Origin of the sequence: Flavobacterium sharifuzzamanii (genome assembly GCF_003254585.1) — a bacterium.
In the GTDB taxonomy this organism is placed as follows: Bacteria; Bacteroidota; Bacteroidia; order Flavobacteriales; family Flavobacteriaceae; genus Flavobacterium; species Flavobacterium sharifuzzamanii.
Genome location: NZ_QJGZ01000039.1, coordinates 57,672 through 115,342 on the forward strand (window position 1 = coordinate 57,672; position 57,671 = coordinate 115,342).

At 33.0% G+C, this 57,671-nt stretch carries 53 protein-coding genes (2 of these 53 cut by a window edge); 30 read left to right on the top strand and 23 right to left on the bottom strand.

From position 1 onward, the window contains the following. The 4 genes in view from DMA14_RS13055 to DMA14_RS13070 are tightly spaced (at most 16 nt apart) and all read right to left on the bottom strand, a layout consistent with a single transcriptional unit that may run on beyond the window. Window positions 1–136, bottom strand: partial view of a nuclear transport factor 2 family protein gene (locus DMA14_RS13055; RefSeq protein ID WP_111425086.1) — the 5' portion only. The gene continues 230 nt to the left of window position 1, outside the view; only the first 136 of its 366 coding nucleotides appear in the window; it begins with the start codon at window positions 134–136; its stop codon lies beyond the left edge, outside the window. Between the two features lie 16 nt (window positions 137–152). Next, a complete protein-coding gene (locus tag DMA14_RS13060; protein WP_111425087.1) occupies window positions 153–1,730 on the bottom strand; it encodes a S41 family peptidase in 1,578 nt (525 codons plus the stop codon). Further along, window positions 1,730–2,161, bottom strand: coding sequence for a deoxycytidylate deaminase (locus tag DMA14_RS13065; RefSeq protein ID WP_012022621.1), 432 nt, complete (start codon window positions 2,159–2,161; stop codon window positions 1,730–1,732). The genes DMA14_RS13060 and DMA14_RS13065 overlap by 1 nt, the downstream gene beginning before the upstream one ends. Window positions 2,162–2,167: 6 nt before the next feature. Next, on the bottom strand, window positions 2,168–2,761 hold the full coding sequence (locus DMA14_RS13070; RefSeq protein WP_111425088.1) for a HupE/UreJ family protein: 594 nt from the start codon (window positions 2,759–2,761) through the stop codon (window positions 2,168–2,170). A 168-nt stretch (window positions 2,762–2,929) separates the two neighbouring features. Here DMA14_RS13070 and DMA14_RS13075 point away from each other — a divergent pair, with 168 nt between their 5' ends. Continuing rightward, window positions 2,930–3,361, top strand: a complete 432-nt coding sequence (locus tag DMA14_RS13075; protein WP_095928262.1) for a TerB family tellurite resistance protein — start codon at window positions 2,930–2,932, stop codon at window positions 3,359–3,361. Window positions 3,362–3,475: 114 nt separating this feature from the next. Here the strand turns inward: DMA14_RS13075 and DMA14_RS13080 are convergent, their stop codons facing one another. Together DMA14_RS13080 and fbp are read right to left on the bottom strand one after the other, a co-directional pair. Next, on the bottom strand, window positions 3,476–3,889 hold the full coding sequence (locus DMA14_RS13080) for a hypothetical protein (protein WP_111425089.1): 414 nt from the start codon (window positions 3,887–3,889) through the stop codon (window positions 3,476–3,478). A 294-nt stretch (window positions 3,890–4,183) separates the two neighbouring features. Continuing rightward, on the bottom strand, window positions 4,184–5,188 hold the full coding sequence (fbp, locus tag DMA14_RS13085) for a class 1 fructose-bisphosphatase (RefSeq protein ID WP_111425090.1): 1,005 nt from the start codon (window positions 5,186–5,188) through the stop codon (window positions 4,184–4,186). A gap of 171 nt (window positions 5,189–5,359) precedes the next feature. Here fbp and DMA14_RS13090 point away from each other — a divergent pair, with 171 nt between their 5' ends. Together DMA14_RS13090 and DMA14_RS13095 are read left to right on the top strand one after the other, a co-directional pair. After that, complete coding sequence (locus DMA14_RS13090; RefSeq protein WP_111425091.1) at window positions 5,360–5,848, top strand: GNAT family N-acetyltransferase; 489 nt, start codon at window positions 5,360–5,362, stop codon at window positions 5,846–5,848. 139 nt (window positions 5,849–5,987) lie between these two features. Next, a complete protein-coding gene (locus DMA14_RS13095) occupies window positions 5,988–7,247 on the top strand; it encodes an aspartate kinase (RefSeq protein ID WP_111365939.1) in 1,260 nt (419 codons plus the stop codon). A 346-nt stretch (window positions 7,248–7,593) separates the two neighbouring features. Here the strand turns inward: DMA14_RS13095 and DMA14_RS13100 are convergent, their stop codons facing one another. Then, window positions 7,594–7,947 carry a helix-turn-helix domain-containing protein gene (locus DMA14_RS13100; RefSeq protein WP_091135489.1) on the bottom strand — a complete coding sequence of 118 codons (354 nt, stop codon included), beginning with the start codon at window positions 7,945–7,947 and terminating at the stop codon, window positions 7,594–7,596. 143 nt (window positions 7,948–8,090) lie between these two features. Between DMA14_RS13100 and DMA14_RS13105 the strand changes: the two genes are divergently transcribed. The 5 genes from DMA14_RS13105 to DMA14_RS13125 all read left to right on the top strand — a co-directional run bounded on the left by DMA14_RS13105 (window position 8,091) and on the right by DMA14_RS13125 (window position 11,031). Beyond that, a complete protein-coding gene (locus DMA14_RS13105) occupies window positions 8,091–8,870 on the top strand; it encodes a hypothetical protein (RefSeq protein ID WP_111425092.1) in 780 nt (259 codons plus the stop codon). 21 nt (window positions 8,871–8,891) lie between these two features. Then, window positions 8,892–9,461, top strand: coding sequence for an SdpA family antimicrobial peptide system protein (locus tag DMA14_RS13110; RefSeq protein ID WP_111425093.1), 570 nt, complete (start codon window positions 8,892–8,894; stop codon window positions 9,459–9,461). Continuing rightward, entirely contained in the window at window positions 9,458–10,402 is a 945-nt protein-coding gene (locus DMA14_RS13115) for a hypothetical protein (protein ID WP_111425094.1), read from the top strand. Before DMA14_RS13110 ends, DMA14_RS13115 begins: the two co-directional genes overlap by 4 nt. A gap of 102 nt (window positions 10,403–10,504) precedes the next feature. Next, on the top strand, window positions 10,505–10,738 hold the full coding sequence (locus DMA14_RS13120; protein ID WP_177211904.1) for a putative signal transducing protein: 234 nt from the start codon (window positions 10,505–10,507) through the stop codon (window positions 10,736–10,738). A gap of 65 nt (window positions 10,739–10,803) precedes the next feature. After that, entirely contained in the window at window positions 10,804–11,031 is a 228-nt protein-coding gene (locus tag DMA14_RS13125; protein ID WP_111425096.1) for a DUF5808 domain-containing protein, read from the top strand. A gap of 1 nt (window position 11,032) precedes the next feature. Here DMA14_RS13125 and DMA14_RS13130 read toward each other — a convergent pair whose 3' ends face one another. Together DMA14_RS13130 and DMA14_RS13135 are read right to left on the bottom strand one after the other, a co-directional pair. Continuing rightward, the gene (locus DMA14_RS13130) at window positions 11,033–13,273 is read right to left on the bottom strand and encodes a TonB-dependent receptor domain-containing protein (protein WP_111425097.1); all 2,241 of its coding nucleotides are present in this window, start codon (window positions 13,271–13,273) and stop codon (window positions 11,033–11,035) included. A gap of 116 nt (window positions 13,274–13,389) precedes the next feature. Next, entirely contained in the window at window positions 13,390–14,448 is a 1,059-nt protein-coding gene (locus DMA14_RS13135; RefSeq protein ID WP_111425098.1) for a helix-turn-helix domain-containing protein, read from the bottom strand. A gap of 186 nt (window positions 14,449–14,634) precedes the next feature. Between DMA14_RS13135 and DMA14_RS13140 the strand changes: the two genes are divergently transcribed. From DMA14_RS13140 to DMA14_RS13150, 3 genes are all read left to right on the top strand, one after another. Further along, window positions 14,635–18,069 carry a hypothetical protein gene (locus DMA14_RS13140; RefSeq protein ID WP_111425099.1) on the top strand — a complete coding sequence of 1,145 codons (3,435 nt, stop codon included), beginning with the start codon at window positions 14,635–14,637 and terminating at the stop codon, window positions 18,067–18,069. Between the two features lie 63 nt (window positions 18,070–18,132). Continuing rightward, window positions 18,133–18,708 (top strand): hypothetical protein, encoded by a 576-nt coding sequence (locus DMA14_RS13145; protein WP_203418298.1) that lies wholly within the window; start codon window positions 18,133–18,135, stop codon window positions 18,706–18,708. 543 nt (window positions 18,709–19,251) lie between these two features. Then, entirely contained in the window at window positions 19,252–20,331 is a 1,080-nt protein-coding gene (locus DMA14_RS13150; protein WP_111425100.1) for a glycosyltransferase, read from the top strand. A gap of 148 nt (window positions 20,332–20,479) precedes the next feature. On the opposite strand, the gene DMA14_RS13155 is transcribed toward DMA14_RS13150, so the two are convergent. From DMA14_RS13155 to DMA14_RS13165, 3 genes are all read right to left on the bottom strand, one after another. Then, window positions 20,480–21,790, bottom strand: coding sequence for a porin (locus DMA14_RS13155; protein WP_111425101.1), 1,311 nt, complete (start codon window positions 21,788–21,790; stop codon window positions 20,480–20,482). A 163-nt stretch (window positions 21,791–21,953) separates the two neighbouring features. Further along, on the bottom strand, window positions 21,954–23,039 hold the full coding sequence (locus DMA14_RS13160) for a sensor histidine kinase (RefSeq protein ID WP_111425102.1): 1,086 nt from the start codon (window positions 23,037–23,039) through the stop codon (window positions 21,954–21,956). A 192-nt stretch (window positions 23,040–23,231) separates the two neighbouring features. Then, a complete protein-coding gene (locus DMA14_RS13165; protein ID WP_008465097.1) occupies window positions 23,232–23,915 on the bottom strand; it encodes a response regulator transcription factor in 684 nt (227 codons plus the stop codon). A gap of 243 nt (window positions 23,916–24,158) precedes the next feature. Between DMA14_RS13165 and DMA14_RS13170 the strand changes: the two genes are divergently transcribed. The 4 genes from DMA14_RS13170 (at window position 24,159) to DMA14_RS13185 (ending at window position 29,942) form a co-directional block, all read left to right on the top strand. Beyond that, a complete protein-coding gene (locus DMA14_RS13170) occupies window positions 24,159–26,963 on the top strand; it encodes a TonB-dependent receptor (protein ID WP_111425103.1) in 2,805 nt (934 codons plus the stop codon). Window positions 26,964–27,162: 199 nt separating this feature from the next. Next, window positions 27,163–28,350 (top strand): hypothetical protein, encoded by a 1,188-nt coding sequence (locus DMA14_RS13175; protein WP_111425104.1) that lies wholly within the window; start codon window positions 27,163–27,165, stop codon window positions 28,348–28,350. A 108-nt stretch (window positions 28,351–28,458) separates the two neighbouring features. Then, complete coding sequence (locus DMA14_RS13180) at window positions 28,459–28,797, top strand: T9SS type A sorting domain-containing protein (RefSeq protein WP_111425105.1); 339 nt, start codon at window positions 28,459–28,461, stop codon at window positions 28,795–28,797. Window positions 28,798–28,961: 164 nt separating this feature from the next. Beyond that, on the top strand, window positions 28,962–29,942 hold the full coding sequence (locus DMA14_RS13185) for a LuxE/PaaK family acyltransferase (RefSeq protein WP_162536292.1): 981 nt from the start codon (window positions 28,962–28,964) through the stop codon (window positions 29,940–29,942). A gap of 228 nt (window positions 29,943–30,170) precedes the next feature. Here DMA14_RS13185 and tyrS read toward each other — a convergent pair whose 3' ends face one another. After that, window positions 30,171–31,466 carry a tyrosine--tRNA ligase gene (gene tyrS / locus DMA14_RS13190; RefSeq protein WP_111425106.1) on the bottom strand — a complete coding sequence of 432 codons (1,296 nt, stop codon included), beginning with the start codon at window positions 31,464–31,466 and terminating at the stop codon, window positions 30,171–30,173. Window positions 31,467–31,713: 247 nt separating this feature from the next. On the opposite strand from tyrS, the gene DMA14_RS13195 reads away from it, so the two are divergent. Together DMA14_RS13195 and DMA14_RS13200 are read left to right on the top strand one after the other, a co-directional pair. Next, complete coding sequence (locus tag DMA14_RS13195) at window positions 31,714–32,949, top strand: outer membrane beta-barrel protein (protein ID WP_111425107.1); 1,236 nt, start codon at window positions 31,714–31,716, stop codon at window positions 32,947–32,949. A 207-nt stretch (window positions 32,950–33,156) separates the two neighbouring features. Next, entirely contained in the window at window positions 33,157–34,158 is a 1,002-nt protein-coding gene (locus tag DMA14_RS13200; protein WP_111425108.1) for an NAD-dependent epimerase/dehydratase family protein, read from the top strand. Here DMA14_RS13200 and DMA14_RS13205 read toward each other — a convergent pair. Genes DMA14_RS13205 through DMA14_RS13215 form a run of 3 tightly spaced genes read right to left on the bottom strand, consistent with a single transcriptional unit; the run spans window position 34,153 to window position 36,715 of the window. After that, entirely contained in the window at window positions 34,153–34,629 is a 477-nt protein-coding gene (locus DMA14_RS13205) for a DUF4296 domain-containing protein (protein ID WP_203418300.1), read from the bottom strand. The genes DMA14_RS13200 and DMA14_RS13205 overlap by 6 nt on opposite strands. A 9-nt stretch (window positions 34,630–34,638) precedes the next feature. Then, window positions 34,639–35,979: a dihydroorotase gene (locus tag DMA14_RS13210; protein ID WP_111425109.1), complete on the bottom strand. Its 1,341-nt coding sequence runs from the start codon at window positions 35,977–35,979 to the stop codon at window positions 34,639–34,641. Window positions 35,980–35,989: 10 nt separating this feature from the next. After that, on the bottom strand, window positions 35,990–36,715 hold the full coding sequence (locus DMA14_RS13215; protein WP_008465116.1) for a polyprenol monophosphomannose synthase: 726 nt from the start codon (window positions 36,713–36,715) through the stop codon (window positions 35,990–35,992). A gap of 107 nt (window positions 36,716–36,822) precedes the next feature. Between DMA14_RS13215 and DMA14_RS13220 the strand changes: the two genes are divergently transcribed. From DMA14_RS13220 to DMA14_RS13230, 3 genes are all read left to right on the top strand, one after another. After that, window positions 36,823–37,515, top strand: a complete 693-nt coding sequence (locus DMA14_RS13220; RefSeq protein ID WP_111425110.1) for a DUF4271 domain-containing protein — start codon at window positions 36,823–36,825, stop codon at window positions 37,513–37,515. 14 nt (window positions 37,516–37,529) lie between these two features. After that, window positions 37,530–38,279, top strand: a complete 750-nt coding sequence (locus DMA14_RS13225; RefSeq protein ID WP_111365823.1) for a uroporphyrinogen-III synthase — start codon at window positions 37,530–37,532, stop codon at window positions 38,277–38,279. A gap of 394 nt (window positions 38,280–38,673) precedes the next feature. After that, the gene (locus DMA14_RS13230; RefSeq protein ID WP_111365821.1) at window positions 38,674–39,144 is read left to right on the top strand and encodes an Lrp/AsnC family transcriptional regulator; all 471 of its coding nucleotides are present in this window, start codon (window positions 38,674–38,676) and stop codon (window positions 39,142–39,144) included. 163 nt (window positions 39,145–39,307) lie between these two features. On the opposite strand, the gene DMA14_RS13235 is transcribed toward DMA14_RS13230, so the two are convergent. The 3 genes from DMA14_RS13235 to DMA14_RS13245 form a co-directional block, all read right to left on the bottom strand. Beyond that, window positions 39,308–39,994 (bottom strand): zinc metallopeptidase, encoded by a 687-nt coding sequence (locus DMA14_RS13235; RefSeq protein WP_111425111.1) that lies wholly within the window; start codon window positions 39,992–39,994, stop codon window positions 39,308–39,310. A 102-nt stretch (window positions 39,995–40,096) separates the two neighbouring features. Continuing rightward, a complete protein-coding gene (locus DMA14_RS13240; RefSeq protein ID WP_238989970.1) occupies window positions 40,097–40,726 on the bottom strand; it encodes a response regulator in 630 nt (209 codons plus the stop codon). Continuing rightward, a complete protein-coding gene (locus DMA14_RS13245) occupies window positions 40,716–42,728 on the bottom strand; it encodes an ATP-binding protein (RefSeq protein ID WP_111425113.1) in 2,013 nt (670 codons plus the stop codon). The genes DMA14_RS13240 and DMA14_RS13245 overlap by 11 nt, the downstream gene beginning before the upstream one ends. Before the next feature lie 167 nt (window positions 42,729–42,895). On the opposite strand from DMA14_RS13245, the gene DMA14_RS13250 reads away from it, so the two are divergent. Continuing rightward, complete coding sequence (locus DMA14_RS13250; RefSeq protein WP_111425114.1) at window positions 42,896–43,291, top strand: MmpS family transport accessory protein; 396 nt, start codon at window positions 42,896–42,898, stop codon at window positions 43,289–43,291. 120 nt (window positions 43,292–43,411) lie between these two features. Then, entirely contained in the window at window positions 43,412–44,389 is a 978-nt protein-coding gene (locus DMA14_RS13255; protein WP_111425115.1) for a hypothetical protein, read from the top strand. A 50-nt stretch (window positions 44,390–44,439) separates the two neighbouring features. Here the strand turns inward: DMA14_RS13255 and DMA14_RS13260 are convergent, their stop codons facing one another. From DMA14_RS13260 to leuS, 4 genes are all read right to left on the bottom strand, one after another. Continuing rightward, window positions 44,440–45,036: a hypothetical protein gene (locus DMA14_RS13260; protein WP_111425116.1), complete on the bottom strand. Its 597-nt coding sequence runs from the start codon at window positions 45,034–45,036 to the stop codon at window positions 44,440–44,442. Beyond that, entirely contained in the window at window positions 45,023–45,496 is a 474-nt protein-coding gene (locus tag DMA14_RS13265; RefSeq protein ID WP_111425117.1) for an RNA polymerase sigma factor, read from the bottom strand. The genes DMA14_RS13260 and DMA14_RS13265 overlap by 14 nt, the downstream gene beginning before the upstream one ends. Before the next feature lies 1 nt (window position 45,497). Beyond that, on the bottom strand, window positions 45,498–46,346 hold the full coding sequence (locus tag DMA14_RS13270; protein ID WP_111425118.1) for an alpha/beta fold hydrolase: 849 nt from the start codon (window positions 46,344–46,346) through the stop codon (window positions 45,498–45,500). 451 nt (window positions 46,347–46,797) lie between these two features. Beyond that, the gene (gene leuS / locus DMA14_RS13275) at window positions 46,798–49,662 is read right to left on the bottom strand and encodes a leucine--tRNA ligase (RefSeq protein ID WP_111425119.1); all 2,865 of its coding nucleotides are present in this window, start codon (window positions 49,660–49,662) and stop codon (window positions 46,798–46,800) included. 277 nt (window positions 49,663–49,939) lie between these two features. Between leuS and DMA14_RS13280 the strand changes: the two genes are divergently transcribed. The 8 genes from DMA14_RS13280 to DMA14_RS13315 form a co-directional block, all read left to right on the top strand. Then, a complete protein-coding gene (locus tag DMA14_RS13280; protein WP_111425120.1) occupies window positions 49,940–50,287 on the top strand; it encodes a winged helix-turn-helix domain-containing protein in 348 nt (115 codons plus the stop codon). Between the two features lie 224 nt (window positions 50,288–50,511). Then, window positions 50,512–53,067 carry a TonB-dependent receptor gene (locus DMA14_RS13285; RefSeq protein ID WP_111425121.1) on the top strand — a complete coding sequence of 852 codons (2,556 nt, stop codon included), beginning with the start codon at window positions 50,512–50,514 and terminating at the stop codon, window positions 53,065–53,067. A gap of 13 nt (window positions 53,068–53,080) precedes the next feature. After that, entirely contained in the window at window positions 53,081–53,671 is a 591-nt protein-coding gene (locus tag DMA14_RS13290; RefSeq protein ID WP_111425122.1) for a molybdopterin-dependent oxidoreductase, read from the top strand. 685 nt (window positions 53,672–54,356) lie between these two features. After that, complete coding sequence (locus DMA14_RS13295; RefSeq protein WP_111425123.1) at window positions 54,357–55,232, top strand: cell division protein FtsX; 876 nt, start codon at window positions 54,357–54,359, stop codon at window positions 55,230–55,232. A gap of 107 nt (window positions 55,233–55,339) precedes the next feature. Continuing rightward, the gene (locus DMA14_RS13300; RefSeq protein ID WP_111376481.1) at window positions 55,340–55,597 is read left to right on the top strand and encodes a DUF3098 domain-containing protein; all 258 of its coding nucleotides are present in this window, start codon (window positions 55,340–55,342) and stop codon (window positions 55,595–55,597) included. Window positions 55,598–55,678: 81 nt separating this feature from the next. Then, on the top strand, window positions 55,679–56,476 hold the full coding sequence (locus DMA14_RS13305) for an undecaprenyl-diphosphate phosphatase (RefSeq protein ID WP_111425124.1): 798 nt from the start codon (window positions 55,679–55,681) through the stop codon (window positions 56,474–56,476). Continuing rightward, complete coding sequence (gene truB / locus DMA14_RS13310; protein ID WP_111425125.1) at window positions 56,476–57,171, top strand: tRNA pseudouridine(55) synthase TruB; 696 nt, start codon at window positions 56,476–56,478, stop codon at window positions 57,169–57,171. Before DMA14_RS13305 ends, truB begins: the two co-directional genes overlap by 1 nt. 8 nt (window positions 57,172–57,179) lie before the next feature. Continuing rightward, window positions 57,180–57,671 carry the 5' portion of a hypothetical protein gene (locus DMA14_RS13315; RefSeq protein ID WP_111425126.1) on the top strand. 72 nt of this gene lie beyond the right edge of the window, so 492 of the gene's 564 nt are visible here — the first part of the coding sequence; it begins with the start codon at window positions 57,180–57,182; its stop codon lies off the right edge, out of view.

Consider the following 57,671-nt stretch of genomic DNA (forward strand, 5'->3'; position numbering starts at 1 on the left):
CTTTAGTGATGGTTTGTCCGTCGGGCATATTGAACAATAAATCATCATGAAGGATTGTTTCCAAAGCCATAACATCCGATTTTTTAATGGCAGTAAGTAGTTCAATTTCTGCATCAACAACGGTTTCTATTTTCATGATATAAGGATTGAAATTATTTCTTCGGAGTCAGAATTGTTTTTATCATGGCATCTTCTTTTAAGATTACATCATAATAATACAATTCTCCATACAGCTGTCGGGCAAATTCAGCTGTAATATGACGGTTTACGAGCGCTTTTGTTTTATCCAATTTCAGATCAAGACCTGTCATCAAGATATAATTCTTGAATTTCTTAAAATATGTATCTGAACTTTTCATTTTAGCTAAAAACGCATTGAAATTATCGCCCGCAAAAGCATTTCTGTTTTTGTCTAATTCTTCAAAGACAAAATGACCAACAATTCCTGTTTGCAGCAAATAAGCAACATTTTCATTTCCATGCTCTGCTTCCATTGGTACGAAAACATCTGGAACAATTCCGCCACCGCCGTACACTATCTTCCCTTTTGGAGTTTTAAATTTTAAAGAATCAGCTACTTTTATGCTATCTTTTGCATATAATTCTCCTGTAGCAATTCTAGATTCTGATTCTTTAAAATATTCTTCGTTACCTTTTTTATAAGGCTTCTGAATCGATCTTCCTGTTGGTGTATAATAACGCGCTACAGTCAATCTTACTGCAGATCCGTCGTTAAAATCCATTTCCCTTTGAACGAGACCTTTTCCAAAAGAACGGCGCCCAACGATCGTTCCACGGTCATTATCTTGAATTGCTCCAGCTAAAATTTCGCTTGCAGAAGCACTATTCTCATTAATTAAAACATATACTTTTCCAGTTTCAAAGCTTCCTGCTTTTGTAGCATACGTTTTTTCGGTTGAACCGTTTTTGCTTTTCGTGAAAACGATTAACTGTTTATCTTTTAAAAACTCATCTGCAATGGCAATCGCTTCTTCCATGTAACCACCGCCATTATCGCGAAGGTCAATTACGAGCGACTGAATTCCTTTTTGCTTTAATCTTGTTAAACCAGTTTTAAACTCATTAAAAGTGGATTCTGCAAAACGATTTATTTTGATATAGCCGACATTATTTCCAAGCAACATAGAAGCATCAACGCTTTTAATTGGAATAACGTCCCGCTTAACTTTAAATTTCAGTTTCTTTTGTTCTGATTTTCTAAAAACAGTCAATTCTATTTCTGAACCTTGAAGTCCTTTTAATTTGGAGAACAAACTATCAGAAGGCAATTTTCTACCATATAATTTGGTTTTTCCTGCGAATAGAATTCGATCCCCAGATTTTATTCCTGCTTTTGCTGAAGGCCCATTTTCTACTGGTTTTATAATCGCAACCGAATCTTTATACATATAAAAATTGATTCCGATTCCGACGAAATCACCTTTCATACTCTCGGCAACCTCAGCTTGTTCGCTTGGCGGAATATAAACAGAATGTGGATCTAATTTGGAAAGTATATTATCGACTGTAAGATTTACAATCGAATCTGTATTGACGCTATCAACATATTCTGTATTGATAAAATCAATGAGTTTGTTAAGTTTCGTTTTTGAGTAATTTTTAGCCAAAAGCTGATCACTTGCGGGAGCATTCATAAGGCTTCCGGCAATTGTTCCAAGAGCAAAAGTCGCTCCTATGACTATTGGCAAATATTTCGAATTAAATTTCATTACTCTTCTAAAACAGGAATATGTTCTACCTCTACGCCTGCTTTTATTAAAAATTGAATTCCTGAGTCGTCACGATATCCATCTTTATACACTACTCTTTTTATTCCAGATTGATGTATTAATTTACTGCATTCTTTGCAAGGTGAAAGCGTGATATATAATGTTGCTCCTTCACAAGATTGCGTTGATCTTGCTACTTTCAGGATTGCATTTGCTTCAGCATGTAAAACATCCCAGCGTGTTAATCCGTCTTCGTCTTCACAGCAATTTTCAAATCCAGAAGGTGTCCCGTTGTAACCGTCAGAAATGATCATTCTATCTTTTACAATAATAGCGCCAACTTGTTTACGTTTACAGTAAGAAAGCAGACTCCACTCTTTTGCAATTCGCAGATATGCTTTATCGTATTTATTCAGTTTTTTTACTTCCATTTAAATTTATCTGTTCCAAATTGGGCTTTCAATAATCATCGGAATTACAACTCCAATGATAAAAGCCGACATTACAAGTGCCCAGTCGCGTTTTGAAAAACGGAAAACTGTCTGCACTATATATGAAATTACCAGAACAACAAAAACCACTACCAGCTGAGCAGCTTCTATTCCTAAGGCAAACTCTCCCAAAGGTAACAATTTTGAGGTTGCAGAACCTCCTAAAATTGTTTTGAAATAATTAGAAAAACCTAGTCCGTGAATAATTCCAAAGAATAAAGTTATGAAAAATACCAGATTTACGCCATCATTTTTTGAGGTCTTTCCAGCCGTAAATAAATGATAAAGTGCTGTTACGAGAATTGTAATCGGAATCAGGAATTCTACAACATTTACTTTTATGGCAATTATGCCGTAAACAGAAAGAATTAGAGCCAAAGTATGGCCAATTGTAAAAAGAGAAACCAATAAAAAAATTCTTTTCCAGTCTTTAAAAAGATACGGAACAGTTAAGGCGATTAAAAAAAGAACGTGATCGTAAGCATTGATATCTAAAACGTGTTTTAATCCTATTTGAAAATAAATCCAAAATTGTGACATAGGTGTAATGTAATTAAATAATTAGGGGTTGTAAACTTACGATTAATTTTCAAACTTAAATATTGAAGCCCCCAAATCCTTCAATAAAGAAAAGTTAAATTTTATGAGAATTTTAAAATCGATAATTTAAAAATAAGGCTATATTTGTTTAACAAAAACTTTACAATTATGTCATTTTCAGAATTATTTGATAGCGAATTCAAGCAAAGAAACAAAGGACACTTTTCTGCTATTGTTCGTGTAGCTTTAGCTGATGGTGTTGTTTATCCGGAAGAAAAAGCCTTTTTAGATAAACTTGCTTCTCGTTTAGAAATTACAGAATCGGAATACGAAGAAATTCTTAGCGATCCTTTAAAATATCCGATCAATCCACCTTATTCATATGTTCAGCGTTTAGAGCGTTTATATGATTTAACAAGAATGGTTCATGTTGACCATCATCTTGAAGACAAACAAGAAGTATTATTGAAAAAAATAAGTGTTGCTCTTGGATTTACACCAAGCAACGTAGATTACATTATTGCTAAAGCTTTATCATTAGTTGATAAAAAAGTAGATGCTGATACTTTTATCTACGAAATGCAGCATATGCATAAATAGTATTCAGTAATCAGTTTTTAGTGTTCAGTTTTTATACTGAAACTTGACTGCAAACGAAAATTAAAAAAACAAAACCCGATAATTGATTTTATCGGGTTTTGTTTTTTAAACCCTTTATTTTGACTGCGTTATATTTATATTATCAAAATAGTTTCCCGACTGTAATCCTATATTAAGAATCCTTTCTGCACCCGTTGTATTTTTACTCATCGTAATAATCAAAGTGTTTCCATTTTTCTTTTCTACCTCGAAAACATCATTTTTAAAGATAAAATTTTCAGAAGACAAATTTACAGTTCCTTTATCAATTCTTACTTTGTCTAATGAAAAACCATTTACCCACCATCCTTTGTTCTCTGCAGTGATCGTAATTGTATTGGCCTCTGCGGTAAAAGAAGCTTCTTTCTTGGAAAGCTTAATATCATCCTCAGATCGTCCAATTGGAGGATCCTTAATCTCGTCACTACTACAGGCAACAAACAAAACTGAAAATATTCCGAACAGAATCATCAATAGTTTTTTCTTCATAACAATTTACTTTTTGGTTTTTGATTAGTTTTAAAGCGCTTATAAAAAATTAATCCATAATTTCTCATAAATGCAAGGTTCATTTTAAAGATGGAAAAATCTTAAAAAGGTTGCGTCTTATTTTTTAGTTTTCAGTATTCAGTAACAGTCAACAGTTTTACGCTTAAACTTTTAAAATTTAACTCAAAACAAAACCCGACAGGTTTTAAAAACCTGTCGGGTTTGACACCTTATATAGTCCAGACTGAAAACTGCGACTGTGACTGATCACTAAAAACTGAACACTGAATACTTTCACTCAGCCGCCATAAATTCTTCAGCTTTTTCTACCATATTATAGCTTCCACAGAAGAAAGGCACTCTTTGGTGCAATTCGGTTGGCTGGATTTCCATAATTCTTCCGAAACCATCAGTTGCTTTTCCTCCCGCCTGTTCTGCCAAAAACGCCATCGGATTACATTCGTAAAGCAAACGTAATTTCCCTTTTGGTGCTTTTGAACTTGTTGGATAAATATAGATTCCGCCTTTAATCATATTTCGATGAAAATCGGCCACTAAACTTCCGATATATCTTGAAGTATAAGGTCTGTCTCCTTCTTCGCGCTGGCAGTATTTAATGTAATTTTTTACTCCCTGCGGAAAATGAACGTAATTTCCTTCGTTTACTGAATAAATATTTCCGTTTTCTGGAAATTTCATGTTTGGATGCGAAAGATAAAATGTACCAATCGCTGGGTTTAACGTAAAACCATTTACGCCATGTCCAGTTGTATAAACCAACATCGTTGAAGTTCCATAAATTACATAACCTGCTGCAACTTGATTGATTCCCGGCTGTAAAAAATCCTCGCTAGTTACCGGAGTTCCTATTGGAGTTACTCTTCTGAAAACAGAAAAGATAGTTCCCACAGAAACATTTACATCAATGTTTGAAGATCCGTCAAGCGGATCCATTAAGATCACGTACTTATTATTATGACTGTTGTCGCTCCCCTGAACAGTAATAAAATCGTCGTTTTCTTCAGAAGCAATACCACAGACAATCTCACGGTTTATTAACGTCTGGATAAATACTTCGTTTGCATAGACATCTAATTTTTGCTGGTCTTCACCTTGAATATTCTGTTCGCCTGCCGCGCCCACAATATCTACTAAACCCGCTTGGTTTACTTTATGATTGACCACTTTTGCTGCCAATCGAATAGAGTTGATAATTCGCGAGAGTTCTCCCGACGAATACTGAAATGCTTTTTGGTTCTCAATAATAAACTCTCCCAGTGTTTTATTGCGTTCTTCCATTTCTAAATCGTTATAGTTTTATTTTTAAGTCACAAATATCGCTTATTTTGTGAGAATGATTTAAAAATTATGTTGTTAGTTTGCTACTATTGTATATTTGCTAATAATCTGCAAAAAGCACTAGCTAAAATGAAGCTTTTTTAGATATTAAATAGTTAAAAATAGGAATATATGAATATTAGAAAAGGAAATCCTGAAGATATGAAATCGGTGTTAGGGCTTATTCAGGAGCTGGCTATATTCGAAAAAGAACCCGATGCAGTTGTCATTACAGAGGAAGATTTAGTGCGCGACGGATTTGGTGAAAAACCATTATTTAATGTGTTTGTAGCGGAGATCGAAAATGAAGAAAAACAAAAAGAAATTGTTGGAATTGCATTATATTACTATCGCTATTCTACCTGGAAAGGAAAGACAATTCATCTTGAAGATTTGATTGTAAAAGAAAAGATGCGAGGCACCGGTTTAGGTTCTGCTCTTTATGCTGAAATCATGAAACAAGGAAAAAGAGATAATGTTAGAAGAGTTGAATGGAATGTTTTGGATTGGAATACTCCAGCCGTAAAATTCTATGAAAATTCTGGAGCTAAAATCCTCGACACTTGGAGAGTTGTACAAATGGATCAAGCTGGAATTAATTCGTTCTTAGAAAAATTATAAAAAATATTTAGCCACAGATTATAAAGATTCAAAGGATTTTAAAATCTGTGTAAATCATTTTAATCTGTGGCAAAAAAAACAAAATACTAGGCTTCAGCTTAAATCTGAAATCTAAAATCTAAAAAATCTAAAATTAAAAATGAGAGTATTTAAATTTGGTGGTGCATCGGTAAAAGATGCAGATGGAATTAAAAACGTATACGACGTTTTACAAAAAGTGGGTTATGAAGACGTGATTTTGGTAGTTTCTGCGATGGGAAAAACTACAAATGCTCTCGAAGTTGTAATCAAAAATTACTTTGAAAAATCGACAGAATTAAATGCTTCTGTTCAAGAAATTAAAAAATACCACAATCAGATCTTATTGGATTTGTTTGAAGATGAAAGTCATGCGGTTTTTGCAGCTGTAAATGCTCAGTTTGACGAATTAGAATATTTCTTAGCTCATAATAAATCTCCAAACTACAACTTTGTTTACGATCAGGTGGTAAGTTTTGGTGAATTGATTTCGACTAATATCTTAAGTCATTACATGAATTTCAGAGGAATTCAGACGCAATGGCTTGATGTTCGTAATTTCATTAAAACGAATGCAAACTACAGAGATGCAGAAGTTGATTGGGAAACTACACAGCAAAACATCAGTAAAAATGTACCTAGAAAACAATTAAACATTACTCAAGGTTTCTTAGGCGCAGACGAAAACAACTTTACAACAACTCTTGGCCGTGAAGGTTCTGATTATACTGCTGGAATTTTTGCTTATTGCTTAAATGCAGAAAGTGTAACAATCTGGAAAGACGTTCCTGGAGTTATGAATGCAGATCCGCGTTATTTTGAAAATGCAAGTCTGTTAAACCAAATTTCATATCGTGAAGCTATCGAATTGGCATTTTACGGAGCAACTGTAATTCACCCAAAAACATTACAGCCATTACAGAAAAAAGAAATTCCATTATACGTAAAATCGTTTATCAATCCGTTATTAAAAGGAACTTGCGTTTCTAAAGGAGTTGATTTGGAACCACAATATCCTTGTTTTATCGTAAAAAGAGAACAGCTTTTAATTTCGCTTTCATCAATTGATTTCTCTTTCATTATGGAAGAAAACATCAGTGAGATTTTCGGTTTATTCCACGAATTTAAAATCAAAGTAAACCTGATTCAAAACTCTGCAATTAGTTTCTCTGTTTGTGTGGAAGATAAATTTGGAAATTTCCCAGAATTGAATGCTATTCTTTCTAAAAAATTCAAAGTAGAATACAGCGAAAATGTAACTTTATATACAATCCGTCACTTTACAGAAGAGGCAGCGCAGACTGTTGAAGCTAACAAAGAAGTTTTATTGAAACAAGTTAGCCGCGAAACTATGCAGATTGTAACTAAAGAATTAATCTAATATTGCTTTATAAAAGGTAATTATTTAATTCAAAAATTATTGAAAAGGCTTCACATAATTGTGAGGCCTTTTTTATTTCGAAAGAGTTTTCTTCATTTAATCTGTTTTTTGATTATATTTACTTTCTTTCTAATAAATATAAAAATGACCAAAAAGAGCTTTTTACTTGTTTTTATTATTCTTGGTTTATTATACATAGCTATATCTTTAAGTCCGTTGCTTACAAAAAACATTAAAGATATTTCATACTCCGATTTTAGATTAGTGATTGGTCCTTTTCTCTCTACAGTTGGAATTCTTATAACCTATACACAACTGAAAAGAAGAAAAAGTTAACTCCCCTTATTTAATTTTTACCTTTATTTAAGTGCTTTATAATGGTTTTCAAATCTTCAATTTGCAACTCATATTGCTTTATAATTTTTCTATAAACTCCTAACATCGCAATTTCTGTTTGTCGTTCTGTATTCATTAGACTTTCATAAACAGAATCTCCTAATCCTTTTCTAACTAATTCTTCTGGAGATATTTCAAAAATCTGACATATTTTATTAAAATGAATAGCCCAAGATGTACTCTCCCCGCGTTCCATTCTTGCATAAGCCGATTGTGAAATTTGCAAATGATCTGCGGCCTCTTCTTGTGACATATTCTTTGATTTCCTCAAAACTTTTAGATTATCTCCTACAATTTTATTCATAATTAACAATTTAAAAAACAAATATAAACATAAGAATTATTTTACAATTATTCGAATTTAGGTTTTTAATAACCGATTTTCGACTAAGACTGGCATTCAATACTATATAGATTTGCAATTATTAACTGTAAAAAAAAAAAATCATGGAAAGAATCAAATCAATTTCGATAAAATATCATATTCCAACAATTATTGGAGTTATGTTTCTCTTGTTTAGTTGTACAAAAGATGAAATTTTAAATAATGGACTAGAAATGAACAACACTTCATTCACTGATGAAGAAGTTTTTAAAGGCGTGATGTTCTTAGAAGGACCTGTTGCAAATAAAATGAACGATTTCAAAGATTTAAACTTTAGATCATTTGTTGCTGATAAATCACAGATTGAGGAAATAATAAACTTTCAAAATGAAGTTGTAAACAGAATAAAATCTATTGATCCAAATTACTTATCTGATTTTAGAAAAAAAATTGGTTCAGGAGATTATTATTTAATCAAAGAAACTTTTTCTAAGGCCTCAACCAAAATATCAAATATCATTTATGAAATTTCAAATCTTGACAAAAACGAGATTTCTATAGTAGCAAAAAAATTCAACTCTAATCTAAAGTACAAATATAATATTGATGAAAAATCTTCTAAAGAAGACCTTATAAAAGCATTAAATGACATCAAATCTGAAAAACAAACTTCAAAAAACGTAATGCCTGATTATTACTATAAGTGGGCAGCTGTCTGGATAGCTGCTGCAGCAGTATTAATTATTGTAATTGTTGCACAGGAAGCTCCTTTAGAACCAATTGATGAATTTGAACCATTCGAGCCTTTTCCTGATGAAGCAAATTCACAATTATCATCAGAAAAGAGATACTTAATGGATGATTATCAATCCGAAATAACATTTGAATTACAAGGTATTTAAACTTTCTCTTAAGAAAACATAATGAATAAAATATCCAAATTATCCTTTTTTTCTTTTTGTTTAGCTTTTCTTATTGTTGTCTTAGCTTTTTTTAAAGTAACAGCAATATATTTTGGAAATAATCCTCTAAATAACCAGTATAATGCCAAATCCCAATTGACATCGGTATTCCCGCAAGGATGGGCTTTTTTCACTAAAAGCTCTAGAGAATCTCAACTTCATATCTTTGATTGTAATTCTCTAGAGCCAAAATTGAAGAATCTAAAAAGCTTTACAAGCGAATATTATTTTGGTATATCAAGAAAGAATAGAGTTTTAAACATTGAAATGAATACTATTTTCCAAAAAATAGTTACTGATTCAGTTAAGCCGATCTATATTAAATCAACTAATATCTATACTGTTAACGAACACATTAAAAAGAAAAGAATTCATTACAAAAAGATAATAATAAAAAAAGGGAGCGCTCCTAACTTCAAAGGAAAATACTTATTTGTCACACAAATAATGCTTCCTTGGAATATAATAAAAAGAAAACCTGATTACCCTTCATCATTTATGGTATATCCAATTGAAATCACTGAAAAATGAATCAATTTATTACATCATTAGAACAAAAAAATATTTTCACTGAAAGATTAATGTTTGTGAGACTATTGCTAGCAATAAGTGCTTTACTAACTATTGTTTTTAACAATATTGAATACATTACTAATTTTGATTTAGTGTTGAACGATGAAACAAAATTTGCTGCAATAATTTTTTTCAAACAATTTAGCATCTTCACACTATTTCATCCCATACTCGCTAAAGTTGTTTCCATTCTTATCTTATTAATTATTACAACTGGTTATTTTCCTCAATTAACATGTTTTTTACATGCGTGGGTTCATTTAAGTATTTGCAATTCATTTTTAGGAGTTGATGGCGGAGATCAGATAGCTTCAAATTTAAGCATATTACTAGTTCCTATCTGCCTATTTGATAATCGAATAAATCAATGGAAAACCGGCAAAAACATTACTACAAAACCAAGAAAGGCAATCAATGTTTTCTTTAATACATATTATTTTTTAATATTATTACAGGTTGCCGTAATATATTTACATGCAGGCATAGGCAAATTATACAATAATGAATGGAGAGATGGAACATGTGCTTATTATTGGTTTACAAACAACATCTTTGGAGCTCCTTTCTTTTTACAAAAATTATATAGCATAATAACTTTAAGCTCTTTCACGCCTATAATAACTTGGTCAGTTATTATCTTAGAATTAGGGCTATTCGCGTGCATTTTAGCTTCAAACATAAATCTAAAAAAAACATTTCTCATAATAGGATTACTCTTTCATTTTAGCATTCTTATAACTCATGGATTAATAAGCTTCTTTTTCTCTATGGCATCAGCCTTAATTTTATACCTAGATAATGAAAATATGATTTTTGTTTTTTCTAAAACTAAATTCATATCTTTAAAAAATGTCTTACAATCAAAAACCATCCAACAAAGAAAAAAACAATTGACATAATTATTCTAATAGGTGATTTTTAAAGACATATAATCCTCTTACTTTTTTCTTTACAGCAATATTTATACTTATTTAAACATCATCTCAAAAACATATACAATCGTGGTCGAAATTTTTAGAGGTTCTTATATTGAATCGATGAATATTAAAAATTTATTGGAAAATAACGGCATTTCTGTCTTTATCGCTAATGAATACATGTCAAATATTCAGCCTTGGTCCGTCTCTGCTGGAGGGAATGATCCTGCCATTTTAAAAGTACTCGAAAAAGATATGGCTGATAGTAAAGTAATAATTGACCGCTATAACAAAGGCGAATATAATTTGACGGAATAATCTTTTGATGTATTGCAAACATGCACATTAGATTTCCGATTTAATATAAATTCAAATCTTAAAAAATGGAATTCAGTAAAGAGCCATCCGAGGAAGAAAAAAACAATTGGCATAACGATCCAAATAATTGGGTTTGGGGAATGTTTTACTATAACCCAAAAGACAAAAGAATGTTTCCGCTAAAGAAAATTAAGGAATTAGGCTGGACTATTAATTTTGCCAATCCCAATTCGGTTTTTCTTTGTGTTGTGCTTATTCTGGTTTTAATGATTATATCTGAAAGTGTCAAGTAATTTACCTCGCTCTATTATTCTCCGACTGCTCCACTTCTGACTTTTTATAAGTCGTCTTTTTTGAATCTCCAAAACTGTATGTTGCAATCAATTTAAAATAGTTGCTGGTATAGGTTCGGTGGTAATAAATTTGGGTTTGTCCGACATTGTAATCGCCCGAAACCATAAACTTATGAAAGATGTCGTTTGCCGTAAAATTGAGTTTTAGCGCATCTTTGAAAAAGTTTCTTTCTATTCCTAAAGTTATGGTCGAACGTCCGTTCTCGCTTCCTAATCCGTAGCTTCTATCGCTTAAATACCAAGCCAAAAGTTGCAATTTAAAAAGTTTTGGAATCGTAAATGTATTATTAGTATATAAATAGATCTGAGGTTCTACAGGACTGAATTCAAATGCATAATAATTGTCTACAGATTTCTGCCATGTAATGCTTGCTGTATTAACAGAATTCCACCATTTTATATTGAAAGATCTGGATATCGAAGTAAAAAAAGTATGCCCTTTTTCTAGATTCAATGCTCTTAAAATATAGCTGTTTGGAGTGTCGCCACGCAGAGCTGCCGCAGAAATCGGATCAATTTTATAAGTATAGCCAACTTTAAAATCAAACTTTTTGTACATCACGCCTATTTCAAAAGCATGTGTTTTTTCTGGAAGCAGATTCGGATTTCCTTCAATCGTCGTAAAAGGATCCTGATAAATTACATACGGATTTAAAGCCTGATATCTGGGTCTTGTAATTCTGGAAACATAAGAAAAATGCCCTTTCCAATCTTCTGAAAGATTAAAATTTAAAAGCATGTTTGGGAAAAAATTACCGTACGATTTATCAAATTTCTGAATTCCGTTGGCATTAGTAAATAAATCATAACTCGTTTTTTCTGCTCTTACGCCAAGAGAAAAATTGATTTTTTCATTCAATGCTCCAATATAATTAAAGTATGCAGCAGCAATTTTTTCATTGTATTCAAAATCACTCGAAAGCTCATCGTCTAGCTCAAAATTTATTTCATCCTCAGAAATCAAGAAATCTGTTCCTGAGTTTATTGTAGCGTGACTAAACTTCGTCCCTATTTCGAGTTTAGTTTTTTCATCTATTTTCTTCGAATAATCGGCTTGAACTGCAATTATATTGATTCGGCTATCGACATTATTCTTTAAAAATCTTTCAGAATCTGTTTCTTCTACCAAACTGCTTTCTTCAATAAAATCTCTTATGGTTTGGTTGTAATTTGAAAATTGCGATCCTATAAATAGTGAAGAACCTTTAGCCGTTGTCCAATTATAATTCAAATTGATGAATTGATTCAACAAAATATCATTTCGGTCAACATCTGTGGCGTAAAAACTCTTCCCAGAATTGTTTGTTATGGAATTTCTGCTTTCTGTAATACCGCCTAAATCACTCACATTGCCGCTATAAGCCAATGAAATATAATTATTTGGAGAAAAACTATATTGAAGTCCGAATCCGAAATTAGAATAATTATTAAATCTTCTTTTCCAATCGGTTGTCAATTCAGATTTCATAAAATCATCAGGATTAGGACGAGTTCTGGTCGTATATAGCAACTCGCGGTTTCTTCCTAATTGCAAACCGTAATTGGTTATAAAAGAGAATTTTCCTTTAGAATAATTAAAATCTAAAAGCGTGTTATAAAGTGTTCCGCCAAATTTAGAACCTGTTATGTGCTGATTGACAGCGCCCATTATACCGCTTTCAACATTTTGCTTGGTTATAATATTGATTACTGCTTTTCCTTCAGCATCGTATCTTGCAGAAGGATTTGAAATGACTTCAATCTTTTGAATTTGTGAAACGGGAATAGCAGCAAACCGCTCATAATTAATCAAAACTCCATTGAGATAAATTATGGCTTCACCTTTCCCAACAACGCTAATTTCTCCGTCAGCGACCACAACATTTGGCACTCTTCCAAGTAATTCATTTACCGAACTGCTGGTTGCGAGAACAGTTCCGTTTACATTGACATCAATATTTCCATTGGCTCCATATTTTAATAATAAAGGCTGGCTTTTTATAACCACTTCATTTAACTCATTGTGTTCTTTCTCTTTAATAAGCACAGTGTCTTGAGCAGACTTTAATGACTTTTTCCCAAGGAGTACATCATCACTATAATAACTTTTATCTTTACTATTTTTTATGCGTTGCGCTTTTATTTCTATTGATGAAAAAGCAAGGAAAAAAATAGAAATGATAACCAATTTTAGAAATCTCATAAACTTTAACGATTAGCAGTTTGACTTTTATTTAGAACAAAAGTCATCTGAAAATCAATAAATGAGATTCCAAAAAACTAAATCAGGAGTACGGATTTATAAATTAATACTCCAATTTACGGTTGCAAAGCCTGAAGCTGATAGTTAAGCGGCGTGGTTCCTGTATGTTTTTTGAATGCTGTAAAAAAGGTAGATTTAGAATTAAAACCCACGTCATAACCAACAGATTCTAAAGTTAATTTATCTGAAGAAGTGATAATTTTACATGCTTCGTTGATTCTGAATTCGTTTACATAACTGGTGAAATTTTTTCCTAAATTATTATTCAGAAACTGCGACAATTGATGGCTTGAAATATTAATTTCTTGAGATAGATCTTGAAGCGTTAAGTTTGGATTTTTATATAAACTCTTTTCAAACATGGCATTTTCAAGTTTTTCTGACCACATTAGCGCTTCTGCCGATTCTATTTTTTTATTCGAAATCTTTCCATTCAACAAAAACAAATCGTCTGTTTTTTTTCGGTACAAAAGAATTGAAATTCCTAAATATAAAATGAATGAAAAAACAACCGCACCACTTATATAAGTTGCTGCAGAAGCTCCCATAATTGCCAAGAAGTAAAACAGGAATAATAAACAATTTCCAAAATAGAGCATTGAGAACCACATTTCTGCGGGAGTAGTTTTTTCTTTTCGGCTGAGGATTTTTTTCAAAACACCACGAAGTGCAAAACCAGCAGAAACAATGTAAACCAACCACTGAAAATAAATGATTCTTATGAAAATGCCATTCCAAAGTTTTGGATATACTTCGTAAGGATATAAAACACCAACAGCAACGATTAAAGTTCCCCAAAATGCTAGAATAAACTTCCATGATTTGGGCATTATCTGAACTTCATCGACTGCCGATTTGACGAAATAATACAAACAGGGTCCAATAAAAAAACAAGCTGTAAGTCCAAATTGAAGATACATTTTTGGCAGTTCGGGATGAAAATATACAAATACAGATTTTGCAATTCGGATGCTTAGCGCAAACAAAAGCGCACCCAAGAAATAATTTGTCAGGTACTTTTTCTTGGTAAAAAAGAAAAAATAAACGCCGAGAATAATTCCGTTGAAAGCTCCTAAAGCACTAAAAAAGAATAAAAGTTCTTTGCTAGTATCCATAATTTAAGTTAGTTATATCCTAAACAAAGCTAAAAAAAAGATTGTCTTCACGTGAGATTTTTTCTGCAATTATTTTTTATTCTGCAATTTTAAAAATCTCAGAACTGCTTCATTTTTCAATAAATAAAAGCCTCGTAATTTCTTGATTATAAATACTACTTTTGACTTTTTAGAGTTAGAGTATTTATGTTGAAAAAATTACTGTTTTTGACGGTTTTCTTCTGTTTTTCTGTGCTTCAAGCTCAGGAAACTGAATCTCTGTACAAAACCAAAAAAGTAATCGTTTCAAAAGACACTATTCGTCTGGAAAAAGTCTCCATTAACTCTGGATTTTTCCAGATTCTGAATACTAAAAATGAACCAATCGATTCCACATCTTATAAAGTCAATTTTCAAAAAGGATATTTACTTTTAAATGAAAATTTCCAATCGGTTTCAGATACTTTAATTGTCAATTATCTTAATTATCCAGATCTCTTAACGAGAGAATATAGCCTTTACAAATCGGATCAAATTGTAAGCGGTGATGTCGGAACAGATAAATTATACCGAATAGACAATAATTCCAACGCAAAAAAAACAACTCCTTTTGACGGTCTTGAAACTTCTGGAAGTATTACACGTGGTGTTACAGTTGGTAATAATCAGAGTACAGTTTTAAATTCCAATTTAGATTTACAAATTACAGGAAAGCTTTCAGAAAAAGTGAGTTTAAGGGCTTCGCTGCAAGACAATAATATTCCGCTGCAAGACGGCGGTTATTCGCAAAAACTCGATCAGTTTGACAATATTTTTATAGAACTTTTTAGCGATGACTGGAACATTCGCGCCGGCGATGTATTTTTAGAAAATAGAAAAACTCAATTTTTGGGCTTTAATAAAAAAGTTCAGGGGCTTTCTGCCAACTTTGATTTTGATACCGAAAAAAGCAAAACCAACGTTTTTGCTTCGGTTGCTTTTGTAAAAGGACAATATGCTAAAAGTACTTTTACAGGTCAGGAAGGAAATCAAGGTCCATACAAACTAAAAGGCCAAAATGGCGAATTGTACGTTCTCGTTATTTCGGGTTCGGAGCGAGTTTATGTAAACGGCGTTTTATTAAAAAGAGGCGAAAACAACGATTATGTGATTGATTATAATGCCGGAGAAATTGTCTTTACTTCGCTTTTTACCATTACTTCAGAAATGCGTATTAATGTGGAATACCAATATTCTGAACGAAATTACAACCGATTAGTTACTTACGCAGGCGCAACACACGAAAATAAAAACTGGAGTTTTGGCGGATATATTTATTCTGAAAATGATATGAAAAATCAGCCTTTGCAGCAAAATCTTTCTCCAGAACAAGTTCAGATTTTAAGTCAAGCAGGTGATGATGTTAATTTAATGAAAGCGCCTTCTGCTTACGAAGACACTTATGCTGAGAATAAAATTTTGTATAAAAAGACACTGATCAATTCGGTTGAAGTTTATGAATATTCAAATAATCCTGCTGATGTCTTGTACAATGTAAGATTTAGCCAAGTTGGTGCAAATTCTGGGAATTATATTATTCAAAACAATAATTCTGTAGAGCGTATTTATCAATATGTTGAGCCTGTTAACGGAATTTTGCAAGGAAATTATGAGCCAATTGTACAGCTTGTTGCGCCAATGAAACTTCAAGTGGCAACGTTTTTAGGGAAATATAATCCGAATGAAAAAACTTTAGTTGATTTTGAATTGGCTGTTAGCAATAATGACCAAAATTTATTTTCTGGAATTGATGATGCTAATAATGAAGGAGTCGCTTTTAAAACCAATCTTAAAAAACGTCTTTTTTCTAGAAGCTGGAATTTAGACGCTTTCGCGAATTATCAATTCGTGCAGCAGAATTTTAAATCGGTGGAACGTTTGTATAATATCGAATTTAATCGTGACTGGAATTTAACTGGAACGCAATACGGCAATCAGAGTCTTTTGGTTACGGGTTTGAATTTTGATTTGTTTTCGAAAAAAGAGACTTCAAATATTGGTTTACTGACTTATCAATTTGAGAAATTGGATTTTAGTGAAAGTTACACTGGAGCAAGACATACTGCAAACGCTTTATTCAAATTGAAAAAATGGACAATCGAAAACAATGGCAGTTTCCTGAATTCTGATGCTACAGCTTCGACTTCAAAATTCATTAGAAACCAAACTAGAACCAAATATCATTTTGGAAAAAATTGGGTTGGAGGAACTATGCAGTTAGAAGACAATCAGCAGAAAGATAAAGTAACCAATCAGTTTTCGGCTTTAAGCCAAAGATTTTCAGAATATGGTGTATTTACCGGACGTGGCGACAGCACCAAAGTTTTTGTTGAAGTTGGTTTTCTGCAAAGACGAAATGATAGTTTGCAAAATGGGTTATTACAGCATGTAAATAATTCGCAAACCTATTATTTAAGATCCAAATTGATTCAGAACAAAACCACCGATTTGGCGGTTTATGCGAGTTACAGAAATTTAGATTTTACAGATAAATCGAGACACAATGAACCTTCTTTAAATTCGAGAATTCTGTACAACGATCGATTCTTTAATCAACTCATGCAAGTTGGAACGGCTTACGAAACGAGCTCAGGAACTATTGCACAACAAGAATTTACGTATGTAGAAGTTCCGACAGGACAAGGTGTTTATACTTGGAACGATTATAATGGCAATGGAATTCAGGAATTGGAAGAGTTTGAAGTTGCCGTTTACCAAGATCAGGCACGTTATGTTAGAGTCTTTTTGCCAAATCAGATTTATATTAAGACCAATCAGAATAAGTTTTCGCAGTCTTTAACTCTGAATCCGTTACAATGGCAAAATGAAAAAGGATTTAAAAAACTGCTGTCTTATTTTTATAACCAAACTTCTTTTATAATGGATCGAAAGGTTAAGAGCGAGGGCGAAAAATTAGAACTCAATCCGTTTGATTCATCAGAAGAAAATATTTTGGGTTTGAATTCGAGTTTCAGAAACAGCTTATTTTACAACCGAGGCAAACAAAAACATTCGGTTACCTATTCTTATTTGGTAAATAAAGGCAAAAGTTTACTTTCTGTAGGTTCGCAGCATGTGCAGAATTATTCGCATCAAATTCAATACACGCATTTATACCAAAATAGCTGGCTGTTTAATTTTTTCACTAAAACCATAAAAACCGATTTGGTTTCAAAAGATTTTGCAGAGAAGAATTATGATATTCAAGGCTGGCAGCTGGCACCAAAAATCAGCTATTTATTTTCTAAAAACACCAAATTGGATTTCTTTTATGAACTTCAAAACAAAAAAAATCAAATTGGGAATTTCGAAACTTTAGACCAGAACAGAATCGGAACTTCTTTTTCTTATGCTGGCGAAAAGAAAGTTACGGTTAATGGGGAATTTTCTTTTTATCAAAATAAATTTAACGGAAATGAATTTTCTTCAGTCGGTTTTCAGATGCTCGAAGGACTTCAAGCAGGATCAAATTTGGTTTGGAAACTGCTTCTGCAAAAGAACATTACGTCTTTTTTGGACATCAATTTAAATTATCAAGGAAGAAAAAGTGAAACTGGAAATACAATTCATACAGGAAATATCCAGCTCCGTGCATATTTTTAATGTAACACGAAAAAGATGACAATAAATTGTTTAATTTTAATTGAAATTTAAACTTTTAGCCTTATGAAAAAATTAGTATTATTATGTTTAATGGTTGTTTTCTCTTCTAATTTTTACGCACAGGAAACAACTGCAAAAACTACGAAAAGTAAAACAGAAGCTTCGGCAAAAAAAACGAAAGCAACCGCTGACAAAGCTTCGGCTGACGCAAAAAAAGAAGCCACAAAATCTAAAAAAGCAGCAGATGATGCAAAAGCGGCTTCCACAAAAGCCAAAAAAGAATCTGCTGACGCAGCAAAAAAGACTGCCGATAAACAAGCAACAAAAGCTAAAGCAGATGCAAAAAAAGCTACTGTAGAATCTGACAAAGCAAAAAGTACTGCTGACAAAGCAAAAAGCACAGCAGACAAAACCAAAGCTGATGCCAAGAAAACAACTGCAAAAGCTGACGCTACAAAGAAAGATGCCACAGCTGCTAAAAAATCGGCTACTAAAACTTTAAAAGAAACTAACGAAAAAGCACCATCTGTACCAGACAAAGTTACTGGCGAATACAATGGTAAAAAAGTATATACTGGCCCAAGAGGCGGTAAATACTATATTAACAAAAACGGTAATAAAACGTATATTCAGGACTAAGGTTCTGAGGGACTAAGGTTCTGAGGTGCTAAGGTTTTACGAGACTTTGAAGAAGCTGTCCAAAAGGACAGCTTCTTCTTTTTGTAAGCTTCTGAGCGACATATATCTGATTATAAAAAAATATGTCGCTCCTCTGGAGCTCTTTATCTTTGCGCAATTGGATTTTCTATAGATATATCGCCCCTCTGGGGCTTTTTAATATGCTTATAAAATCTTTTTTTAGGTAAGCTTCGGAGAAGCGAAATATTTATAGCTAAGAACATTTTTACAATATTCAAGCTCCAGAGGAGCGACATGATTTATTGCAAAAAATTATGTGTCGCTCCGCTGGAGCTCTTTGCCTTTGCGCAATTGGATTTCTATAGATATGTCGCCCCGCTGGGGCTTCTTAAAATGATTGTAAAATCTTTTTTATTTAAATCAATAAATCTCAGAACCTTAGTCCCTCAGCTCCTCAGAACCTTAAATTAATAATTTCGTAATACCTTCGAAATAACATAAAAAACATATTTTTCTATCTTCGTTTTTAAAAACGTGTTAAAAATGAGCATAGATTATTCTGCGAATAAAACTATTTTAGTGGCTCCATTAAATTGGGGACTTGGACATGCCACTCGATGCATTCCTATTATCAAGGCGCTTCAGGAGAATAATTATATTCCGATTATTGCTTCCGACGGTGTTGCGCTGGCTCTACTACGAAAAGAATTTCCATATATACAAACTTTAGAATTGCCTTCTTATCATATTGAATATGCAAAGAATGGTAAAAACTTTAAATGGAAGCTAATTAAAAATCTTCCGAAGATGATTACTGCTATTTTGGATGAGAAAAAAATGGTGAATCATTGGGTAAAAAAGCACAGTATTGACGGTATAATTTCAGATAATAGATTGGGAGTCATCAGTAAAAAAGTGCCTTCTGTTTTTATTACACACCAATTGAATGTAATGACAGGAAATACGACTTGGTTCACCAGCAAATGTCATCAGCACTTTATTAAAAAATACAATGAGTGCTGGGTTCCAGATTCTAATGAAAAAATAAACCTGACTGGAGATTTAGGCCACTTGAAAAATAATGAGCTGAATCTAAAATATATTGGTCCGTTAAGCCGTATGAAGAAAAAGGATACGCCAAAAATATATGATTTGATGATTATATTGTCTGGACCAGAACCTCAACGTACTTTTTTAGACGAAAAACTGCAGAAAGAAGCGGCAAAATATCCCGGAAAAGTGGTTTTTGTACAAGGAAAAGTAGAAAAATCTCAAGAAAAATGGCAGGCTGGAAATGTCACTTATTATAATTTTATGAACTCGAAACAGCTAGAACAAACTTTTAACGAAAGTGAGTTTGTATTGTGCCGTTCAGGTTATACCACTGTTATGGATTTGGCAAAGCTAGGTAAAAAAGCCTTTTTTATTCCAACTCCAGGACAATATGAGCAGGAATATCTGGCGATAAAACTTCAGGAAGAAAATCTTGTGCCGTATGCCATGCAGGATGATTTTACCATTGGAGACTTATCGAAAGTAAAGTCATTTAAGGGATTGTCTCAATTTGAAAATAATATTGATTGGGATTCTTTATTTAAGGTTTTTGAAGACAGGACTGCATAATTGCACGCTGATAAAACGGATTCGCTATGGCAAAGACGCGGATTAAGCGGATTTTATAGCTTGTTTTTCACTATAAAAAAACCTCCAGCTGAAGCTGGAGGTTTTTCATTTTTTATATAAAGAAATCCGTTTTATCTGTGTACTGATTTTAGAAATTAAACTGCACTTGCAATCTTAATACATTTCCTTGCTGTCTGTTTATTGGCAGTGCGCTATCTTCAAAAGTTCGGTCTGCTACAACGTATTCTGCTGTAAGTTCAAATGCTTTGATCGGTTGCCATTCAACACCAAATTCGTAATCTCTTACTACGTAGCTTCTAGCATCTTTTTCATATTTTTTTCCTCCGTCATAATATTGAAATTTAGCAAAAGGATAAATACGCTGTTTTTTAAGATCCCATTTATAGTTTAACAAAACGTAACCTCCATTCAAATCGGTTTGATCGATTGTATTAGTAAGTGTATTGTATCGAGGTCCAGTTCCGATGTTGTATTCCGTTTGAATTCCGAAAGGTCTTGGATATAAAACGAAAGTTGCACCAACTCGTTGATCTTTTACATATTGAGGATCGTTAACGGTAACTCCTGGCGAAACCTCTCCAGTAAAAGCCCATTTTCCAGTGTAAGCCTGAATTCCAGGTTCTATAATCTGACTTCCAATAACAAAAGGATAAGTTACTCTCGCCACCACGTTTAAATCTCTGTTTCCATCCAATTTGTTTGCGATTTGACCGTTGTAAACACCTAGTGCAAAAACACCAAAATCTCCAGAACCTTTATAGCCGTCTTTAACCAACATTTCAAAACGCTGTCTGATTTCGGCTGGAGCCCAATAAAAGAATACTCCTAAATCACGTTCATTCAAAATTGAAGAGTTGATTGCATCAGCACGGTCTAGAGTTAAACGCTGTGAGCTTGACTGCATGTTCTCAAATCCGTATGGGATTTTACTTTGCCCAACACGTACTCGGTATTCTTTTTTCTTATCAAAAGAAAGATCAAAATACAAGTCACGAATTTGTACAAAGTTATTAATTCCGCTTGACGGTGAACTCGCAAAATCGGGCTGAAAGTAGAAAAACACATTTGGATGCACTTGTCCAGAAAATACTAAACGGGCACGGCGAATAAAAAGTCCGTTGTTTGCTTTTGCATCTAGAGCTGTCGAAGTTGTTCCCCAAGATCTATCACATTGCTCGCAAGAAACTTTATCGTTTGTAGAAAACAGACCATTGTATCTAATTTGCGCATAACCTCTTAAAGAGATTCTATCATACCAATGTTCTTCAACTCCTCCTCCAGATTTAGTCTCTGGAAGTTTTGCTTTGTTTATAGAATCTAAAACACGCATTACTTCGTTTTTTACATCCTGTTTATTCAGCTCTTGCTTGTTTGTTTCCTGTGCATTGGCAGCACAAGTTAGCAGTAATAAAACTGCTAATAGTTTTCTTTTTATCATTAGTTCTGTAATTCCCTTAATTTCAGGATGCAAAGATGGAGCACCTATGTTAAGAAATCATTAACCAGATGTTACTATAATAAAAATTTAATGTTATGGCCTAAATCGAAATGTTTATTTATTGTTAAACACCTTTGTTTTAGGGCTTTTAGCAAAACCGCCGTTACGATTTTTTAACGTCAGTTTTTAGTGATTTATTTGCTTTTTCGAGTGTAAAAGAGAATTCAGAGCCAATTCCGAACTCACTTTCTACATAAACTTTCTCTTTATGCGCTTCAATAATATGCTTTACAATCGCCAATCCTAAACCAGAACCGCCTTCAGATCTTGTTCCGCTTTTATCAACTCGGTAAAAACGTTCAAAAAGTCTTGGAATATTCTGTTTTTCAACACCTTCTCCGTTATCACTAATACGAATTAAGACTTTTTTCTTGGTTAAGTTTACGACACCAACTTCAGTCAGACCGCCTTCTTTTCCGTACTTAATAGAATTGACAATCAGATTTTCTAAAACTTGCTGTATTCTGTCCTGATCTCCTCTGATCATTACAGACTGTACATTTTTACTTTCAAAAGCCAATTTAATTTTCTTTTTGTCGGCTTTCATTTCAAGCAATTCAAAAACATTCTGAATTAATTCAACAATATCAAAATCAGTCATATTCAAATCTAAATCTCCCGATTCTAATTTGGTTATCATATCTAAATCTTCTACTATATAAATAAGACGCTCTACTCCTTTTTCGGCACGTTTTAAATATTTCTTTCTGATATTTTTATCGTCCATTGCGCCGTCAAGCAAAGTTGAAACGTACCCTTGAACAGTAAATAAAGGTGTTTTCAATTCGTGCGAAACGTTTCCTAAAAACTCTCTTCTATATTGTTCACGTATTTCGAGCATTTCGATTTCTAGTTTTTTATCGGTCGCGAACTTTTTCACTTCACGCGAAAGCGTTTCCATATCGGTATTAATCGGCTGATTAATCAATGTTGTGGATTCTAATAATGAAACCTCATCGTAGATTTTCTTCACTCTTCGGTAAATAAATCGCTCTACACGATATTGTAAAACCAGAAAAGAGAAAATATAGATTGCGATAATGAAAATTATTCCAAACGCAACTTGATGTTTTAATTGATTTTTATAAAATAATGACATTAACATCAGTACAAATGCTGTTGTAAAGAGACTGATATACAATGCCGATTTTATGGCAAATTTGTATGTTTTTTTAAAATTAATCTTCATTGAAAAAATTGAACCATTAAGAAATTAAGAGAATTAAGTGTAACTCAAAAACCATATAAAAAACTGAAGTCAAGTAAACTTCAGTTCCTTATATGGTTTAAATGTATTGAATATTTTTAAAAGAATTTGAATGGATTTAAAAACTAAGTGCCTTAGCATCTTAGTATCTTAGAACCTTAGCCTCTTAAAAAATTAAACTTCAAATTTATAGCCTACACCTTTTATGGTTTTAAAAAGATCTTCGCCTATTTTTTCACGCAATTTTCTGATGTGAACATCGATTGTTCTTCCTCCAACTACAACTTCGTTACCCCAAACTTTATCCAAGATTTCGTCTCTTTTAAAAACTTTTCCAGGTTTTGAAGCCAATAAATAAAATAATTCGAATTCTTTTCTTGGCAAAGCAATTTCTACATTGCCTTTTATGATTTTGTATTCCTCACGGTTAATCTCGATTCCACCAACATTTAAAGTATCTGTAACAACTTCTTGTTCTTTTAACCTTCTTAACAGCGCCTTTACTTTTGAGACCAATAATTTTGGCTTAATAGGTTTGGTTATATAGTCATCGGCACCGGCATCAAAACCAGCTACTTGAGAATAATCTTCGCTTCTTGCTGTAAGGAACGTTATGATAACATTATTTAATTCTGGAATTTTTCTAATATGCTCGCAAGCCTCCATTCCGTCCATTTCTGCCATCATCACGTCCATAATGATTAGTTCTGGCAGCTCTTTCTGTGCTTTTGCTATAGCATCTTTTCCGTTAGAAGCTGTAACAATCTGGTAGCCTTCCTGAGCAAGGTTATAGCCAACGATTTCTAAGATATCTGGTTCGTCGTCAACTAATAAAATCTTAGTTTGTGTTTTTTTCATAAATAGCAAAAATTGAGATTTTTATATCGAAACTTCTTCATTAAACATTCGATATTTCTTATTTCACAGGGTAAATATACTAACAAAAGAACCTTTAAAAAATGGTGTTAACCGTAATTTAATCTCGTAACAATTTGATAATCTTAACAACACAAAAACATAACAAGTCGGTAACATGGACTTCACAGAGCGGTTCTTTCTTTGCACAAAAATAATAAGACACAAACACAACACTGAAAAAAAATGAAATTCAATTTAAGATTTCTCTTTATTGCATTATTTATCTGTACGATTTCGATCGCGCAAAACAAAGGTACGATTTCTGGAGTTCTAACTGATAAAGATATGAACAACGCATCTCTACCATTTGCTAATGTTTTAGTTAAAGGTACAAATATTAGCGTAAATACCGACGTAGATGGAAAATATTCCTTAAGCGTAAATCCTGGAAATTATACTTTAATCTTTAGTTTTTTAGGATATGAATCTGTTGAAGCTCCAGTAGCTGTTAAAGCAAACGAGACTATAACTGTGAATAAAGGACTTTCGTCTGGAAGCTATACACTTAAAGATGTAGTTGTAAAATCAACAGCTAACAAAGAAAAAGAAACGGCTTTACTTTTAGATCAAAAAAATGCTGTTGTAATCAAACAAAGTATTGGTGCACAGGAAATGTCTCGAAAAGGTGTAAGCGATGTAGAAGAAGGTTTGACAAAAGTAACTGGAATCTCAAAAGTAGGTTCAAGAGGTATATTTGTACGTGGTCTTGAAGATCGTTACAATAACTTATTGATTAATGATCTTGCTGCTCCATCAAACAGCCCATATTCGAAAATCGTTCCGCTAGATTTATTCCCAACAAACATTGTTGGTGTAATTGATGTTTACAAAACTTTCAATCCAAATATTTACGGAGATTTTGCTGGAGGAACTTTCAATATCCAAACTTCAAAACCAACAAAAGCTGTTACTAAAATAAATGTTGGAGCAGGATATACAACTGGAAACAGCTTCAAAGATTTCTTGCTTTCTGGAGATGCAGATTCTGCTGCTGGTTTCTTCGGATTTAATGGTAAAGACCGAGAACTGCCAAGTTTCTTAGGTGAAACTGCCGGAAGAACAACTTTCACAAAAGATCAGGCATTAAACGCTGTAAGTGGAGATAAAGGTTTTAACGTTAGCAAAAGTAAAAGCCCATTAAACTCAAGCTTCAATTTTCTACATGCTGAAAAATTTGACTTAAGCAACAACCGTAACCTTTCATACTTATTGTCTCTTAATTTTGATAATAACTTTGCAGTGAGAGAAGGTGTTAACAGAACACTACAAACGCTTGGTGATAAATACAACAATGACTTCATCAATACTGAATATCGTTTCAAAACTAGCACTTCTGCATTAGTTGGTGTAAATTATTCAGCTGAGCGATACAAATTATCTTTCAACACTTTATACCTGAAAACTACATTAAACTCGATCTTAGATCAATATGGAGTTTTGAGTAATAATGGTATCAAGAACAACTTTATCCGTACGAATCAATTGGATAAAACAGATTATCTAAATACTCAATTATTAGGTGAATACAATTTGACAGAAGATAAAAACCAAACTTTAAAAGGTGGTGTATCTTATGCAAATACTAAATACGGTCAGCCAGACAGAAAATTCTATACTGGTACTCAAGAAACTGACAATCAGATCAACACTTCTTACGGAGGTAACAACTTCTTACGTCAGTATTTAAGTGTAGACGGAAATGTATTTGTTTCTGGATTATTAGAATACAATTTGAAATTTGGAAAAGACAAACAAAACAAATTGACTGTTGGTTATAACGGAAATTTTTCTAAAATGGAATCTTCTTACCGTTTTGTATCAAGTTATGGTGGTACCTTTTCATCAAACGATATCAACAATATCGATTCGAAAATTACAACTGACATCAATAACAACGTAGTTGCTTTTGCTGAAAGTTCAAACACAACTTATAAAGTAAAACTTAACGAAAGCGCAAATGCAGGATACGCAAATTTATTTTGGAAATTTGCTGACAAGTTTGAACTTAATGGAGGTTTAAGAGTTGAAAACACAATCAAAGAAACACATTTCAGAACTTTAGGTTCTTTTGATGATCCATTCAAAGTAAAAACATACAACAATCTTTATGTTTTACCTTCTGTAAACTTGAAATACCTTATGACAGAAACGTCTAATATTCGTTTCGCAGCAAGTAAAACATATACAAAACCAGTTGTAATGGAATCTTTCCCTATCTCATATATCAATGCAGATAACACTTCAACACAAGGTAACTCATTATTGAAAAACAGTGATAACTATAATGTTGATTTGAAATACGAATTATTCCCAACTGCTAAAGAAATGATCACTTTTGGAATATTTGGAAAATATATTGACAATCCAATCGAAAGAACATTTATTGCAAACGCTACATCGGGAACAGTAACTACTTTCTTAAATTCAGATAACGCAACTTTATACGGAGCAGAAGTTGAATTCCTTTTAGGATTAAACAGAATTAGTGAAAATCTTGAGCATTTCTCTTTCGGATTAAACGCTTCATTAATGTCTACGAAAGTAAATGTTGCTAAAACTTACGAATCTCAGGATGAGGACGGAAATGTAACGGTTAAAAATTCTATCGAAACACATAGCTCAAGATCATTGCAAGGTGCATCAGACTGGTTAGTAAACTCAGATTTGAAATATGAATTTAACTTAGGCAAAGACTGGACAAACACTATGTCTCTTGTTTATGGAGTATTCGGAAAAAGAATTTATGCAGTAGGAACAAACGGTCAGGATAATACTTATGAATTGCCTGTATCTCAATTAGACTTTGTTTGGGGAAGTAAACTCTCAGAGCATTTTGATGTGAAATTTACAGCAGACAACTTATTAAACCCAGCAAGACAGTTAGAATTCGGAAATAACGGAACTGTAAAAGTTGATGAACCATCTTTATTAGCAAACAGCTATAAAAAAGGTGTAGGATTCTCAGTTAAAGTTGGCTACACATTCTAATATTAAGAACACAATATACTTGAAAGCTCCAGAAATTCTGGGGCTTTTTTTATGGCAGCAATTTGCATAAATCTACTTAACATTCTCTTCACATTTTAGTCAATTTTTAATAACCGTAATGTAATACTCAGATAACACCTTGAAAGGATTAACCTCATAATTTTGACAAAAATAAAAACGAATAATACAACACAAAACTATGAAAACTAAAATTCTTGCTTTAGCACTTGCTACAGGTTTATTTTTTAATTCTTGCTCAAGCAGCGACGATCCAACTCCTGCACCGACACCTGCTACAGGAGAAATTACAGGTCCTATTACTGCTAACAAATCTTATGCTTACGGTAACTACACTTTAAAAGGAATTGTAAAAATTAATTCTGGTGTAACTGTAACTTTTGATGCAGGATCTACAATCACTATAGACAAAGCTACTGGAGACAACGCTTTAGTTGTTTTAAACGGAGGAAAACTTATCATCAACGGAACTGCTGACAAACCAGTTGTTTTTACTGAAAAATCTAAAGTTCCAGGTTCTTGGGGAGGTATCATCATGTACGGTGATGCACCTGCAAAAGTTGCTGGAGGAGGAACTTCTTCTACTTCAGAAGATGGAAACAATATTTCTTATGGAGGATCTAATGCAACTCACAATGGTGGTTCATTAAACTACGTAAGAGTTGAGTACGCTGGTTCTAAATTAGCTGACGGAACAAAAGAAAACAATGCTTTCACATTCTACTCTGTAGGTTCTGGAACAACTTTAGATCACTTAGTAGCTTACAAAGGTGCTGACGACGGATTCGAATTCTTTGGAGGAACTGTAAGTATGACAAATGCTATCTCTTACGGTAACTATGATGATGCTTTTGACTGGCAAGATGGATGGCAAGGAACTGCTAACACAAACTGGTACGCTTACCAAACTGGAAAAGGAAACTACGGAATGGAAATCGAAGCATCTGCTAATGATAATTCTTTCGGACCAAAAGTTACTAACATCACTTTAAAAAGAGAAGCTGGAAACGTTCCTGAAGTTGGTGATAACCAAGTTGATGCTTTCCAATTCAAAAGAGAAGGTAACGGAGAATACAGCAACATCATTGTTGATGGTTATGGAAACTTCACAACTGGAGCTACAACTTACCAAGGTGCAGTAGTTAGTATCTTAGATGCAGCAACTAACACTCACCAAGTAAATACATCTAAAATTAAAATTTTAAATGTAAAAATTTCTAACACAACAAACGTAACTCCTATTGCAGGTGCTGCTGGTTTTACAGTTGCTTTCCCAGCTGGAACTTTCACAACAAGTACTACAGCTACTGGAGCTTCATTAGCAGCAGGAGCTTGGGCTTCAGTTGATGGCGCTAGCTTAATCAAATAATTTACTTCGAATATAAATTGTTAAAAACATCCTAAATATTTAGGATGTTTTTTTTTGGCGTCATTTTTGTATTTTTTTTTGTATATTTACGGTAATCAAATACATTCGATGGCAAAAAACTACTTTTATATTACTTTCTTATTGGCATTTTTCTTCACTTTAAGCGTTTCGGCGCAAGATAGTAAGCAATTACCAAAACCTCAAGAATCTACTTCTATTGAGGGTCTAAGCTTGTATCCTAACCCAGTGACAAACGGAAAAGTCTATATCTCATCTAAAAACGATTTAGAGAAAGAAATTATTGTGTTTGATATTCTAGGCAAAAAAGTATTGCAAGTACATTTAGTATCAAAAGAACTAAATGTTTCAGATTTGCCACCTGGCGTTTACATTATCAAAATAAGCGAACAGAATGCATCGGCAACAAGAAAACTCATTATAAGATAAATAGAAAAAGCTCCTCCAGAGGAGCTTTTTTAATATTCACTATTTAGCTTTTAGTATTCAGATTATTTTTCATTTAAATATTTTTTTCTAGGCTGAGCACTTATTGGATGTACAAAAAACTGAACACTGAACACCAAAAAACAATATCTTTGCAAAAAAAAGTTTTGATTACAGCCAACGATATCTTTACCATTTCAAGTCAGAAGCAATTTGAAAAAATAGCACTAAAAGTGTTTCGTTTTCAACATGAGAACAATAAAGTTTATCGCGATTTCTGTGATTTTTTAAAAGTCAATCCACAGCAGGTAAAATCACTGCAGCAAATTCCTTTTTTACCCATTCAATTTTTCAAAAGCCACGATGTTGTTTCTAATACAGATCCAGCACAAGTAACTTTTACCAGCAGCGGTACAACCGGAATGATTACCAGCAGACATTTAGTGACCGATATTTCCCTATATGAGGAAAGTTACCGCAAAGGATTTTCTCAATTTTATGGCAACATAGAAGATTACATTGTTTTAGCCCTTTTGCCGTCTTATTTAGAACGCGAAGGCTCTTCGTTAATTTATATGGTCGAAGATCTAATAAAACTCTCTAATCAGCCTGAAAGTGGGTTTTATTTGCATAACCACGACGACCTTATCAAAAAACTTCTTGAACTAGATAAAGCAGGTCAAAATGTAATCTTAATTGGGGTTACTTATGCTCTGTTAGATTTAATCGAAAAACACCAATTCAATCTTCAAAATACCATTATTATGGAAACTGGAGGAATGAAAGGAAAACGCAAAGAAATGATTAGAGAAGAATTACATGAAATACTTTGCAAAGGTTTTGGTGTTTCTTCTATTCATTCAGAATACGGCATGACAGAACTTTTAGCACAAGCGTATTCTTTAGGCGAAGGTATTTTTGAATGTCCTTCTTGGATGCATATTTTAATTCGTGATCCAGAAGATGCTCTCACTTACGTGAATGATGGAAAAACTGGCGGAATTAATGTGATAGATTTAGCCAATATCAATTCGTGTTCTTTTATTGCCACGCAAGATTTAGGTAAAAAATATTCCAACAACTCTTTTGAAGTTTTGGGACGTTTTGATAATTCTGATATTCGTGGTTGTAACCTTATGGTTCTTTAATATGGTTTAATCGTTGATTTGGTTAATCGGTTAATCGATATTCACCGCATTGTTCAAACGTTCCTACGGAACGTATAATCGCAAATCAAATTTTGGTTCTACCGACGAAACATTCCTACGGAATGATTTCTTGAAACAAAAAATTCCAATACCTCTTTCGAGATATTGGAATTTATATTTTCAAGATCAAGTTTGAACAATCGATTAAACAATTAACCGATTAAACAGTTAAACCACTCTAATCACAAAATAATTCTTCTTTCCACTTTGCAATAGCACAAACTGGTTGTTGATTAAATCATTTGCTGTTAAAACGAAATCTTCTTTTATTTTTTCTCTGTTTACAGAAATTGAGTTTGCTGTTAAAGCTCTTCTCGCTTCTCCGTTAGATTTAAAGAAACCTGTTTTTTCGTTTAAAACTGTAATAATATCCAATCCGTTTTCTAAATCAGCTTTTGCAATTTCAGCTTGTGGAACTCCGTCAAAAACTTCTAAAAAAGTCGCTTCATCCAATTTTTTCAAATCTTCAGCAGTTGAATTTCCAAACAAAATATTCGAAGCCTGAATTGCTTTTTCTAATTCTTCTCTATTGTGAACAAAAACAGTAATTTCTTCTACCAGTTTCTTTTGTAAAACTCTTAAATGTGGAGCCGTTTTATGCTCTTCAATTAACGCATCGATTGTTTCTTTATCTAAGAAAGTAAAGATTTTAATGTATTTCTCAGCATCTACATCTGTTGTATTTACCCAAAATTGGTAGAATTTGTAAACAGAAGTTTTATCAGCATCTAACCAAACGTTTCCTCCTTCAGATTTACCAAATTTAGATCCGTCAGCTTTTGTAATCAAAGGCGTTGTTAAAGCATAAGCTTTCGCATTCTCACCTCCCATTCTGCGCACCAATTCTGTTCCTGTGGTAATATTACCCCATTGGTCAGAACCACCCATTTGCAGAATACAGTTGTTGTTTTTATATAAATGATAGAAATCATAACCTTGAATTAACTGATATGTAAATTCTGTAAAAGACATACCCTCACCTTCGCCGCTAAATCTCTTTTTCACAGAATCTTTAGCCATCATATAGTTTACGGTAATTCTTTTTCCAACTTCACGTGCAAAATCGATAAAAGAGAATTCTTTCATCCAATCGTAGTTATTCACCATTACAGGTGCATTTGCTTCGGTTGAATTAAAATCTAAGAAACGAGACAAAACACTTTTGATTCCAGCTACGTTTTTAGCTAGAGCTTCTTCATCAAGCAAGTTTCTTTCATCAGATTTACCAGAAGGATCTCCAATCATTCCTGTTGCTCCACCTACTAAAGCGATTGGTCTGTGACCAAAATTCTTTAAGTGAACCAATAAAATGATCTGTACCATGCTTCCGATGTGCAGTGAATCTGCCGTTGGATCAAAACCGATATAGGCAGTGGTTGCTTCTTTTAGCAATTGTTCTTCCGTTCCAGGCATACTATCATGGTATAACCCGCGCCATTTTAATTCTTCAACTAGATTCTTCATTTTTTTAAATAATTTGCGCAAATGTAATCAATGTCAATGGTAATGACAAAAGCAATTTCATTATCAACAATAAAAAGCAATTTCAATATAAAATTTAATCATTTAAGCTAAAAACATGACAATGAGATTAATTCGAAAAGCTCACTTTTCTAATACAAAAATCCAAAGGATAAAAAAATCTATTTACGGAAACACGTAAAAATCTATTTTATTTTTTCTTTAGATTCGCCCACCAAAAACTACCAAAATGAAAAAAACTTTTTTACTTATTCTTTTTCTTTATTGCACCTTGAGCAATGCGCAAGTTTCTTTTGAAAAAGGGTACTTTATTTCCAACAATGGAATACGAACAGAATGTTTCATCCGAAACTTAGACTGGAAAAACAATCCAACCGATTTCAAATACAAATCCCAGATTGGCGACAATGATTACAAAACAGAAACCATTACTAATGTTCAGGAATTTGGCATCGACAATACTGTAACTTTCAAAAGAGCCAAAGTAAAAATGGATCGTTCTAGTGACAATTTAGACAAACTATCAGAAACTGGACAACCTGTATGGGAAGAAAACACTCTCTTCCTAAGGTTATTAGTTCAGGGAGAAGCAACATTATACTCGTACACAGAAGGAAATCTTATCCGATATTTTTACGAAACCAAAAGTACTCCATTAGAGCAACTTACATATTTAAAATACATTTTGACAAAAGGAGATAAATCAACTGGAGAATTAAGAGAAAATGATTACTACAAACAGCAATTAAATAACAATGTCAGATTAGGCAATACAGCTGACAGTGAGATTACGAATCTAAAATATAAAAAATCTGATCTTACCAGATACTTTTTAAAATACAATAATACCGACAACAAAACAAAAAACAGTGTAATATCTAAATCTAGTGAAGGTCATTTTCATTTAAAAATAACACCTGAACTTAGTTTCATCTCAGGATCTATGAATGATGGAGACAGTCCATCAATAGATGTAAATTTAGATAGTAATACTAATTTAAAAATAGGTTTGGAAGCAGAATACCTTCTTCCTTTTAATAAAAACAAGTGGAGCATCTTTTTAAACCCGGCTTATCAAAAATACGAAACCACCAAGCAATACAGCAGACCAGGTCTTTTTGCGGGATCTCCTTCTATAACTCGCAGCATAGAAGTTAAATACTCGAGCATACAGGTTCCCATAGGATTACGTTATTATTTTCTTATTAATAATAATTCAAAAGTTTTTATAAATGCTGCTTTCTCTTTTGATATAAATGGCAAGGCAAGTTTATCCTTTGATAAAAATGCAGAGCTTGAAAGTAAAACGGGATCTAATTTTGCTTTTGGAGTAGGTTACAACTTTAAAAATAAGTTCAGTGCTGAGATTAGAACAAACACTAAAAAACAGCTATTAACAGATTACAATACTTTTTCTGTTGAATATAATGCAATTGATTTGGTATTTGCCTATTCTATCTTCTAATACACAACAGAAACTTCACAAAAAACATGAAAGCAAAGGACAAACATTTATCCTTTGCTTTCGTGTTTTAAATAATTTGTGCAAATGCAATCAATATCGATCGCAATGACAAAAAACAAAAAACACTTTGAAACTTTATAAAAAAACCTTTGCAACTTTGTCCCTCTGCAACTTTGCACCTTCCAACCAAAAACTTATCTTTACAACATGATATTAGTAACTGGAGGAACTGGTTTAGTAGGCGCACATTTATTGCTTCATTTAATTGAAAATGGAGAAAATGTTCGGGCAATTTATAGAACCGAAAAAAATATTCAGAAAACAAAATCGGTTTTTGATTTTTATAAAAAAACAAATTTGTTTGAAAAAATCAATTGGCTTGAAGCCGATATTTTGGACATACCTTCTCTTGAAACTGCTTTTATTGGCATCACAAAAGTATATCATTCAGCAGCTTTTATTTCTTTTGAACCAAAAGACGAAGAAATCCTTAGAAAAACCAATATCGAAGGAACTGCAAATATGGTCAATTTTGCTATTGCCAAAGAAGTAGAAAAATTTTGCTATATCAGTTCGATTGCCGCTTTAGGAGATATTGCAGCACACGAAACACACATTACCGAAGAAACAGATTGGAATCCTGAAAAACCGCACAGCGATTATGCCATTTCTAAATATGGTGCCGAAATGGAAGTTTGGCGTGGACACCAAGAAGGCTTAAGTGTTATTATTGTAAATCCAGGTGTAATTCTAGGTCCACCAAAAATGATGGATATTTTTGACGAAGGCAGCAGCGAAATTTATCGCAAAGTTTCAAAAGGACTTCCTTTCTACACATTAGGAAGCACTGGTTTTATCTCTGTTGATGATGTTGTCAAAACAAGTTTTGAGTTGATGAAAAGCGAAATTAAAAACGAACGTTTCACCCTCATCGCTGACAATATTGTTTTCAAAGATCTTTTAGATACTGTTGCTAACGCTTTAAAAGTAAAAAGACCTCATATTCATGCGACACCTTTTTTAATGAATTTGCTGTGGATTACTGACGGAATATTTTCAACCTTATTTTTCAAAAAAAGAAGCATTACAAAAGCAACAGCAAAAGCTTCCTACTCAAAAAATCTGTATAGTAACGAAAAAATAAAAACCGCTCTAGGAACGGTTTTTACAGATATTCATCAATATATTATTAATAGCTCAAAATTATAGTTTTCTTCTATTTCTGTGAGCTTGTTGTATAGAATCAATATTAACTTTTGGAATTGTTTTCTGAACAGAATCTTTTGACATTTCTTTCAGTTTCTTTCTCGCTTCCTTCGCTGCTTTTTTCTCATCAATTTTGACTAAAGAATCAGCCGCTCTTTGATTGACTTCAATTCTTTTATTAACCTGATCAAACATGTCTTTATAACTATCATAATCAGAAGCATAATACATGTTGTTCTGTGCAAATTGAAGACTGTCTACTTTGTATTTTTTAAAAATAAACCTTTTCGGATCATTATCTATCGAATCCAAAGACAATGGTTTCTGATATCTCATTGCTTCCAAAAGAGACAAATCATACATAATATCAATCATTTTATCTTTCTCAATAAGCTTTGCAGGCTGTTTTACCACATCCTTTTTACAGCTGATAGAAAGAAACAAAACCAATATTATTACTATAAAATTCTTCATAGTTGCTTTTTATCTGTCAAATAATAATCGTTTACCCGCTCTGGTATCTCGTACTTTGAAATTATTGTAAACCAATTCTCCATTTACAAAAGTATGCGTAATTCTTGATTTGAAAGTATAACCTTCAAACGGCGACCATCCGCATTTATATAAAATGTTTTCTGGTTTCACGCTCCAAGGCAGGCTTGGATTTATGATTACTAAATCGGCGTGGTAACCTTCTTTAATAAATCCTCTTTTTTCAATTTTGAAAAGTTTAGCCGGATTGTGGCACATTTTCTCCACGATTTTCTCCACACTAATTTTTCCTTGGTGATGTGCTTCAAACATTGCCACAACAGCATGCTGTACCAACGGACCTCCAGAAGGCGCATTTAGATAAGATTGCTGTTTTTCTTCTTTCGTATGCGGAGCATGATCTGTTGCGATTACGTCAATTCTTCCATCATTCAAAGCTTTCCAAAGTTCAGCACGATCTTCGGCTGTTTTAACAGCAGGATTCCATTTTATGAAATTCCCTTTTGTTTTATAATCTTCATCTGTAAACCAAAGATGATGCACACAAACCTCAGCAGTAATTTTTTTCTCTTCTAACGGAATTTTATTTGTAAATAATTCCATTTCTTTTGCAGTTGAAAGATGGAAAATATGCAATCTCGCACCTGTTCTTTTTGCTAAAGCCACAGCTTTTGAAGAAGAAATATAACAAGCCTCTGCGCTTCTTATTAAATTATGTGCCGTAACTGGAACATCATCTCCATATTGTTCTTTAAAAGCAGCAAGATTATTTTTAATCGTAGTTTCGTCTTCACAGTGAACTGCAATTAGCATTGGAGTACTTGAGAATATTTTTTCTAAAACAGCTTCATTATCAACCAACATATTTCCTGTCGAAGAACCCAAGAAAATTTTGATTCCGGCAACATTTTTTGGATTAGTTTTTAAAACTTCTTCCAGATTATCATTTGTTGCTCCCATCATAAACGAATAATTCGCAAATGATTTTTTTGAAGCAATTTTATATTTATCTTCTAAAATTTCCTGAGTAACCGCATTCGGAACTGTATTAGGCTGTTCGATAAAAGAAGTAATTCCTCCTGCAACAGCAGCACGAGATTCCGATTCGATATCTCCTTTGTGAGTCAATCCTGGTTCTCTAAAATGCACTTGATCGTCTATCGCACCAGGCATCAAATAGTTTCCTTCAGCATCAATTACGATACAATCTGATGTTTTTAATGAAATGCTATCTGCAATTTCAACAATCAGATCGTTTTCAATTAAAACATCACCTTCAAAAATTGTCCCTTCGTTTACAATTTTGGCATTTTTTATTAAAATCCTGTTCATCTCGGTTGGTTTATAATGAATTGACTAATTTTCTTAATCTAAGTGAAATCACTCCAAGTATAGCTTCTTTGATAATAGCATTACTCATTTTAGAAACTCCTTTTGTTCTATCTGTAAAAATAATTGGGACTTCTGTAATTTGGAATTTAGCACAGTATGTTCTGTACTTCATTTCAATTTGAAACGCGTACCCGACAAACTTTATTTTATTTAAATTGATTTTCTCTAGAACTTCTCTTTTGTAACAAACAAAACCTGCAGTGGCATCATGAATTTTCATTCCGGTGATAAATTTCACATAAACAGAAGCAAAATAAGACATCAGAACTCGGCTAAGAGGCCAGTTTACAACATTCACCCCTTTCACATAACGAGATCCAATTGCAAGGTCTGCTCCGCCAAAATGACAAGCATCGTATAATTTTTCTAAATCATTTGGGTTATGCGAAAAATCGGCATCCATCTCAAAAATAAATTGATAGTCGCGTTCCAAAGCCCATTTAAAGCCGTGAACATAAGCTGTCCCTAAACCTGATTTTTTAGTTCTCTGCTCTAAAAACAGTTTTCCTGGATATTCTTCCTGCAATGCAATTACTTTTTTTGCAGTATGATCAGGAGAATTATCATCAATAATCAGCAGATGAAAAGATTTATGTTGTGAAAGTACAGCTCTAACTATACTTTCTATGTTTTCAATTTCGTTATAAGTGGGAATTATGACAATGCTATCATTCATTTTTTTCTCGGTAATTTCACCGCAAAAGTAAACTTTTTATAGCATTTGATTCATAATAAATATATAATAAAAGTATTGCATCAAAAAATTACTAATTTTGTAACGCTATGATTGAACAATTACACCCTAGAATTCTTGAAAACAAAGACTGGGCAACACTTTTATTTGTGCTGACCTTTGCTGTTGTTGCCATGACAAAATCGGCTTATGAAACAAGATTTAGTGAGTTTAGTAAACTTATTTTTTCTGACAAATACGCCAAAATTTATCGAGACAATAGTCACATGAAAAACAGCTTTACAGTTGGTTTATTTTTTGTGCAGATTGTATCGTTTGCCTTTTTTATTCTGCTAACGATGCATATTTTTTCATTAGACCAAAAAACCGGAACCTATAGTATTCTAAAAACCGACTGGCTTTTATTTATCCGAATTGCAACTTTTCTGCTTTATTTCATTTTAGGAAAATATTTGATTGAGAAAATTGTAGCAGCTTCTTTCAATATTGATGAATTTGTAGAGCTTTTTAACTTACAAAAAGTAACCTACAGAACGTATATAGGTGTTTTAATCCTACCTATCAATGCCATTTTGTTCTATTATAACAATATTCCGCAAATTATACCACTAGCAATTATAGGCATTTCGCTGTGTATTAGCGTATACTCTTACTTTATTTCAATTAAAACGTATCAAAACGTAATTATCGGTAAGTTATTTTATTTTATTTTGTATCTTTGCGCTCTTGAAATAGCCCCTTATTATTTTCTCTATTATTGGATAACAAAAGGGAGTGCTTAGAAAATATTTATAATATGAAAGTGAAAACAATTTTGGTGTCACAGCCTGAACCTAAAGTGGAGAATTCTCCTTACTTTGAGCTCCAACAAAAACACAAAATAAAAATTGATTTCAGACCATTTATTCATGTAGAAGGGGTTAGCGCAAAAGAGATTCGATTACAAAAAATCGATCTTAATCATTACACTGCGATCATTTTAACAAGTAGAAATGCTGTAGATCATTTTTTTAGAGTGGCTGATGAAATGCGTTACAAAGTTCCTGAAGGGTTGAAGTATTTTTGTCAATCTGAGGCTGTTGCGTTTTACCTTCAAAAGTATGTTGTGTACAGAAAACGTAAAATTTACGTTGGAGCAAAAGATTTTGCAGATTTATCTCCGTTAATTAAGAAGTACAAAGACGAGAAGTTTTTACTTCCTGCATCTGACCAATTAAATGCAGATGCTCCTGTTACATTAAACGGTTTAAAAGTAGATTGGGCACAAGCAATTTTCTACAGAACTGTAATGAGTGATTTATCTGATTTAGCAGATGTTTATTATGATGTCTTAGCTTTTTTCAGTCCGACAGGAATTAAATCATTGTTTAAAAATTTCCCAGATTTTAAACAAAACGACACCAGAATCGCCGTATTCGGAAGCACAACTCAGAAAGAAGCTTTAGATCATGGTTTAAGAATTGACATTCTTGCTCCAACTCCTGAAACACCTTCTATGACAATGGCTCTAGAAAAATACGTTGCAGAAGCAAACAAAGGGAAATAATCCTTTATAAAATATACAATTTTTAAAATTTAAAATTCCAAATTCCAAGTTAACCGCTTGAAATTTGGAATTTTTTCTTTTTAGGTTTTATCCTATACGTTTCCCGTGGTTGAAACCACGGGTTATGTTTGGAATTTGGGTTTTAGAATTTGTTTTTTGGAGAATTTGAATCCGAGCAATAGCGAACAGGCGAAGTAATTTAAAAAATTGGAATTTTCTTTTTAGAATGAATTCCTTCTATACGTCTTCCGTGGTTGAAACCACGGGCTATGATTGGAAATTGAGTTTTGGAATTTGGGATTTCAATATTGAAATTTCCATTTCTACAGCATTTTGACTACATTTGATTTCTATTGATAACCCAAATCTTAAAAATAGTTTCAAATTATAAGTTATGAAAATCAACTCCCTTTTAATTGAAATTGACGGAATCGACAAAGAAATACTTCGCTATCTCATGGACGATGCCCGAAAACCAATCTTGCAAATTGCTAATAAAATAGGAATTTCAGGAGCCGCAATTCACCAAAGATTAAAAAAACTAGAACAATCTGGCGTGATCTCTGGCTCTAAATTTACTGTAAACCCAAAAGTCCTTGGCTACAACACAATGGCCTTTGTTGGAGTTTATCTGGACAAAGCTTCGAGAAACTCTGAAGCCGTAAAAGAACTTAGAAAAATCCCAGAAGTTTTAGAATGCCATTATACAACAGGAAACTGGTCAGTTTTGATTAAAATTATCTGTCGCGACAATGAACATTTAATGCAACTTTTAAACAACAAAATCCAAGCAATTGAAGGAGTTTCAAGAACTGAAACTTTTATTTCTCTTGATCAGCAGATTGATAGACAGATACAGCTTTAGAATGAAATAAATTCCAAATTTTTCAAATTCCAAATTCCAATATCTAAAAGACAAACCCGACAGGTTTTAAAACCTGTCGGGTTTATCGTTTATCAGAAATGCATAAAAAAATTCCAAACCCAACAGAATTGGAATTTGGAATTTTTAAATTGTAGTTTGTTTTTTAGTTCCTTCTGCTTCCAGAATAAATCGATATATAGTACAACAACGTTGCTATCGAACCAATTGCAGCTACAACATACGTTCTTGCTGCCCATTTTAAAGCATCTTTTGCTCCTGCTTGTTCTTCTTGCGTAAGCATGTGTTTGTTTTCTAACCAAGCCAAAGCACGGTTACTTGCATCATATTCTACAGGAAGTGTAATAATTGTAAACAAAGTTGTTGCCGCAAAAATGATGATTCCAACCAGTAATAAACCTGGAAAAACTTTGATCATTAAAATTCCTGCAAGTAAAATCCATTGTACATAATTTGAAGCCACACTTACAATTGGCACAAGCTTAGAACGCATTGTAAGCCATTCGTAACCAATTGCATGTTGCACTGCGTGACCGCATTCGTGAGCCGCAACTGCGGCTGCGGCTGCATTACGGTGATTATAAACCGCTTCACTTAAATTTACTGTTTTATCTGATGGATTATAATGATCTGTTAACTGCCCCGGTGTTGAGATAACACGAACATCTGTAATTCCGTTATCAGCAAGCATTTTTTCAGCAATTTCTCTTCCGCTCATTCCGTTTCTCAATTGCAGTTTCGAATACAACTCAAATTTACTCTTCAGCTGCGAACTTACCAGCCAGCTGAACAACATTATAGCTCCAGCAATAATTAAATATCCTGATCCCATTTTTTTGTGTTTTTAGATTGATTTTTAAATTTACAAAACAAACTGCAAATTGTGAACCACTTTAACAAAATGTCATTTTGACATCATTTTACCACTTTTGACTTAATTCAGCATGTTGTTTTTGAGTAAAAAAGCAATTAATTCTGCCACATTCTTCATTTTATACTTCTGAAGAATATTGCGTCGATGGGTTTGAACGGTTAAAAAACTTAGAAACAAATCATCTGCTATTTCTTGTGTCGATTTTCCTTGTGAAAGCAATAAGGCAATATCACGTTCTCTTCTGCTCAAACCTGGAATTCTTTCCAAATCTTCAGATAATGGTTGGCTAATGATAGTTTTTACTTCTTCGCTAAAAACAATTTCGCCTTCGATAGCTTTGTAAATACATTCTTTAAACTCATCAAAAGAAGCGTTTTTAAGAATGTATCCGTTTCCGCCGTTTTGGATAAACTGCATCACCAAACTTCTTTCAGACTGGCTGCTCATACCTATAATTACAATTCTAGGATGCTTTTGCTTGATAGTTTTACATAAATCAACCCCATTTATTACAGGCAAAAAAATATCCATTAAAATCAAATCGACTTTATTGTCTTCGATATAATCTAAAAGCGCAATTCCCGATTCGAATTTATCTACAATTTCAATATTATCTAAATCCGACAGCAAACCTGAAATTCCAGAAATCACAATCGGATGATCGTCTACTATTACCGTTTTATACTTCATAATCATGATTTGGGTTATATTTTAATTCTATATAAGTTGAAGTTCCTTTATCCAGAACAGAATCTATTTCTAATTTTCCATTTAAGAAAGCCACACGATTTTTAATATTTCGCAAGCCCATTCCGTCTCTTTTTTCTGCATATTCTAGATTAAAGCCAATTCCGTTATCTTCTACAGTAATAAAAAACACATCTTTGTTCTGCGAGCAGGAAACCAGAATCTGTGATGCTTTGGCATATTTCAAAGAATTATTCAGAAGTTCTTGAATGATTCTGAAAATCATAATTTTAAAATGCTGTGGCAAAGTTGTTTTTTTAATTAAATACTGAAATTCGATCGTGGTTTCGGTAGTAGAATGCGAAGCGCATAAATCTCTAAGCGCATGTTCAAGCCCAAGTTTCATTAAACTTTCGGGCATTAAATTCTGAGAAATATTGCGAAGTTCTTTTATCGAATCGTTCAATAAACCATTAATATTTGGGTCATTTTCCTTGTTTTCACGATTGGCTATATTGAGATGCATTTTAAGACCAGAAAGCATACTTCCAAGTCCGTCGTGCAGATCTCTGGCAATTCTTTTACGTTCAATTTCTTCCCCTTCAATCAAAGCATTTGAAACAGATAATTTTTGCTGATTTTCTAATGCTTCAAGTTCTTGTTTATGATTGACTTCTTTTTGAAAACTTATCTTTTTCTGATAATTATTCCAACTCCACAAAAACAAAACCGTCAGAAACAAAACAAACGAAAGCACTGCAAAAAGCAACATATTCAAACGGTTATTATTAACCTGCAAAACCGCTTTTTCATTCTCAGACTGCAGCAGACCAATTTTCTTTTCGCTTTCTGCTTTTTTATATTTTGCTTCAAGTTCTACAATTTCAGTTTTCAGTTTAGCATCGTTTAGACTATCGTTTATAACATTGTATTTATTTGAATAATAATAAGCTTTTGAATATTCTTTTGTTGCATTATAAACTTTAGACAACTCTTTGTAATAATTCTTTTTATCCACAATAAAAGGCGTTTTTGCAATTAGATATTCTAAATTGCTTTTAGCTTTATCGTAATTTTTCAGTTTAAAAAGCACTTCATATTCGGCAAATTTCAATCTGTTTACAGCAATTGCATTCTGATGGCTTTCTGCCGATTTAATTCCTTTTTCAAAACTCACTAACGCCTCGTTGTGTTTGTTTTGTTTCGCATAATAAAGCCCTTCCGAATAAAAATAAGAATCATTTAAGTTTGATTCTGGATATTTTTCTAAAGTTTCATAAGCTTTATCTAAAATTTCTTTGGCATCATAAAAATGTTTCAGCTCAACTAAATTTTCTGCATTTATTATATACGTTTCCATCTTAGACTCTGCTAAAGTCGCAGATTTTTTAGTGGCGCTCTCAATATATTTCTGCGCTTGATCTAGATATTCTGCCGCTTTTTCTCGTTCATCATTATTCATAAAAATAATGGCAACTGCTTTATTTAATGCACTGATTAATTCATAATCGCCACTTTTTTTAGCAATTGGAATCGCTTCATTTACAAGCAATTTCATGTAAGCATTTTCATTATTCTTGCGCTGTTGCATAATGCCGTAATTCTGAAGTATCACGGCACGAAGTTTATAGGCTTCTTTATTTCTATATTTTTTGAGTTTGGCATTTGCTTCTAGCAAAGCTTTTTCAAAACCTTCCAAATCGCCTTTTTCTATAAAACTGTAGGCATTATAAAAAATAGAAGCATCTTTTAGAAAAGGAAATTTGACTTTAAGCTTATTTGCCTGTTCCAAATATTCTTTAGATTTTTTTGCATCCTGCGACATCAAAAACAGTTTTGATAATCTGAAACTATTCAAACTTTTAACGCTATCTGATTTTGTGCTTTTTGTGATCTTAACAATACTGTCAATATAAACCGTATCATCATCTAATGAAAGAATTACTTGTGAATTGGAAATTGCGGTAAAAAATAAAAAAAATAAAAAGGCGTAGATTTTCTTCATAAATGTGGCATTTACTCAAAGTTATTAAAGCTTAATGACTTTCAAAAAGAAATCACTTGCTTTTACCTGATATCAGGTAATAAAAAATACATTTTATCAGGTATTGTTCTCCCATAGTTAAGGGTCTAATTTTGTTGTAGATCTTACTATTAATTAAATATATACTTATGAAATCAATTTTGAAAACCTTAGCAATTGTAATGACTCTTGCTTTTACTGCAGTTTCTTGCAGCAGCGATGATGATAAAGGCGGAAACAACTCAAGAGACGTTAAATACGAAATAACTGGAAATTATACTGGAACTCTTTCTACTACTTATTTTGAAAAAGGAGGAAATGCTCTAAACGAAGATATCACCAAACTTCCTTGGACTAAAGAATTTACCGCTGATGCAAAATCTATCGGTGCATCATTAAGCGCTAGCGGATATGGCGGAACTCCAGGTCAAACATTGACTGGAAAAATTTATGTTGGAGGAAAATTACAAAATGAATTAACTGCAACAGCTACAAATGATGGTATAATTGTATTGCCACTTACACCATACGTTTTCGGACAATAGTTTATAGAAATTTAAAATTTTAGATTTTTGTTTTTGGTAAAAGAAAAAGTTTCGTAGTCCAACGAAACTTTTCTTTTTTACAAATTCGCTAAAACACATATTAATAAAATCAATAAAAAAATGAAAAAAATTTACTTATTCGCTATTATCTCCCTGATAATTACTTCCTGCACTAATGATGAAACTAAATCAGAAAATGCAATTGAAAATAATAGTGTTCTTAATTTTTCTTCTCTAGAAAAAATGGAACAAAAAATAGATGAGATTTCTGCAATAAAAGCAGAAATGGATAGTCAAACATCTCAAAAATATATTTCAAAAAGTCCTACTTTAAAATCAAAACTTTCTGAAAACTCTATAATAGAGGTTTTAAAAAATTATCATTCAGACAGATTGATTGATATTAGCAACCTAAGAAAAAACTTAAACTTTGTAAGTATACAAAGTATTGCTGATGAAATTAATTCATTACAAATATTAAATGCTGATAAAGCAAATAAATTGTTTTACCAACATAGAAACTTTCTAAAAAGAAACAATTATAATCAAGTAGAAACTATATTCGAAAATAGAAGCGGAGAAGTTATAAACGAAAAAGGCAATGTTAGTATCAATGGAATTCCTCGTGATTTTACCACTTCACAGAGTACTACGGGCAAATTTATTACTTCGTCAGGAAAACAGGGCTCGTTCCTTTCTCCAGATAAGAATTACATAGTACTATATAGTGCTGGAAGACAAACACATGAAGATGATTTTGGCAAAACTTTCTTTAGATATTACACTGAGTTTCAGGCTGTATACAGAGATCCTACCACAGGCTTTTTAGTTCCTTGCCCTTCACTATTTGGCGCTCAAAGCTCTTCATATGCTGGATTTTCACAATCTGGAGACAATCCTTTTGCAGACTTTGCTATAACAATGGCATATCCTAGCGGTTCTGGAAGCTCACTTCGTAGTGTAGGAGGCCAAAAATGGACTGCTTACCAACCCGAGGGAGGATATATTAAGGGAGTATTTGGACCTTTAGCCGCGAATACTCCACCCGGTTTAATGATTGTTGATTTTCAATACGATAGTGGTTTTCTTGAAAAGTAAAATTTATAAATTAAAAAACATCTCAAAGCATTTTTGAGATGTTTTCTTTTTTACAACTCTAATTGATGATTGACATCTTCAAATTTTTCAATTAGACTATTTATTTTCTCCTGCTGTTTTCTGGTTTGTTTTGGATGAATATAGAACCAGTTAAACAACATCCAGAACAATGTCATTCCATAAATCAAAATCGCCATCAAAGGTTTCATTCTACTTGCATATTCGTACATATACAAGCAAATTCCAAGGGTTAACAAAACAAAATATAAAGTCATCAGTTTTGTCTGCATGAAGTTTTGTTTCTTTTTAATTAAAATCAAGTTTTGCAAATATTCCTGATTGGTTTGATTTGCGTCTATATTTTTATAATTACCTAATAGTTTGTTGTAAACCATTAAATAAATCAGCATTGCCAAAATCACCAAAACAATTCCGATTTTAGTCGAAACAAATTGAGGCTGATAATAGAACCAAATAAAAGCAATGAAAGCACTGGTTGCTAAAAGCAGAATATTTGTAAGCCATAAACAACGCAAACTTGTTTTCTTAAACTTATTTATTCGCGCCAGCAAATCGGTCATATCTGGCTGACTTATGGATTGTTTTTTCCATAAATCTTTAAAATCTATATTATTATCGTTGTCCATTTTCTTTAAATTTTTGAGTCAGTTTTTCTTTAATTCTGTGAATTTTCACTCTAACATTGGCTTCAGAAAGTCCGACGATTTTAGCAATCTCATTTTGTTTGATATCCTCTAACTCTAACGAAATAATAATACGATCGGTTTCTGGAAGCTCAGCAATACATTTATACAAGAATTGAATCTGAGGTTCTAATGAGGAATGTTTTTCTTCTGAAAGATGAACGGGAAGCTCTGATTTGGGGAAACGCTTTTGTTTTTCTATCTGCCTCAGGCAATTATTGGAAGCGATTCTGAAAATCCAAGTTCCAATAGCCGACTCGTTTCTAAAAGTTTCAAGTTTTTGCCAAACAATTATAAAAGTTTCCTGAGTCAAATCCTGAGCGGCGTCATAATCGTTTACGAAACCCATGCAAAGTCTAAAAATTCTGTCCCAATAAGTTTTATATATTTCTTCGAATTTCATTTTAAGCTTTTAAAAAATTATTCAACTGCCCCATGTACCAAGCCGTATCATCGTACATAATAAAGTGCAGACCATTTGTGGCGTACTGAAAATTGGCAGTTTTTAAATTTTTGTACTGACCTTCAATTGCTGGTTTTAAATTTATAAAATAAGATTCTAATAAAACTAAGGACGGACATTTAATCTGTGAGATTTTTTCTCTTAAATCGGTATTATAAAAATCACAATACATTTGTCCAAAAGTGTTTCGGTCCGATTTTACGCTCCAGCTCACAACCGTCTCCAATCTAGATTGATCTTGTAGAAGTCTCGGCATCATTTGTTTCTGCATATCGTAAAACTGAGTTTCGTTCATTCCCGTCATTTTATTTACAGTTGCCGTACAATCGTTATTTTCTTTTGATTTAAAAGAAGGATCACTCAAAGCTGCCAGACAAGGAAGTGCATCCACAACCACAATTTTCCCAATCAATTCTGGATAATCTGCCGCAATGGCAAGTGCCAATCCTCCGCCCATACTGTGGCCAATTACAATTGGTTTTTCGATTTTATTGTCTTTGATATAAGCTGCAATTTCATTTTTCCAATTTTCAAATGAAGGATTTGGTTGTGGTTTTACTCCTGCAAAACCTGACATTGTAAGCGTGTAGCAAGTGAAGTCTTTTTCGAATGTCGCTTTTGTTTCATTCCAAACTTCTCCAGAAGAAGCAAATCCTGGAATGAAGATTATAGATTGTTTCCCTTTTCCTGTTTTAATTACTTCAAAAGGATATGATTTTGTTTGTGCAAAAACATTTAGACATAATGCTGAGAATAAGAATGCGATAATTAAGATGATATACTTTTTCATTTTTAATAGTTTTAGGTTGTTAAAATTCTAATAGCAATAAATTGTTAATTAAATCGGATCCATGCTTTTGATACGGCAACTATTAAAATGTTACAAAAGTTTTTAAATTTTTAATGAAAAAATTACTAATCTCAATGTTGGTGCGGGTTTTTAACCGCAAATTTTGCAAGTTTTTTTACCACAAAGACTCGAAACCACAAAGTTTTTTTCACAATCTTGTCATCCTGAGGAACGAAGGATCACACAAGATATTCCGCAAACTGAATCGCCAATCTTTGTAGAGTTTCGTGTGCGATCCTTCGTTCCTCAGGATGACAAACTATACACATTTCAGAATAAAATTCGTGTAAATTAGTGCAATTCGTGGCAAAAAAACAAGCACAAAAAAAATCCCAAACCCCAATCGTAAAATTGGAATTTGGAATTTTTTTATATTGAAATTTTAAAATAATTAACCGACTAGGTTAATGATTTTTCCAGGAACAATAATCACTTTATTTGGCGTTCTTCCGTCTAAGTGTTTTTGTGTTCTCTCGTCTTTCATTACGATTTCTTCGATTTGTTCTTTGGTTAAATCTAAAGGCAATTCGATTGTGAAACGCATTTTTCCGTTGAAAGAAACTGGATATTCTTTATTCGTTTCAACTAAATGTTTTTCTTCAAAAATTGGGAAAGCTACTTCAGAAATTGAAGTTGTATGTCCTAATTTCGACCATAATTCTTCAGCAATATGCGGTGCATAAGGCGAAACCAAAATTGCTAATGGCTCTAAAATCGCTTTTGAATGACAGTTTTGAGAAGACAATTCATTCACACAAATCATAAACTGAGAAACCGAAGTATTGAAAGAGAAATTCTCAATGTCTTCAGCCACTTTTTTGATGGTTTTATGCAATGATTTCAAGTTGTCTTTTGTTGGTTCGTCGTTGTTTACGATTAAACCATTATCATCAAAATACAATCTCCATAATTTTTTCAAGAAACCAAAAACTCCAGAAATACCAGCAGTATTCCAAGGTTTTGCCTGCTCTAATGGGCCTAAAAACATTTCGTATAAACGTAATGTATCAGCACCGTATTCTGCGCAAATATCATCTGGAGTTACAACATTATAGTATGATTTCGACATTTTTTCGACTTCGCGTCCTACAATGTATTTTCCGTTTTCATCAAAAATAAATTCTGCTGTATTGAAATCTTCTCTCCAAGCTTTGAACTTTTCGATATTTAATTCATCCGAAGAATTTACAAAATGAACATCAACACGAATTGGCTGTACATTTTGACCTTCAATTTTATTTTTAGATACAAAAGTATTTGTACCTTCTAATCTGTAAACATAAGCCGTCGTACCCAAAATCATTCCCTGATTAATCAGTTTTTTGAATGGTTCTTCGGTTGGAGCAAAACCTTTGTCTTTTAAGAATTTGTTCCAGAAACGAGAATACAATAAGTGACCTGTTGCGTGCTCACTTCCTCCAATGTATAAATCTACATTTTCCCAGTAAGCCAATGCTTCTTTACTTGCAAATTCAGTTTCGTTGTGCGCATCCATATAACGCATCCAGTACCATGAACTTCCCGCCCAACCTGGCATTGTATTCAATTCTAAAGGAAAAATAGTGTCATTGTCAACCAAATCGGTATTGACAACTTTGTTTTGTTTTGTATCCCAAGCCCAAACTGCTGCGTTTCCTAATGGAGGCAAACCGTCTTCTGTTGGCAAATATTTCTCAACTTCAGGCAAAATAATTGGCAAATGTTGCGTCTCGATCATTTTAGGTAATCCATTCACGTAATAAACTGGAAATGGCTCTCCCCAATAACGCTGACGAGAGAAAACAGCATCACGCAAACGGTAATTTGTTTTACCTTTTCCTTGACCGATTTCTTCTAATTTTTCAATCGCTTTTTGAGTTCCTTTTTTATAATCTAATCCGTTTAAGAAATCAGAATTTGCAATTTCAACGTTATCTTTTGATCCGTAAGCTGCTTCAGAAATATCAACATTAGCGAAGATATTTTTGATTTCCTGCATTCCGTTCTGACCTTTAAAGAAATTAGCAAACGCATAATCTCTTTCGTCTCCACAAGGAACCGCCATTACAGCACCAGTTCCGTAACCAGCCAAAACATAATCTCCAATCCAAACCGGAATTGGTTCTTTTGTAAATGGATGTTCTGTATAAGCTCCTGTAAACACACCAGAAATAGTTTTTACATCGGCCATACGCTCACGTTCAGAACGTTTTGCTGTTTTTTCGATATACGCTTCAACAGCTTCTTTTTGTTCTGGAGTTGTAATTTTAGCTACCAAATCATGTTCTGGCGCCAAAGTCATAAAAGTAACTCCGAAAATAGTATCAGGGCGAGTAGTGAAAACTTCGATTACCTCATCATGCTTTTTCACATTAAAAGTTACCAAAGCCCCAACCGATTTCCCGATCCAGTTTCTTTGAGATTCTTTGATAGATTCACTCCAATCGATATCATTTAAACCTTGAAGCAAGCGTTCGGCATAAGCAGAAATTCGCATACTCCATTGTGTCATTTTTTTTCTTATAACAGGAAAGCCTCCACGTTCAGAAACTCCGTTTACGATTTCGTCATTTGCCAAAACAGTTCCTAAGCCTGGACACCAGTTTACTTCTGTTTCTGCCAAATAGGTTAATCTATATTGCAAAAGGATTTTTTCTTGTTCATCTTTAGAAAATGCATTCCATTCGCTTGACGAAAAAACAGCAATATTATCATCAGAAACTGCATTTACATTTGCATTTCCTTCATTTCCAAAAACAGCAACTAAAGTCGAAATATCTTCTGCTTTGTCTGTCGTTTTATTATACCAAGAATTGAACAACTGGATAAAAATCCATTGTGTATGTTTATAATAATCAGGATTTGACGTACGAACTTCGCGAGCCCAGTCAAAAGAAAAACCGATTTTATCTAATTGTTTTCTATAACCCGCAATTTGTTTTCCTTCTTTATCAACTCCACCGTCAATATTTACACGCGTTGTATCTTCTGGACGCTGTCCTGTCTGAATCGCATATTGTTCAGCCGGTAATCCGAAACTATCGTAACCCATTGGGTGCAAAACATTGAAACCTTGATGTCTTTTGAAACGAGAATAAACATCTGAAGCAATATAACCCAGCGGATGCCCTACGTGTAATCCTGCTCCAGATGGATAAGGAAACATGTCGAGTACATAATGTTTCGGTTTTTCAGAGTTATTTTTTGCTGCAAAAGTTTGATTTTCTGCCCAATATTTTTGCCATTTGGCTTCAATTTCGTTTGGATTGTATTTCATTTTATAAGGTTCAAAGTTGCAAAGTGACAAAGGTTCAAAGGTTTTATCACTTAATGAATTATCGCGCAAATTTACATTTATTGTGCATTGTTACAAAGCTATTTCATTGACAAACAAATAAAATAACAAATTACTTATTTTTAATTAAGTAAAAATACTTATGTTTGCATTCAAAATACTTAGGACAGTTATTCGTTATCAATTAATTTCTTAAAAGAAGGAAAGAATATTTTTATTAATTAATCATTATTTTTACAAAATTCATAAAGGAATAAAAATGAATAAGGACAAAAAATATTCGGTGGAAGTTCGTGTTTGGATTGAGGAAACTGAAGGCGCATTTCTTGGAATTGGAAAAATCTGGCTTTTAGAAAATATTCGAAAAACGGGATCAATTACCAATGCTGCAAAAGAAATGAAAATGGCGTATCGCCAAGCTTGGCAATTGGTTGAAGAAATGAATCAGCGTGCCGAATCTCCATTGGTTGCAAAACTTCTTGGAGGAAAAGGTGGCGGCGGTGCAAAACTGACCGAAGCTGGAGAAAAAGCCATTGCTGTTTTTTATGAAGTTGAAAAGCGTATTAAAGAGTTCGCTCAGAGAGAAACTCAGAATTTGAAATTTTAAAAACAAATATTTAAACACATAGAATCATAGATTTTGTAATCGCAAAAAAGGCGTTTCACTTGCATTAATACACATAGCAGAACTATGTTTAGAAACTAGTTTCTTATTACAATCTTTTATAATGAAAGAAAAAACTATGTTTCTATGTGTTTAAAAAACCAAAACCATTTTTTTTAATCTTCAGTATTCATTTTAAAACATACTGAATTTAACTGCCAAAAACCATGAACCAAAAAATGTATTTATTCTTTGTTTTTATAAGTCTTAAAAGTTTTTCTCAAGTCCAAAATTCAAAAACACGAGACAGCATTAAAAAAGAAGAACTGAATGAAATTGTAATTACAGCCTCTCGCCGTTCCGAAAAATTAATGCATTCTCCCATAAGTATCGAGCAATTAAAATCGGCGGAAGCCAAAATAATGGGATCGCCGAGTATTTATGAAGCACTAGAAAATGTAAAAGGAGTTCAGATTATTACGCCAAGTTTAGGTTTTAAAGTTATAAATACACGTGGTTTTGCCAATTCTACCAATGTTCGATTTGCGCAATTAGTTGACGGAATCGATAATCAGGCGCCACATTTGGGTGCTCCAATTGCAAACGCCTTGGGAGCAAATGATTTGGATATTGACAAAATCGAAATTATTCCAGGAACAGCCGCCGCTTTGTACGGAATGAATGCCATTAATGGTTTGGCAAATATTCAAACCAAAAATCCTTTTGAATATCAAGGAATCGCTGTCCAGCAATTAACAGGAGTGAATCATGTCGGAAATATTGATCGATTTTCACCGAAAGTATATTCACAGTTTAATTTAAGAATTGCCAAAGCTTTCAATGAAAAATTAGCTTTCAAAATAAATGCCTCAACTACAGGTGGAACAGATTGGGTTGCAGATGACAGAACCGATTTGGCTCCAAATGCCAATGCTTCGACAGGTTTGTTTGGCTCAGATAATCCAGCATACGACGAAGTTAACGGTTACGGAAACGAATCGGCAAATAGAAAAACATTAAATTTAAATGGCAAAAATTATGTTGTTGCCAGAACGGGTTATCGTGAAACTGACATTTCTGACTACGAAATTAAAAATTACAAAGCCGATTTTGGATTGTATTTTCGTCCAAAAAAAGATCACGAACTTTCTGTGACTTACAAAACAGCTTTAATCAATACGATTTATCAGCGTTCAAATAGATTTCGTTTAGATAATTATACTTTAAATCAATTTTCTGCGGACTATCACACTCCTATTTTTCAGGTAAAAGCTTATGCAACAACAGAGAACACTGGCGATTCGTATAATATGCGTTCGTTGGCAGAAAATATGGATCGCGCTTACAAATCGGATGATAAATGGTTTGCAGATTATAGTACAGCTTATAAAAATGCTGTTGCAGGCGGAGCAAGCGCTGCCGATGCGCACAGAATTGCCCGAACACAATCTGATGCAGGAAGATTTCTGCCTGGAACAGAAGCCTACGAACAAAAGAAAAAAGAATTGATCGATATCAACAATTGGGATATTGGCGCGGCTTTGCGAGTAAAATCGACTTTGGTTCATGGCGAAGGATTGATTAATTGGGACAAAGCTTTTGTTTCTTTCTTCGAAAAAATTGATGCAAAACTTTTGAGCGGTGTCGATTACAGAAATTATATTATTGTTCCCGACGGAAATTATTTCATCAATCCAGTTCATGCTGACGAAAATCTGACGTATAAAAAAACTGGCGCTTTCACACAAGTGACAAAAGATTTTTTTTCAGATAAATTACGTTTGGGTGCAACTGTCAGAATGGATAAAGCAGACTATTTTGATGCAAAATTCACACCTCAGTTTACAGCAGTTTATTCACCAAAAGAAAGTTTAAACTTTAGAGCTTCTTATCAAAACGGTTATCGTTTTCCGAGTATTTTTGAAGGTTTTTCTAATGTAAATTCAGGCGGTGTAAAACGTGTTGGTGGATTGCGAATTATGTCTGACGGAATTTTTGAGAATTCATACACCAAAGCTTCAATTGATAAATTTCAAGCGCAAGTAAATACCGATGTGAATACAAATGGCTTGACTCAAGCACAGGCCATCGAAAAAAATAAAAATACGATTCAGAAAAATCCGTACACGTATTTAGAACCTGAATTTGTAAAATCGTTTGAAGTTGGTTTTAGAGGAATTGCTTTAAACAGAAGTCTTTTTATCGATGCCGATTTCTATTATAACTCTTATAAAAACTTCATAGCGCAAGTTGAAGCAAGTATTCCCAACACAACAGATCCAAACTTGATTCCGACTGCTTTATATTCTAAAAACACTCAAAATCGTTACAGACTTTGGACCAATTCTAAAAGTAAAATTTACAATTACGGAGGAAGCTTAGGTTTGAAATACCGTTTTGATAATACTTTCAGCGCGCTTACCAATTTAACTTATACCAAACTCGACAGAACTGATGACAAAGATGGCTTGGAAGACGGTTTCAACACGCCAGAGTTTAACGTAAACGGAACTTTAATCGCTCAAAATATCTGGAAAAGTCTTGGTGCAAGTGTTACGGCACGTTATCAAAACAATTTTGATTACGTTTCTTTCTTAGTCAGCGGAACCGTTCCTGCATATTGGTCAATGGATGCACAGGTAAATTACGCTTTCAAAAAAGGCATTTCAGCAAAATTAGGAGGAACAAATATTCTGAATAAACCTTATACTTCAATTCTCGGCGGACCATCAATTGGCGGATTATATTATTTGTCATTAGTTTGGGAAACCAGCAAATTCTAAAACACAACTTTCTATGAAAACTAAAAATTACATTCTCGTTCTTTTAATTGCATTTTCATGCTCCATGTGCAATTCTTCAAAAAAAGAAGAAAAAAATTCAACTGAAAAAACTTCCGAAACTAAAAATCATAAACATGATGCTCTTTCGCCAGAAGACAGCTTGAAATTAGTAGATCATCAAATCGAAGTAAAAGGCGAAGTTGAATTTCCGCTGCAATTAACTGTCGATTCTTTGAAGAAAATGAAAGTTACAACCATTAATAATTTCAAAATTTTAGGTAAAAATGGAGAAGTAAAACGAGAAGTAAAAACCTGTAAAGGCGTTTTACTGAGAGACATTTTAGAAAAAGCCAAAATCAAACAAGAAGATCATAAAGACCGAAATTTCTATATTGTAGAAAGAGCTTCAGATAATTACAAAGCAACTTTTTCTTGGGCAGAACTTTTCAATAATCCGACAGGAGAAAATGCTTATATCCTTTTTGAAGAAAATGGGAAACCAATTAAAAACGGGGAGATGATTGCGGTTTGCAAAAATGATGTTCGAACTGGACCTCGACATGTTTATTGGCTAAAAAGTATTGAAGTTTATAAGGTTAAGTAAAGGTTCTGAGGTTCTGAGATGCTAAGATTCTAAGGCACTAAGTTTTTTTGCTCGCAAAGTCGGGAAATCGCAAAATCTTTATTCACTCAATTTTAATATCTTCTTGTCAAACATAGCCCGTGGTTTCAACCACGGGAGACGTATTTGCATATTCTGCGTGCCATGATAGTGTACCCGTGGTTGAAACCACGGGCTATGTTTAAAAAACGATACGCACAAAACGCAAAGCTCTGCGTTTTTTTTGCCACAGATTAAAAGGATTTACACCGATTTAAAAAATCATTTTAATTCTTTTAATCTGTGGCTATACTTTTTAATTGCGAATCTTGCGAAAGGCTTTGCGTAATTTTTTGCCACAGATTAAAGGATTTACACAGATTTAAAAAATCATTCTAATTCTTTTAATCTGTGGCTATACTTTTTAATTGCGAATCTTGCGAAAGGCTTTGCGCAATTTTTTGCCACAGATTAAAAGGATTTACACAGATTTTAAAAAAATCATTTTAATCTCTTTAATCTGTGGCTACACTTTTACTTTCCGAACCTTGCGAAAGGCTTTGCGTACTTTGCGGTTAAATAAAAACTTTTATTCAAGATTTAAATCGTACTTTTAAGTATAAAAGTTTGTTATTAACTTTAAATAAAGAAATTCTTTATTATTTTTACCACATAATTTAAGCAAACTATGAGTTCTAACTTTGATAAATTTCAAAAACGCAGGTTAATTTCCTCTTATTTTTCGGTAGTTTTAAGTGTATTCTTGGTATTATTCCTTTTGGGAGTACTGGGTTTATTCATTATTAATTCTAAACAATTGGCTGACGATTTTAAAGAAAAAATTGCAATGACAGTTTTCTTCAAAAATGAAGCGAATGATAGTATTATCAAAGCATTTAACACTGAACTTAAAAGAGCGCCTTTTGCTAAATCTTTTGTTTATGTATCGAAAGAAAAAGCGGCAAAAGAACACACTGATATTATCGGAGAAGATTTCTTAACCTTTTTGGGAGAAAATCCTTTATTGAATTCATACGACATTCACTTAAAAGCTGATTATGTAGAAAGAGACAGTATCGTTAAGATTGAAAGTAACTTTCGCAAAAATGCAATGATTTCAGATATTGTTTACGACAAACAATTGGTAAATCTTGTAAATGACAACATCAGAAAAGTAAGTATGTGGATTTTGATCATCAGTGGTTTCTTGACAGTAATTGCAGTTTTATTAATCAATAGTTCATTGCGTTTATCTATACATTCAAATCGTTTTATTATCAAAACTATGCAAATGGTTGGAGCAACAAAAGCTTTTATCCGTAAGCCTTTTGTAATGCGTAGCGTAAAACTTGGAATGCTTGGTGCTGGTTTAGCCATTATTGCTTTAATCGCACTTTTATTATATGTAGACACTAATTTCCCTGGTTTAGGAATTCTAGAAGACAAAGTTTTAACTGGATTAGTTTTGGTTGCCGTTTTCGGATTAGGAGTTCTAATTACTTGGGTAAGTACACATTTTGCAACACAACGTTTCTTGAATTTAAGAACTGACGATCTTTATTAATTTTTGATTTTAGATTGCAGACTTTAGATTTTAGATTATAACGCCTTCGCTTTTGCTCAGGCTACAAATAAACAAACTCAGCTTTGCTGGTTTAACAAAAGATAAAAATGAAAAACAACAATAATAAAGAAGAACAACAAGTTCAAAAACAGGAATTTCTTTTTGACAGCATCAATTATAAAATTTTATTGATTGGTATTGCTGTAATTGCGCTAGGGTTTATTTTAATGTCTGGCGGAGGAAGTAAAGATCCAAATGTTTTTAACGAAGAAATTTTTAACTTTAGACGTATTCGTTTAGCACCAACAACTGTTCTAATCGGTTTTGGAATCACGATTTATTCTATCTTCAAAAAATCTAAATAATATAGGTTTATAGATTTTTTGTCACCCTGAGCGAAGTCGAAGGGCAATCTGAAATCTGAAATCTGAAATCTAAAATTCTAAATGAATACATTACAAGCTATTGTTCTTGCCATTATTGAAGGAATTACAGAGTTTTTGCCTGTTTCTTCGACAGGTCACATGATTATTGCTTCTTCTTTTTTTGGAATCGCTCATGACGATTTCACTAAACTTTTTACCATTGTAATTCAGCTTGGCGCGATACTTTCGGTTGTAATTTTATACTTCAAACGTTTTTTTCAAACTTTTGACTTCTATTTTAAACTTCTAGTCGCTTTTATTCCTGCGGTTGTTTTAGGATTATTATTAAGCGATTTTATTGATGGTTTATTAGAAAATCCGGTTACGGTTGCTGTTTCTCTTTTAATTGGAGGTGTTATTCTATTGAAAGTAGACGAATGGTTTAATAAACCAAATGATCCAGAAGTTTCTACTGAAATTACGTATGCAAAAGCTTTCAAAATTGGTTTATTTCAATGTCTTGCTATGATTCCTGGTGTTTCTAGAAGTGGTGCAAGTATCGTTGGAGGTATGGCGCAAAAACTGACTAGAACATCTGCTGCAGAATTTTCATTTTTCTTAGCAGTTCCAACAATGTTAGGAGCAACTGCAAAAAAATGCTATGATTATTATAAAGCTGGTTTTGAATTATCTCATGACCAAGTTAATATGCTTGTTATTGGTAATATTGTTGCTTTTGCTGTAGCATTATTAGCTATAAAAACTTTCATCGGATTTCTGACTAAAAACGGATTTAAAGTTTTTGGTTATTACCGAATTATTGCTGGAATCATTTTATTATTGATTCACTTTTTCATTCATCCGCTTACCATTATATAATGACACCTGAAGAATATTTAGAAGGACAAGTTTTATTGATTGACAAACCATTAAAATGGAGTTCATTTCAAGCTGTCAATAAATTAAAATACCTTTTAATTAATAAAGTCGGACTTCCGAAAAAGTTCAAAATTGGCCACGCTGGAACTTTAGATCCTTTAGCTACTGGTCTTTTATTGATCTGCACAGGAAAATTTACTAAAAGAATTGCAGAACTTCAAGGTCAGGCAAAAGAATATACGGGTACATTTTATATTGGAGCTACTACTCCATCTTATGATTTAGAAACCGAAATCGATCAAACGTTTCCAACAGAACATATTGATGAAGCTTTGATTCATGAAACTGTAAAACAATTTTTAGGTGAAATCGATCAGAAACCGCCTATTTTTTCTGCTATAAAAAAAGATGGCGTTCGTTTGTACGAACATGCGCGCGCAGGAGAATCAATCGAAATTGAAAGCAGAAAAACTACTATTCACGAATTTGAAATTACAAGAATTGCATTACCAGAAGTAGATTTTAGAGTAGTTTGCTCTAAAGGAACTTATATTCGTTCTCTAGCTTATGATTTTGGAAAAGCCATGAATTCTGGTTCGCATTTAACCGTTTTACGCCGAACTAAAATTGGCGATTACGATGTAAAAAATGCAATTGATATTACTTTGTTTGAAGAAGAACTCCTGAAAAAATAAAACCGTATATGAAGAGAATTTTACTGACTATTGCATTTATAACCTTTTTTAGTTCATTCATATATAGTCAGGCAACCAAATTCACATACGTACAATTTGACTTTGCTGTTTCTATAACCGGAAACCCTAACACAAACGATTCATATAACGGTACAGAATCAACATCTACAAATGCTTTTCTTGTACCAAATGGATTAGGTTCAAAAATTGGGTACGGAGTTCACTATAAAAAATGGCTCACATTAGGTCTTCACAGTGGTATTGACTATAAATGGGATGACAAACTTGTAGCTGTTCCTGTCTTTTTAAATCTTGGTATAAGTCCAAAAGTAGGACCTGAAACGCGAATTATGCTTCAAGCTGGTTACGGAAAAGGGTTTGCAATAGGACGTGGCGATTTAAATGGAGAATACAAAAAATTAAAACTCGGAATTGGCTCAGACGATTTTATTCTTTTTGCAGAAATCTGTGATTATGATTTTCCACTTCATAATGAAAAA

Bases quoted from the DNA above. Each gene is read 5' to 3' on its own strand.
- DMA14_RS13060 (WP_111425087.1), bottom strand. From the start codon at position 1,730: ATGAAATTTAATTCGAAATATTTGCCAATAGTCATAGGAGCGACTTTT.
- DMA14_RS13065 (WP_012022621.1), bottom strand. From the start codon at position 2,161: ATGGAAGTAAAAAAACTGAATAAATACGATAAAGCATATCTGCGAATT.
- DMA14_RS13070 (WP_111425088.1), bottom strand. From the start codon at position 2,761: ATGTCACAATTTTGGATTTATTTTCAAATAGGATTAAAACACGTTTTA.
- DMA14_RS13075 (WP_095928262.1), top strand. From the start codon at position 2,930: ATGTCATTTTCAGAATTATTTGATAGCGAATTCAAGCAAAGAAACAAA.
- DMA14_RS13080 (WP_111425089.1), bottom strand. From the start codon at position 3,889: ATGAAGAAAAAACTATTGATGATTCTGTTCGGAATATTTTCAGTTTTG.
- fbp (WP_111425090.1), bottom strand. From the start codon at position 5,188: ATGGAAGAACGCAATAAAACACTGGGAGAGTTTATTATTGAGAACCAA.
- DMA14_RS13090 (WP_111425091.1), top strand. From the start codon at position 5,360: ATGAATATTAGAAAAGGAAATCCTGAAGATATGAAATCGGTGTTAGGG.
- DMA14_RS13095 (WP_111365939.1), top strand. From the start codon at position 5,988: ATGAGAGTATTTAAATTTGGTGGTGCATCGGTAAAAGATGCAGATGGA.
- DMA14_RS13100 (WP_091135489.1), bottom strand. From the start codon at position 7,947: ATGAATAAAATTGTAGGAGATAATCTAAAAGTTTTGAGGAAATCAAAG.
- DMA14_RS13105 (WP_111425092.1), top strand. From the start codon at position 8,091: ATGGAAAGAATCAAATCAATTTCGATAAAATATCATATTCCAACAATT.
- DMA14_RS13110 (WP_111425093.1), top strand. From the start codon at position 8,892: ATGAATAAAATATCCAAATTATCCTTTTTTTCTTTTTGTTTAGCTTTT.
- DMA14_RS13115 (WP_111425094.1), top strand. From the start codon at position 9,458: ATGAATCAATTTATTACATCATTAGAACAAAAAAATATTTTCACTGAA.
- DMA14_RS13125 (WP_111425096.1), top strand. From the start codon at position 10,804: ATGGAATTCAGTAAAGAGCCATCCGAGGAAGAAAAAAACAATTGGCAT.
- DMA14_RS13130 (WP_111425097.1), bottom strand. From the start codon at position 13,273: ATGAGATTTCTAAAATTGGTTATCATTTCTATTTTTTTCCTTGCTTTT.
- DMA14_RS13135 (WP_111425098.1), bottom strand. From the start codon at position 14,448: ATGGATACTAGCAAAGAACTTTTATTCTTTTTTAGTGCTTTAGGAGCT.
- DMA14_RS13140 (WP_111425099.1), top strand. From the start codon at position 14,635: ATGTTGAAAAAATTACTGTTTTTGACGGTTTTCTTCTGTTTTTCTGTG.
- DMA14_RS13145 (WP_203418298.1), top strand. From the start codon at position 18,133: ATGAAAAAATTAGTATTATTATGTTTAATGGTTGTTTTCTCTTCTAAT.
- DMA14_RS13150 (WP_111425100.1), top strand. From the start codon at position 19,252: ATGAGCATAGATTATTCTGCGAATAAAACTATTTTAGTGGCTCCATTA.
- DMA14_RS13155 (WP_111425101.1), bottom strand. From the start codon at position 21,790: ATGATAAAAAGAAAACTATTAGCAGTTTTATTACTGCTAACTTGTGCT.
- DMA14_RS13160 (WP_111425102.1), bottom strand. From the start codon at position 23,039: ATGAAGATTAATTTTAAAAAAACATACAAATTTGCCATAAAATCGGCA.
- DMA14_RS13165 (WP_008465097.1), bottom strand. From the start codon at position 23,915: ATGAAAAAAACACAAACTAAGATTTTATTAGTTGACGACGAACCAGAT.
- DMA14_RS13170 (WP_111425103.1), top strand. From the start codon at position 24,159: ATGAAATTCAATTTAAGATTTCTCTTTATTGCATTATTTATCTGTACG.
- DMA14_RS13175 (WP_111425104.1), top strand. From the start codon at position 27,163: ATGAAAACTAAAATTCTTGCTTTAGCACTTGCTACAGGTTTATTTTTT.
- DMA14_RS13180 (WP_111425105.1), top strand. From the start codon at position 28,459: ATGGCAAAAAACTACTTTTATATTACTTTCTTATTGGCATTTTTCTTC.
- tyrS (WP_111425106.1), bottom strand. From the start codon at position 31,466: ATGAAGAATCTAGTTGAAGAATTAAAATGGCGCGGGTTATACCATGAT.
- DMA14_RS13195 (WP_111425107.1), top strand. From the start codon at position 31,714: ATGAAAAAAACTTTTTTACTTATTCTTTTTCTTTATTGCACCTTGAGC.
- DMA14_RS13200 (WP_111425108.1), top strand. From the start codon at position 33,157: ATGATATTAGTAACTGGAGGAACTGGTTTAGTAGGCGCACATTTATTG.
- DMA14_RS13205 (WP_203418300.1), bottom strand. From the start codon at position 34,629: ATGAAGAATTTTATAGTAATAATATTGGTTTTGTTTCTTTCTATCAGC.
- DMA14_RS13210 (WP_111425109.1), bottom strand. From the start codon at position 35,979: ATGAACAGGATTTTAATAAAAAATGCCAAAATTGTAAACGAAGGGACA.
- DMA14_RS13215 (WP_008465116.1), bottom strand. From the start codon at position 36,715: ATGAATGATAGCATTGTCATAATTCCCACTTATAACGAAATTGAAAAC.
- DMA14_RS13220 (WP_111425110.1), top strand. From the start codon at position 36,823: ATGATTGAACAATTACACCCTAGAATTCTTGAAAACAAAGACTGGGCA.
- DMA14_RS13225 (WP_111365823.1), top strand. From the start codon at position 37,530: ATGAAAGTGAAAACAATTTTGGTGTCACAGCCTGAACCTAAAGTGGAG.
- DMA14_RS13230 (WP_111365821.1), top strand. From the start codon at position 38,674: ATGAAAATCAACTCCCTTTTAATTGAAATTGACGGAATCGACAAAGAA.
- DMA14_RS13235 (WP_111425111.1), bottom strand. From the start codon at position 39,994: ATGGGATCAGGATATTTAATTATTGCTGGAGCTATAATGTTGTTCAGC.
- DMA14_RS13240 (WP_238989970.1), bottom strand. From the start codon at position 40,726: ATGAAGTATAAAACGGTAATAGTAGACGATCATCCGATTGTGATTTCT.
- DMA14_RS13245 (WP_111425113.1), bottom strand. From the start codon at position 42,728: ATGAAGAAAATCTACGCCTTTTTATTTTTTTTATTTTTTACCGCAATT.
- DMA14_RS13250 (WP_111425114.1), top strand. From the start codon at position 42,896: ATGAAATCAATTTTGAAAACCTTAGCAATTGTAATGACTCTTGCTTTT.
- DMA14_RS13255 (WP_111425115.1), top strand. From the start codon at position 43,412: ATGAAAAAAATTTACTTATTCGCTATTATCTCCCTGATAATTACTTCC.
- DMA14_RS13260 (WP_111425116.1), bottom strand. From the start codon at position 45,036: ATGGACAACGATAATAATATAGATTTTAAAGATTTATGGAAAAAACAA.
- DMA14_RS13265 (WP_111425117.1), bottom strand. From the start codon at position 45,496: ATGAAATTCGAAGAAATATATAAAACTTATTGGGACAGAATTTTTAGA.
- DMA14_RS13270 (WP_111425118.1), bottom strand. From the start codon at position 46,346: ATGAAAAAGTATATCATCTTAATTATCGCATTCTTATTCTCAGCATTA.
- leuS (WP_111425119.1), bottom strand. From the start codon at position 49,662: ATGAAATACAATCCAAACGAAATTGAAGCCAAATGGCAAAAATATTGG.
- DMA14_RS13280 (WP_111425120.1), top strand. From the start codon at position 49,940: ATGAATAAGGACAAAAAATATTCGGTGGAAGTTCGTGTTTGGATTGAG.
- DMA14_RS13285 (WP_111425121.1), top strand. From the start codon at position 50,512: ATGAACCAAAAAATGTATTTATTCTTTGTTTTTATAAGTCTTAAAAGT.
- DMA14_RS13290 (WP_111425122.1), top strand. From the start codon at position 53,081: ATGAAAACTAAAAATTACATTCTCGTTCTTTTAATTGCATTTTCATGC.
- DMA14_RS13295 (WP_111425123.1), top strand. From the start codon at position 54,357: ATGAGTTCTAACTTTGATAAATTTCAAAAACGCAGGTTAATTTCCTCT.
- DMA14_RS13300 (WP_111376481.1), top strand. From the start codon at position 55,340: ATGAAAAACAACAATAATAAAGAAGAACAACAAGTTCAAAAACAGGAA.
- DMA14_RS13305 (WP_111425124.1), top strand. From the start codon at position 55,679: ATGAATACATTACAAGCTATTGTTCTTGCCATTATTGAAGGAATTACA.
- truB (WP_111425125.1), top strand. From the start codon at position 56,476: ATGACACCTGAAGAATATTTAGAAGGACAAGTTTTATTGATTGACAAA.